The sequence below is a fragment of the Stenotrophomonas sp. YJH_SMC_94-11 genome (assembly GCF_059370435.1).
Genome location: NZ_JCAFTR010000002.1, coordinates 1 through 54,065 on the forward strand (window position 1 = coordinate 1; position 54,065 = coordinate 54,065).

Here is a 54,065-nt window from a genome sequence, read left to right on the forward strand (position 1 = left end):
GCCCGAGCGACTCGGCCAACTCCACGGCTTGGTGCTTGAACTCATCGGTGTAGCTACGACGGGTGATACGGGACATAAGGGACCTCCAAGTGCGATCAAAGTATCGCTTCTTGGCGTCCGCTGACGGGGGGCCAGATCATCTGACCCCGGCAACCATCCGCAATGCCGCTTTTGCTCTTGCTCTTCTTTTTTCTTTCCGTGGCAGGCGCAACCGCCGGAATGCGTCAGAGGCCGGGCGGGAGGGGATGACGGGGGTGTCCGCGGCATGGATGCCGCGGCCAAGCCCCCAAGGACGGGTTTACGGCGTCCCCCGCCATCCCCACCCGCCCGGCCAAGCCCGCCAATCCAACCGGGCTCTCCGCGACCAACCAAACCCCGCCCCCGGCCACGAGGGGCTGCGCCGTTGGCTGAAAATCCATGTAACCGCTTACATGGAAACGGATTTTTGCCGTAGCGGGTATCATGACCGGCTGACTTCACACAGGAGCCACCCGCTCATGCGCCGCAAGATCGTCGCCGGAAACTGGAAGCTGCATGGCAGCCGTCAATTCGCCAATGAACTGCTGGGGCAGGTGGCCGCCGGGCTGCCGCTGGAGGGCGTGGACGTGGTGATCCTGCCGCCGCTGCCCTATCTGGGCGAGCTGGTCGAGGACTTCGGCGAGACCGGCCTGGCCTTTGGTGCACAGGACGTGAGCAGCAACGAGAAGGGCGCCTACACCGGCGAGGTCTGCGCGGCCATGCTGGTCGAGGTTGGGGCCCGCTATGGCCTGGTCGGCCATTCCGAGCGCCGCCAGTACCACCATGAGAGTAGCGAGCTGGTCGCGCGCAAGTTCGCCGCCGCCCAGCACGCCGGCCTGGTGCCGGTGCTGTGCGTGGGCGAGACCCTGGAGCAGCGCGAGGCCGGGCAGACCGAAGCGGTCATCGCCAGCCAGCTGGCACCGGTGCTGGAGCTGGTCGGCGCGGCAGGTTTCGCCAATGCTGTGGTCGCCTACGAGCCGGTCTGGGCCATCGGTACCGGCCGTACCGCCAGCAAGGAACAGGCACAGCAGGTGCACGCGTTCATCCGTGGCGAAGTCGCGCGTATCGATGCTAGAATCGCCGATTCACTGCCCATTGTTTACGGCGGTAGCGTGAAGCCCGACAATGCCGGGGAACTGTTCGCGCAGCCGGATGTCGATGGTGGGCTGGTCGGCGGCGCCTCCCTGGTGGCCGCGGACTTCCTGGCCATCGCACGGGCGGCGGCCGCGAACTAATCCTAGAAGTATTGTCCGAGGGCGGTTTCCAATGCTGATGTTGATCCTCAATGTCGTCTACGTGCTGGTCGCTGTGGCCATGATCGCGCTGATCCTGATGCAGCGTGGCTCGGGTGCGGCGGCAGGTTCGGGCTTTGGTGCTGGTGCCTCGGGTACGGTGTTCGGTGCGCGTGGCGCCTCGAACTTCCTGTCCAAGTCGACCAAGTGGCTGGCTGTCGTGTTCTTTGGCATCAGCCTCTTCATGGCCTGGTATGCCGGTCACGGCACCCGTCCGGCAGCCGACCAGGATCTGGGTCTGATGTCCGCCCCGGCAGCGGCTGCTCCGGCGGCTCCGGCGGGCGAGCTGCCGGCCGTCCCGAAGGCCGATGCGGTCCCGGCAGCCCCGGTTCCGGCCGCGAATGTGCCGGCTCAGGCGGAATCTTCGGTTTCTGGTGAAGAAAAGCCTTCGGAAGGCTCCCAGAAAGACTGAAGCCGGTTACAATACGCGGCGCATCGGAAAGATAGTCTGATGTGATCGTTTGCCCAGGTGGCGGAATTGGTAGACGCACTACCTTGAGGTGGTAGCGACGCAAGTCGTAGGGGTTCGAGTCCCCTCTTGGGCACCATTTGTAAGTAAAGCGGGTTCGTCTGGCGCGCAAGGCGCCAGGCAGGTTCCCGTCCACTCCCCCATGCCAAAGCGCCTGCAGGCGCGGCGGCAGAGGCAAGAGAGAATCGCTGTGCTGGCCGAATATTTGCCGTCTCTGCTGTTTCTGATCGTTGCCACCGGTATCGGCGTTACGCTGATGCTGGTTGGTCGATTCCTCGGTCCCCGCCGCCCCGATCTGGAAAAGCTGTCACCGTATGAGTGCGGCTTCGAAGCCTTCGAAGACGCGCGCATGAAGTTCGACGTGCGCTACTACCTGATCGCGATCCAGTTCATCGTCTTCGACCTGGAAATCATCTTCATCGTGCCGTGGACCCAGGTCTTCATGGAGCTGGGCGCCCGTTCGCTGGTCACCATGGGCCTGTTCGTCGGCATGCTGTTCCTCGGTTTCATTTACGTCTGGAAGAAGGGAGCGCTGGAATGGGAGTGATTCAGACTCTCGATGGCCTCATGAACAACCCGTCGCCGGAAGGCCGGGTTGATGACATCCTGCGGCCGGAAGGCGACAACCCGCTGCTGGAAAAGGGCTTCGTCACCACCAGCGTCGACGCACTGCTGAACTGGGCGCGCACCGGCTCGATGTGGCCGATGACCTTCGGCCTGGCCTGCTGCGCGGTCGAGATGATGCATGCCGGCGCCGCGCGCCTGGACCTGGACCGCTACGGCGTGGTGTTCCGCCCGTCGCCGCGTCAGTCCGACGTGATGATCGTGGCCGGCACCCTGGTCAACAAGATGGCCCCGGCGCTGCGCAAGGTCTACGACCAGATGCCGGACCCGAAGTGGGTCATCTCGATGGGTAGCTGCGCCAACGGTGGCGGCTACTACCACTACTCCTATTCTGTGGTGCGCGGCTGTGATCGCGTGGTGCCGGTGGACGTCTACGTCCCGGGCTGCCCGCCGACCGCCGAGGCGCTGGTGTACGGGATCCTGCAGCTGCAGAAGAAGATCTGGCGTACACAGACCATCGCCCGCTGACCCATTCACCTGACTAGAGCGCGCCAAGCCCCCATGGCAGAGCAAGCATCCTTCATCGACCGACTCTCCGCACGTTTCGCTGGTGCGAAGGTCATCGTGGTCGAACCCCGCGGCGAAGTGACGCTGGAAGTGCCTGCCGCCGAGTGGCACGCCACCGCCCTGGCGCTGCGTGACGAGTTTGGTTTCGAGCAGGCCGTGGATCTGTGCGGCGTCGACTACCTCGGTTATGGCTCCGACGAATGGGACACCGCTGACGTGTCCTCGCAGGGCTTCAGCCGCGGCGTCGAAGGCAAGGCCCAGGGCCGCTTCGCGTGGGGCGAGTTCCCCACCGAGGAAAACGGTGCCGCCGGTGCCCGCCCGCAGCACATGCCGACCCAGCGCTTTGCGGTGGTCGCGCAGCTGCGTTCCTACCAGCACAACCTGATGATGCACCTGCGCTGCTTCGCCCCTGACGAAGCACTACCGGTGGTGTCCTCGCTGACCGGCATCTGGCCGGGCCTGAACTGGTTCGAGCGCGAGGCGTTCGACCTGTACGGCGTGATCTTCGAAGGCCACCCGGACCTGCGCCGGATCCTGACCGACTACGGTTTCGTCGGCCATCCGTTCCGCAAGGACTTCCCGCTGATCGGCAATGTCGAAGTCCGCTACGACGAAGAAAAGAAGCGCGTGATCTACGAACCGGTCACCTCGGTGGAGCCGCGCGTCGGCGTGCCGCGCGTGATCCGCGACGACGCCCGTCTGCAGACCGCAGAAGGTGAGCGCGCGCAGGAGGCAGTGAAGTGAGCCACGTACACCAGGCCGGCGAAGCATTCGCCAGCAACGCCGCCGAGAGCCGGCAGGAAATCCGCAACTACACCATGAACTTCGGCCCGCAGCATCCGGCCGCTCATGGTGTGCTGCGCCTGATCCTGGAAATGGACGGTGAAACCATCATGCGCGCCGACCCGCACGTGGGTCTGCTGCACCGTGGTACCGAGAAGCTGGCCGAGTCCAAGCCGTTCAACCAGTCGATCGGCTACATGGATCGCCTGGATTACGTGTCGATGATGTGCAACGAGCACGCGTACGTGCGCGCGATCGAGACCCTGATGGGTATCGAGGCACCGGAACGTGCCCAGTACATCCGCACCATGTACGATGAAATCACCCGCATCCTCAACCACCTGATGTGGCTGGGCTCCAACGCGCTCGACCTGGGCGCGATGGCGGTGATGCTGTACGCCTTCCGCGAACGCGAAGAGCTGATGGACTGCTACGAAGCGGTTTCCGGCGCGCGCATGCACGCGGCGTACTACCGTCCGGGCGGTGTCTACCGCGACCTGCCGGACCACATGCCGAAGTACAAGGAATCGCGCTGGCACAAGGGCAAGGCGCTGAAGCAGCTCAATGCTTCGCGCGAAGGCTCGCTGCTGGACTTCCTGGAGAACTTCACCGTCGAGTTCCCCAAGCGCATCGACGAATACGAAACCCTGCTGACCGACAACCGTATCTGGAAGCAGCGTACCGTCGGCATCGGCGTGGTCACTCCCGAACTGGCCCACCAGTGGGGCATGACCGGCGTGATGCTGCGCGGCTCGGGCATTGCCTGGGACCTGCGCAAGAAGCGTCCGTACGCCAAGTACGATGCCGTCGATTTCGACATCCCGCTGGGCAAGGAAGGCGACTGCTACGACCGCTATCTGGTCCGCGTTGCCGAAATGCGCGAATCCAACCGCATCATCAAGCAGTGCGTGGCGTGGCTGAAGGCCAACCCGGGCCCGGTGATGGTGAAGAACTTCAAGGTCGCTCCGCCCAGGCGCGAGGACATGAAGGACGACATGGAAGCGTTGATCCACCACTTCAAGCTGTTCAGCGAAGGCTACTGCGTGCCGGCCGGCGAGACCTACTCGGCGGTGGAAGCCCCGAAGGGTGAATTCGGCTGCTACCTGGTCTCCGATGGCGCCAACAAGCCGTTCCGCGTGCACCTGCGTGCGCCGGGCTTCGCCCACCTGTCCTCGATCGATTCGGTCGTGCGCGGCCACATGCTGGCTGACGTGGTGGCGATGATCGGCACCTACGACCTGGTGTTCGGCGAGGTTGACCGGTAATGCCGTCCGCCACGCCAACGCCCGCTGCAGGCAGCCGGCGCAAGCCGGCGCCGCAGTTTCTGGAATTTCACGTTATGCATTTCGCTGAGGTCGGCCGATGAAGGCGACAGGTAATTTCGAGGCGGCGCGCGACGTCGACCCGATGGTGGTGCTGAGCGACAAGACCCGCGCTCACATCGATCACTGGCTGTCCAAGTTCCCGCCGGACCGCAAGCGCTCTGCCGTGCTGCAGGGCCTGCATGCGGCCCAGGAGCAGAACCAGGGCTGGCTGACCGACGAACTGATCGCCGGCGTGGCCAAGTACCTGGACCTGCCGCCGGTGTGGGCCTACGAGGTCGCCAGCTTCTACTCGATGTTCGAGACCGAGAAGGTGGGCCGCAACAACGTGGCCATCTGCACCAACATCAGCTGCTGGCTCAATGGCGCCGAGGACATCGTGCGCCATTGCGAGAAGAAGCTGGGCATCAAGCACGGTGAATCGACCCCTGACGGCCGCGTCTACCTCAAGCGCGAGGAAGAGTGCCTGGCCGGCTGCGGTGGCGCGCCGATGATGGTCATCAACGGTCACTACCATGAGCGTCTGACCCTGGAAAAGGTCGACGAGCTGCTGGACGGGCTGGAGTAAGGGCATGGCACATCACCACGAATCCAAGGGTCCGGTCGGCCCCGCGCCGCTGCCGCACCAGGTGGTCTATACCACCCTGCATTACGACACCCCGTGGTCGTACGAAAGCTACCTGAAGACCGGTGGCTACGCTGCCCTGCGCAAGATCCTCGAAGAGAAGATCCCGCCGGAGCAGGTCATCGAGATGGTCAAGGCCTCGGGCCTGCGCGGCCGCGGTGGCGCCGGCTTCCCGACCGGCCTGAAGTGGTCGTTCATGCCCAAGGGCAACATGCAGAAGTACATCCTCTGCAACTCGGACGAATCCGAGCCGGGCACCTGCAAGGATCGCGACATCCTGCGCTACAACCCGCATTCGGTCGTGGAAGGCATGGCGATCGCCTGCTACGCCACCGGTTCGACCGTGGGCTACAACTACCTGCGCGGTGAATTCCACCACGAGCCGTTCGAGCACTTCGAGCAGGCCCTGGCCGACGCCTATGCGAACGGCTGGCTGGGCAAGAACATCCTCGGCAGCGGCGTGGACATCGACATCTACGGCGCGCTGGGCGCCGGCGCGTACATCTGCGGCGAAGAAACCGCGCTGATGGAATCGCTGGAAGGCAAGAAGGGCCAGCCGCGCTACAAGCCGCCGTTCCCGGCCAACTTCGGCCTGTACGGCAAGCCGTCAACGATCAACAACACCGAAACCTATGGTTCGGTGCCGGCGATCATCCGCAACGGCCCGGAGTGGTTCAAGGGCCTGAGCCTGACCGCCAACGGCGGCCCGAAGTGCTTCTCGGTGTCCGGCTGCGTGCAGAACGGCGGCAACTTCGAAGTGCCGCTGGGCACCACCTTCGATGACCTGCTGGAGATGGCCGGTGGCCTGCGTCCGGGCCGCAAGCTCAAGGGCGCGATCCCAGGCGGCGTGTCGATGCCGGTGCTGACCGCAGCCGAACTGAAGGGCCTGCCGATGGACTACGACACCATCCGCGCACTGGGCTCCGGCCTGGGTTCGGGCGCGATCGTCGTGCTCGACGACAGCGTCTGCTGCGTCAAGTTCGCCTGCCGCATCAGCCAGTTCTTCCACAAGGAATCCTGCGGCCAGTGCACCCCCTGCCGCGAAGGCACCGGCTGGATGCACCGCGTGCTGGAGCGCATCGTCGCCGGCAAGGCCACGATGGAAGACCTGCACCAGCTGAAGGCAGTGGCCGGCCAGATCGAAGGCCACACCATCTGTGCGTTCGGCGAAGCGGCTGCATGGCCCATCCAGGGCTTCCTGCGCCAGTTCTGGGACGAGTTCGAGTACTACATCGTCAACGGTCATTCGATGGTTGACGGCAAGAAGGTGGAGGCAGCCGCTGCATGAGCGCGCAACCCGTAAATCCGAGCGTCCCACCCGATCACGTCACCATCGAGATCGATGGCAAGTCGCTGGTCGTGCCCAAGGGCTCGATGATCATCCAGGCCGCCGACAAGGCCGGCATCTCCATTCCGCGCTTCTGCTATCACGAGAAGCTGCCGATCGCCGCCAACTGCCGCATGTGCCTGGTGGACGTGGAGAAGTCGCCGAAGCCGGCGCCGGCCTGTGCCACCCCGGTGATGGATGGCATGAAGGTCGCCACCCGCAGCGAGAAGGCACTGAAGTTCCAGCGCTCGGTGATGGAGTTCCTGCTCATCAACCACCCGCTGGACTGCCCGATCTGCGATCAGGGCGGCGAGTGCGAGCTGCAGGACGTGTCGCTGGGCTATGGCCGTTCGGTCAGCCGCTTCAACGAGCGCAAGCGCGTGGTGCCTGACGAGGACATGGGTCCGCTGGTCGCCACCGAGATGACCCGCTGCATCCAGTGCACCCGCTGCGTCCGCTTCACCGCCGACGTTGCCGGTACCTACGAACTGGGTGGCATGTACCGCGGTGAGAACCTGCAGATCGGTACCTTCGACGGCAAGCCGCTGACCACCGAGCTGTCCGGCAACGTCGTTGACGTCTGCCCGGTCGGCGCGCTGACCAACAAGGTGTTCCAGTTCCGCGCCCGCCCGTGGGAACTGACCGCCCGCGAGTCGCTGGGCTACCACGATGCGATGGGTTCGAACCTGTTCCTGCACGTGCGTCGCGGTGAAGTGCTGCGCACCGTGCCGCGCGACAACGAAGCCGTGAACGAGTGCTGGCTGTCCGACCGTGACCGCTACTCGCACCAGGGCCTGTACAGCGAAGACCGTGCGGTCAAGCCGCTGCGCAAGGTCAATGGCGAGTGGAAGGAAGTGAGCTGGGCCGAAGGCCTGGCCGCGGCCGCCGAAATCCTCAAGGCCAACCAGGGTGACAACCTGGGCGTGCTGGTGCACCCATCGACCTCGAACGAGGAAGGCGCACTGCTGGCCCGCCTGGCCAAGGGCCTGGGCTCGGGCAACATCGACCACCGCATCAACAACCGCGATTTCTCCGACGCCGCAACCGCCGAAGTGTTCGGCCTGCCGCTGGCCGAGATCGAGGGCGCCGACCGCATCGTGGTCCTGGGCAGCAACATCCGCCACGAACTGCCGCTGCTGCACGCTCGCCTGCGCAAGGCGCAGACCACCAAGGGCGCGAAGATCCACGTCGTCAATCCGGTGGACTTCGACTTCGCCTTCAGTGTCGCCGGCAAGCAGATCGTTGCCCCGTCGAAGTTCGTCGACGCGCTGGCCAACGCCGAGCTGCGTTCGGCAGTGCAGGGCGGCAACAACACCGTGCTGATCGTTGGTGGCATCGCCGAGAACCACCCGCAGGCTGCCGCGATCCGCGCTGCCGCGCGTGACTTCGCTGCCGCTACCGGTGCCAAGCTGTGCCGCATCCCGCAGGGCGCCAACGCCGTTGGCCTGACCCGCGCCGGCGTGCTGCCGGCTGGCAAGGACGTCGCCGCGATGCTGGCGCAGCCGCGCCAGGCCTACGTGGTGTACGGCCTTGAGCCGGGCCTGGACTTCGCCGACGCCCCGGCCGCCCGCAAGGCGCTGGCCGGTGCCCAGGTGGTGGCCTTCAGCCAGTTCGCCTGCGCCTCGACCCGCGACGTTGCCGACGTGATCCTGCCGATCGGTGCGCTGCCGGAAATCGATGCCACCCTGACCAACCTCGATGGTCGCGAGCAGTCGGCCCGTGCCGGCGGCAAGCTGCCGGGCGAGGCCCGCGAAGGCTGGCGCGTGCTGCGAGCACTGGGCGGCGACATGGCCCTGGCCGGTTTCGACTTCACCGACCTGGCCGGCCTGCGTGCCAGCCTGGCCCCGGTGTCGGTCACCGTCGCTGCTTCGGCGCAGCCGGCAGTTGCCGGTGAAGGCCTGGAAGTGGCTTCGACCGCCGCGATCTACCGCACCGATGCGGTGGTCCGTCGCGCGCCGGCACTGCAGTCGCATCCGCTCAACAACGCCCCGCGCATCGTGCTGAACGCAGAAGATGCCGCTCGCCTGCAGCTGCAGGAAGGGCAGATGGCCAAGGTCGGCACCGACGCCGGCAAGGCCACCCTGCCGGTGGTGGTCGACGCCCGCGTCGCTGCGGGTTCGGTCTGGATTGAATCGGGCCACGGCGCGACCGCGCCGCTGGGTGCCGCTCGCGTATCGGTGGTGGCTGCATGAACGAATTGCTGTTGAACGCGGTCGACCCGCTGCACCAGTGGCTGCTGGGCCTCGGTGACATCGGCGCGCTGATCTGGATCATCCTGAAGATCCTGGTGATCGCCGTGCCGGTGATCATCTCGGTGGCCTTCTACGTGGTCTGGGAACGCAAGCTGATCGGCTGGATGCACGTCCGTCATGGCCCGATGTACGTGGGCATGGGCATCTTCCAGGCCTTCGCCGACGTCTTCAAGCTGCTGTTCAAGGAAGTGGTCCAGCCGAGCAGCGCCAACAAGGCGATCTATCTGCTGGCCCCGCTGATCACCCTGGCCCCGGCCTTCGCGGCCTGGTCGGTGGTGCCCTTCGATTCGCAGATCGTGCTGTCCAATGCCAACGCCGGCCTGCTGTACCTGCTGGCGATGACCTCGCTGGGCATCTACGGCATCATCCTGGCCGGCTGGGCATCCAACTCGAAGTATGCGTTCCTGGGTGCGATGCGTGCCTCGGCGCAGATGATCAGCTACGAAATCGCCATGGGCTTCGCCCTGGTCGGCGTGATGATCGCCTCGGGCAGCCTGAACCTGAGCAACATCGTGATGGCGCAGGCCGGCAGTTCCGGCTTCTTCGACTGGTTCCTGCTGCCGCTGCTCCCGCTGTTCGTCATCTACTGGGTGTCGGGCGTGGCTGAAACCAACCGTGCGCCGTTCGACGTGGTGGAAGGCGAGTCGGAAATCGTTGCCGGCCACATGGTCGAGTACTCCGGCGGCGCCTTCGCCCTGTTCTTCCTGGCCGAATACGCGAACATGATCCTGATCAGCTTCCTGATCTCGATCTTCTTCCTCGGCGGCTGGCTGAGCCCGGTCCAGGGCTGGGTCGATTTCGGCAATGTCTCGCCGCTGGTCGACTGGATCTGGAAGGGCGGTGCACCGTGGTTGTTCGTCAAGGTGTTCTTCTTCGCCAGTGCCTACATCTGGTTCCGTGCCAGCTTCCCGCGCTTCCGCTATGACCAGATCATGCGCCTGGGCTGGAAGGTCTTCATCCCGCTGGCCATTCTGTGGATCGCGGTTACCGCCGTCATGGTGTTCTTCGGCGTGATTCAAAAGGGCGTCTAAGTGATGAACAGGATTACCCATTACTTCAAGAGCCTGCTGCTGCTCGAACTGCTGGCCGGCCTCTGGCTGACGCTGAAGTACAGCTTCAAGCCGAAGTACACGATGATGTACCCGATGGAGAAGTTCCCGCAGTCGCCGCGCTTCCGTGGCCTGCACGCCCTGCGCCGTTATCCCAACGGCGAAGAGCGCTGCATTGCCTGCAAGCTGTGTGAAGCGGTGTGCCCGGCCCTGGCCATCACCATCGACTCGGCCAAGCGCGAGGACGGCACCCGCCGCACCACCCGCTACGACATCGACCTGTTCAAGTGCATCTTCTGCGGCTTCTGCGAAGAAAGCTGCCCGGTGGACTCGATCGTCGAAACCCACATCCTCGAGTACCACTTCGAGAACCGTGGCGAAAACATCGTTACCAAGCCGCAGCTGCTGGCCCTTGGCGACCGTCTCGAGTCCGAGATCGCCGAGCGTCGTGCCGCCGATGCCGCTTACCGCTGAGGTCGAGAGATGGATTGGGTAAATATCGCTTTCTGGGTGTTCGCCATAGCGGCAACGGTTTCGGCCGGTGCGGTGATCAGCGTGCGCAACCCGGTTCACGCCGTGCTCTGCCTGGTGCTGACCTTCTTCTCCATTGCCTGCGTGTGGCTGCTGGTAGGGGCCGAGTTCCTCGGCGTGGCCCTGGTGCTGGTCTACGTCGGCGCGGTGATGGTGCTGTTCCTGTTCGTGGTGATGATGCTGGACATCGACCCCACCAAGCTGCGTGAGGGCTGGGTGCGCTACCTGCCGGTCGGCCTCATCGTCGCGGTGGCGATGCTGGCGCAGATGCTGATCCTGATCGGCGTCAAGGCACGCTCGGTTACGCCGTTCCCGGCTGACAACGCCGCTGCGGTCGCCGCCGACAGTTCCAACATCACCTGGCTGGCACGCACGCTGTTCACCGAGTACCTGCTGCCGTTCGAGTTCGCCGCCGTCATCCTGACCGTGGCCGTGGTTGCCGCCGTCATGCTGACCCTGCGCCGTCGTACCGGCGTCAAGAGCCAGAACCCGGGCGAGCAGACCATGGTCAAGGCCGGCCAGCGCCTGCGCATGGTCAAGATGGGTGCCGAAGCACCGGTCGTGCACAGCAACAGCAAGCCGGCCACCGGCGAGGAGACCCAGCCGTGATTACCCTTGGCCACATCCTTGCGCTTGGCGCGGTGCTGTTCGCCATCAGCCTGGCCGGCATCTTCCTCAACCGGAAGAACGTCATCGTCCTGCTGATGTCGATCGAACTGATGCTGCTGTCGGTGAACATCAACTTCGTCGGCTTCTCGCGCCAGCTGGGCGACCCGTCCGGCCAGCTGTTCGTGTTCTTCATCCTGACCGTCGCCGCCGCGGAAGCCGCCATCGGCCTGGCGATCCTGGTGACCCTGTTCCGTACCCGCCGCACGATCAATGTCGGCGAAGTCGATTCGTTGAAGGGCTGATCCACAGATGGAAATCACTCTCTCCAAGAGTCTGTTGATCGCAGTGGTGCTTGCGCCGCTGTTCGGCAGCATCATCGCCGGCCTGTTCGGTCGCCAGGTCAAGCGCTTCGGCGCGCAGACCATCACCATCCTCGGCGTCGCGGTGGCCTGCGGCCTGTCGATGTACACGCTCTACCAGCTGCTGTGGGGCGGCGCACAGCCGTTCAACCAGAACATCTACACGTTCTTCGAAGTCGGCCAGTACTCGGCCCACGTCGGCTTCATGGTCGACAAGCTGACCGCGATGATGATGGTGGTGGTGACCTTCGTGTCGCTGCTGGTCCACATCTACACGATCGGCTACATGCAGGACGATCCGGGCTACCAGCGGTTCTTCAGCTACATCTCGCTGTTCACCTTCTCGATGCTCACCCTGGTGATGAGCAACAACTTCCTGCAGCTGTTCTTCGGCTGGGAAGCGGTGGGCCTGGTGTCGTACCTGCTGATCGGCTTCTGGTTCAAGCGCCCGACCGCGATCTTCGCCAACATGAAGGCGTTCCTGGTCAACCGCGTCGGCGACTTCGGCTTCCTGCTCGGCATCGCCGGCGTGCTGTGGGTGTTCGGCACCCTGGACTACTCGCAGGTGTTCTCCCAGGCCGGCATGCTGGCTGATCCGCGCGCCCAGCTGCAGATCTGGGACGGCACGATCCTGGGCATGCAGCTGCTCAACGAGCCGGTGATCTGGTCGATCGCTACCGTCATCTGCATCTGCCTGTTCATTGGTGCCATGGGCAAGTCGGCCCAGGTCCCGCTGCACGTGTGGCTGCCCGACTCGATGGAAGGCCCGACCCCGATCTCGGCACTGATCCACGCCGCGACGATGGTGACCGCCGGTATCTTCATGGTCACCCGCATGTCGCCGCTGTTCGAGCTGTCGCAGACCGCGCTGAACTTCGTGCTGTTCATCGGTGCCACCACCGCGTTCTTCACCGGCCTGATCGGTATCGTGCAGAACGACATCAAGCGCGTCGTCGCGTACTCCACGCTGTCGCAGCTGGGCTACATGACGGTTGCACTGGGCGTGTCGGCCTACTCGGCAGCCGTGTTCCACCTGATGACCCACGCCTTCTTCAAGGCGCTGCTGTTCCTGGGTGCCGGCTCGGTCATCATTGCCATGCACCACGAGCAGGACATGCGCAAGATGGGTGGCCTGCGCAAGTACATGCCGATCACCTTCATCACCATGTGGATCGGTACGCTGGCACTGGTGGGTACGCCGTTCTTCTCCGGCTTCTACTCGAAGGACACCATCATCGAGGCCGCCGAGCTGCACGCGCACCTGTCCGACAACTGGGTGGCCACCTACGGCTACTGGGCAGTGCTGGGTGGCGTGATCGTCACCAGCTTCTACAGCTTCCGCCTGCTGTTCCTGACCTTCCACGGCAAGGAGCGTTTCCGCGACGTGCATCATGACGATCATGGTCACGGCCATGACGCTCACCACGCCGCCGACGCCCACCACGGCGATGCGCATCACGATGACCACGGCCATGGCCACGGTCCGCATGAGCCGCACGAAACCCCGTGGGTGGTGACCTTGCCGCTGATCCTGCTGGCCATCCCGTCGATCGCCATCGGTTTCTTCAGCATCGGTCCGATGCTGTACGGCACCGACTGGGCCGGCCATCATGCCCACGATGCCATCAAGGGCCAGGCGCATACGTTCTTCACCGGAATCGTCGACTTCTACGATCCGGCCAAGAACACCATCGGCTTCCTGGGTGAGGAGTTCCACGGCCCGGTCGCCTTCGCGCTGCACGGCATGATGGCTCCGGCGTTCATGCTGACCGTTGCGGGCTTCCTGCTGGCCGCACTGTTCTACCTGTGGAAGCCGGACCTGTCGGGCAAGGCGCGCAAGACCTTCGCTCCGCTGGTGTCGGTGCTGGAAAACAAGTACGGCTTCGACAAGCTGTGGATCGATGGCTTTGCCGGTGGCAGCGTCAAGCTGGGCAAGGTCTCGCGCTGGATCGACAGCAACATCGTCGACGGCGTGGTCAATCTCTCGGCACGTGTTGTGGACGTTGCAGCCGGCGTGCTGCGTCGTACCCAATCCGGTTTCCTCTATCACTACGCCTTCGCGATGATCATCGGCCTGATTGCCCTGCTGGGCGTGCTGATGCATTACCTGCGTTGATGACCTGTACGGAATAAGAAGACGTGTCGAACTGGCCTCTACTCAGTGTCCTCATCTGGCTGCCGATCATCGGTGGCGCCCTGATCCTTGCGATCCGTGATGCGCAGACCGCCCGCTGGGCGTCGCTGGGCGTAGCGGTGCTGACGTTCGTGGCGAGCCTCTCGCTGCTGAGCGGCTACAACGCGGGCATCGACGGTCTGCAGTTCGTCGAGACCCATGCCTGGATCCCGGCGTACAAGATCGGCTACAACCTGGGCGTGGACGGCATTGCCGTGGCGCTGATCCTGCTGACTACCCTGGTCAGCGTGCTTGCCCTGATCGGCGCCTGGAGCGCCATCGACAAGCGCGTGAACCAGTACGTGGCGGCTTTCCTGATCCTGGAAGGCGTCACGGTCGGTATCTTCGCGGCGACGGACGCGATGCTGTTCTACGTGTTCTTCGAGGCGATGCTGATCCCGATGTTCCTGATCATCGGTGTCTGGGGCGGCCCACGTCGCATCTACGCTGCGCTGAAGTTCTTCCTGTACACCTTCCTCGGCTCGGTGCTGATGCTGGTGGCACTGATCTACCTGTACATGAAGGGCGGCAGCTTCCAGCTGGCCGACCTGTATGCACTGCCACTGTCGGCCAAGGAACAGACCTGGATCTTCTTCGCGTTCCTGATCGCCTTCGCGGTCAAGGTGCCGATGTTCCCGGTCCATACCTGGCTGCCGGACGCCCACGTGGAAGCGCCGACCGCCGGTTCGGTGATCCTGGCCGCCATCGCCCTGAAGATCGGTGGCTATGGCTTCCTGCGCTTCAACCTGCCGATCGTCCCGGACGCGTCCCAGGAATGGGCCTGGCTGGTGATTGCGCTGTCGTTGATCGCAGTGATCTACGTTGGCCTGGTCGCCCTGGTACAGGACGACATGAAGAAGCTGATCGCCTATTCGTCGATCGCGCACATGGGCTTCGTCACCCTGGGCACCTTCATTGCCCTGTGGCTGGTCCGTGAAGCCGGTAACGCCGATGCCGCCCGCCTGGGCCTGCAGGGCGCCATGGTGCAGATGATCTCGCACGGCTTCGTCTCCGGCGCGATGTTCTCCTGTGTCGGCGTGCTGTACGACCGCATGCACAGCCGCCGCATCGCCGATTACGGCGGCGTGGTCAACGTGATGCCGTGGTTCGCCACCTTCGCCATGCTGTTCTTCATGGCCAACGCGGGCCTGCCCGGTACCAGCGGTTTCGTCGGCGAGTTCATGGTCATCCTGTCGGCCTTCCAGCGCAATCCGTGGATCGCGCTGGGCGCGGCCACCACCCTGATCATCGGCGCCGCCTACACCCTGTGGCTGTACAAGCGCATCTTCTTCGGTGAAGTGGCCAACAGCCATGTTGCCGAACTGAAGGACATCAACGGCCGCGAATGGCTGGTGCTGGGCGTGTTCGCCATCGGCGTGCTGGCCCTGGGCATCTATCCCAAGCCGCTGACCGACCTGATGGAGCCCTCGATCGCGAAGCTGGCGATGCAGATCGCATCCAGCAAGCTGCTGTAATTCCAGGATTTGATGATGACCACCTCGCCGCTGCTGCCATTGACCGCCGCTGACCTGCCACCGCTCGCTCCCGAGCTGGTGCTGATCGGCAGCGCCTTCGCCCTGATGATCCTCGACCTGTTCGTCAGCAACCGGAACAAGATCGTCACCCACCTGTTCTCGCTCGCTGCGCTGGCCGTGGTGCTGTTCATGCTGGCCACCGGCGTGGGCGGGCAGGGCGAGGTCTTCCATGGCATGTTCGTGCGCGATACCGCCGCGGACGTGATGAAGACCGGGATCGTGCTGCTCAGCGGCCTGACCCTGGTCTACGGCTGGCGTTACCTGCGTGAGCGCAACCTGTTCCAGGGCGAGATCCCGGTGCTGATCCTGTTCGGCACCGCCGGCATGATGATCCTGGTGTCGGCCGGCAGCCTGCTGATGGTCTACCTGGGCCTGGAACTGCTGGCGCTGTGCTCCTACGCCCTGGTCGCCAGCAACCGCGAGAACGGCCTGGCCTCGGAAGCGGCGATGAAGTACATCGTGCTCGGCTCGCTGGCCTCTGGCCTGCTGCTGTACGGCATGTCGCTGATCTACGGCGCTACCGGCAGCCTGCACCTGGACGTCATCCGTGACGCCATCCCGCACTCGGAAGAGCGCGTGCTGCTGATCACCGGTGCGGTGTTCATGATCGCCGGCGTCGCCTTCAAGCTGGGTGCGGCACCGTTCCACATGTGGCTGCCGGACGTGTACCAGGGTGCCCCGGCACCGATCGCACTGTTCATCAGCTCGGCGCCGAAGCTGGCCGCCTTCGGCATGGCCTACCGCCTGCTGGAAATGGGCGTGGGTCCGCTGTCGACCGAACTGCAGCTGCTGATCGCCGGCCTGGCCGCAGTCTCGCTGGTCATCGGCAACCTGATGGCCATCGCGCAGAGCAATCTCAAGCGCATGCTGGCGTTCTCCACCGTCTCGCACATCGGCTTCCTGCTGATGGGCATCGCCGGTGGTGGCGCACAGGGCTATGCCGCTGCGCTGTTCTACGCACTGGCCTACGCCATCATGTCGACCGCCGCCTTCGGCGCGATCATCGCGCTGTCGCGTGCCGGTTTTGAAGCCGAGAACATCGAGGACTTCAAGGGCCTCAATGCCCGCAACCCGTGGATGGCCGGCCTGGTGCTATGCATCATGGCGTCGCTGGCCGGCATCCCGCCGTTCCTGGGCTTCTGGACCAAGCTGGCGGTGCTGGGCGCGGCCGTCAACGGCGGCCTGCTGTGGCTGGCCATCCTGGGCGTGCTGTGCGCCGTGGTCGGCTGCTTCTACTACCTGCGCGTCATCAAGGTCATGTACTTCGATGAGCCGGTGGGCGAGGCCATGCCGCGCAACAACGACCGCGTGCTGGGTGTGGTGCTGGGTGTCAATGCCCTGGCGCTGCTGGCCTTGGGCCTGGCCTGGAACCCGATCATGGTCTGGTGCCAGCAGGCATTTGCGCATCTTGCATAAAAGTTGACACAAAGCTGCGCGATTCGTGTAATATGCGCAGCCTGAGTTGTCACTGCAGCGGTTCAGCCAGAACATCGTTGCGGTAGCCCCCTCGAAAGAGCAGGGCAGCAGTTCAAACACTTCCGGTGCGGGGTGGAGCAGTCTGGCAGCTCGTCGGGCTCATAACCCGAAGGTCGCAGGTTCAAATCCTGCCCCCGCTACCAACTTCGGATCGGCGCCAACCGATTTGATGAATGAGGGGAGGCTTGCAGTTTTTGGAGCAACCGCTCATAATTCCGCTTCTGATGCGGGGTGGAGCAGTCTGGCAGCTCGTCGGGCTCATAACCCGAAGGTCGCAGGTTCAAATCCTGCCCCCGCTACCAAGTAGAGAAATCGCCTTCGAAGTCCTGCTTCGAGGGCGTTTTTCTTTGGGGTCTGCGTCGTTTCTGCGTGATCGGGGTCAGATCCCTTTTCCCGTGGAAAAGGGATCTGACCCCGGGTCCGCACCTTGCACCAGCGCGGTGCAGCCGCTATCATCAGCGGCCTAGCAGTACCCCTGAAGGCGGCCTCCCAGCGGGAGTCCGGACCCGGAAGGAGGGCCGCAACCGGCAGGCAATGCAGGTTGCAACCGGAATCCAGTCACCGGAGTCTTTCCGGAAAAGGGGCCCAACGGGCCCTTTGTCGTTTCCGGGGCGTCATGTTTCCACGCCGGCCAAGGCCGGCACCCAACCATAGAGATCAAGGCAGGCTGTGAGCGACAAGGCAACCGACATCGCGAATCTGCTCGCCCCGACCGTTGTGTCGCTGGGCCTGGAGCTGCTGGGCGTTGAGTATCTGCCGGCCCCCGGCGGTGCGACCCTGCGCCTTTACATCGACGTGCCGCTGGCTGAACAGCCCGAGCGCATCATCAATGTCGACGACTGCGAGCGGGTCAGCCGCGAAGTCTCGGCGCAGCTGGACGTCGAAGACCCAATCAGCGGCAATTACACGCTGGAAGTGTCCTCGCCGGGCGTGGACCGCCCGCTGTTCAACCTGGAGCAGTTCGGCCGCCACCAGGGTGAATCGGCCAAGGTCACGCTGAAGCTGCCGCAGGACAACCGTCGTCGCCTGCAGGGCCGCATCGAAGCGATCGACGAGGCTGCGGGCACCATCACCTTCATCGTCGACAAGGCTGAAGTGGTCGTGTCGGCCGACAACATCGACAAGGCACGGATCATGCCCGACTGGGTGGCGCTGGGGCTGGCCCCGAGCAAGCCGACCGGTCCGGCGCCGAAGCGTCCGAAGCCGAACACGAATTCTTCTTCCAACGAGCCGGCGGCAAAGAAGCCGCGCGCGGAGTGAGCCAATGAGCAAGGAACTGTTGCTGGTAGTCGACGCAGTCGCCAACGAGAAGGGCGTGCCGCGTGAAGTGATCTTCGATGCCATCGAGGCCGCCCTGGCCTCGGCAGCGAAGAAGCGCTATCCCGAGGAGGAAGTGCTGACCCGCGTGGTCATCGACCACAAGGATGGCAGCTACGAAACCTTCCGCCGCTGGGAAGTGGTGGCCGATGACGTGGTCATGGAATCGCCGGATCGCCAGATCCGCCTGATGGACGCCGTCGACGAGGCCGAAGGCGTCGAGGTCGGCGACTACATCGAAGAGCAGATCGAGAACCCGGACTTCGGCCGCATCGCTGCCCAGGCCGCCAAGCAGGTCATCGTCCAGCGCGTGCGCGAAGCCGAGCGCCAGCAGGTCGTGGATGCATGGAAGGATCGCGTGGGTGAGCTGATCACCGGTGTGGTCAAGCGCGCCGAGCGCGGCAACATCTACGTCGATCTCGGTGGCAATGCCGAAGGCTTCATTCCGAAGGACAAGGGCATTCCGCGCGACGTGCTGCGTGCCGGCGACCGCGTGCGCGGCTACCTGGCCGAAGTGCGCTCGGAGCCGCGTGGCCCGCAGCTGTTCATCAGCCGCGCCGCGCCGGAGTTCATGATCGAGCTGTTCAAGCTGGAAGTGCCGGAAGTCGGCCAGGGCCTGGTGGAAATCAAGGCCTGCGCCCGCGATCCGGGCGACCGCGCCAAGATCGCCGTGCTGGCCCACGACCAGCGCACCGATCCGATCGGTGCCTGCATCGGCATGCGCGGTTCGCGCGTGCAGGCCGTGTCCAACGAGCTCAATGGCGAGCGCGTGGACATCGTGCTGTGGAACGACAACCCGGCCAACTTCGTCATCAACGCGATGGCTCCGGCCGAAGTGCAGTCGATCATCGTCGATGAGGACAAGCACTCGATGGACCTGGCCGTTGCCGAAGACCGCCTGGCCCAGGCGATCGGCAAGGGCGGCCAGAACGTGCGCCTGGCCAGCCGCCTGACCGGCTGGCAGCTCAACGTGATGACCCAGGACCAGGTCACTGCCAAGTCGGAGGCCGAGCAGGCTGCCGCCCGCCAGCTGTTCATGGACAAACTGGAAGTGGACGAGGAAATCGCCGGCATCCTGGTCAGCGAAGGCTTCGGCACCGTCGAGGAAATCGCATATGTCCCGGTCGGCGAACTGCTGGCCGTGGAAGGTTTCGACGAGGACATCGTCGAAGAGCTGCGCGCTCGTGCCCGCGATGCGCTGCTCAATGAGGCCCTGGCAGTCGAGGAAGGCCTTGAAGACGGCCAGCCGGCGCAGGACCTGCTGTCCCTGAAGGGCATGGACGAAGCCACCGCATATGCGCTGGCCGGCCACGGCGTGCGTACCAGCGAGGACCTGTCCGACCTGGCCGCCGACGAGGTCATGGACTTCGGCATCGAAGGACTGGATCAGGCGCGCGCCGCTGCGCTGATCCTGGCCGCCCGTGCCGAGGAGATCGCCCGACTGGAACGCGGCGAATGAGCCGGCAATGAACAGGGCCCTGAGCCGCTCAGGGCGTAGAATCCGCGCCACCTCCAGATGCGGGGGGGCGCCCACAAGATCATAGGATCCGAATGTCGCAGCAAACCACCATCCGCAAGCTTGCCGAACTGGTCAACACGCCGGTCGAAAAACTGCTGGAACAGCTGGCCGGTGCCGGCATGAAGTTCAGCGGTCCCGACCAGGTCGTGACCAGCTCCGAGAAGGTAAAGCTCCTGGGCTTCCTTCGTCGTTCGCACGGCAAGCCCGAGCAGGCCCCGGAAGAGACCGATCAGTCTGCAAAGAAGATCACGCTCAACCGCCGGAAGCAGCAGGAAGTGACGGTCAATTCCGGTCGCAGCAAGACGACCGTGAATGTCGAGGTGCGCCAGAAGCGTACCTACGTCAAGGATGGTGCTCGCGCCATGACGCCGGACGAAGAGCGCGCCGACATCCTGCGCAAGCTGGAAGAGTCGCGTGCGCGCAACCTCGCCGAACAGCAGGCCCTGGCCGAGAAGGATCGTCTGCGCGACGAGGCCATCGTCCGTGCCCGTGAGGAAGAGGCTGCCGCCAAGGAACGCGCCGAGGCCGAGAAGAAGGCCGCCGAGGAAGCTGCGGCTGCGGCCAAGGCGGCCGAGGCACTGGCCGCCAGCAAGCCCAAGCGTGCTCCGATCGACGAAACCGCGCCGCGCCCGCCGCGCGCCCCGGCCGCCGCCCCGGCTGCGCCGCGTGGTGCTCCGCCGCCGCCGCCGCGCAACGACGAGCGCAACAACCGCAGCGCGCCGCGCAACGAGCGTGGCCCGGGCGACCGCTTCGCCGGCCAGATGCACCTGTCGGCCGCCGACCGTGCGCGTCGTGGCAACAGCAACAACAGCAATTCGCGTGGACGTCCGGGTGGCCGCAACCAGTCCGGTGGCCGTCGCGACATGTCGCGTGGTGGCAACAATGCCGGTCCGCACGCGTTCGAACGCCCGACTGCACCGGTCGTGCGTGAAGTCGCGATCGGCGAGACCATCACCGTGGCCGACCTGGCGCAGAAGCTCGCGCTGAAGGGCGGCGAGGTGGTGAAGGCGCTGTTCAAGATGGGCGTGATGGCGACCATCACCCAGTCCATCGACCACGACACCGCTGCGCTGGTGACCGAAGAACTCGGCCACAAGGCGATCCGTGCCAACGACAACGATGCCGAAGACGCGCTGCTGGCTTCGACCGGTGAAAACCAGGGCGAAGCCGTACAGCGCCCGCCGGTGGTCACCATCATGGGTCACGTGGACCACGGCAAGACCTCGCTGCTGGACTACATCCGCCGCACCAAGGTTGCCCACGGCGAAGCCGGCGGCATTACCCAGCATATCGGCGCCTACCACGTCGAGACGCCCAAGGGCGTCATCAGCTTCCTGGATACCCCGGGCCACGCCGCGTTCACCTCGATGCGTGCCCGCGGTGCCAAGCTGACCGACATCGTGGTGCTGGTGGTTGCTGCCGACGACGGCGTCATGCCGCAGACCAAGGAAGCGATCCAGCACGCCCGTTCGGCGGGTGTGCCGCTGATCGTGGCGATCAACAAGATCGACAAGTCCGGTGCCGACCCGATGCGGGTCAAGAACGAGCTGCTCTCCGAGCAGGTCGTGGCCGAAGAGTTCGGTGGTGACATCCAGATGGTGGAGATCTCGGCCAAGACCGGCCTGGGCATCGACGACCTGCTGGACGCGGTGTCGGTGCAGGCCGAACTGCTGGAACTGAAGGCCGTCGACGAAGGTCGCGCCTCGGGCGTGGTGATCGAATCGTCGCTGGACAAGGGCCGCGGCCCGGTCGCTACGGTGCTGGTGCAGCAGGGCCGCCTGAAGAAGGGCGACTACCTGGTGTGCGGTATCCAGTACGGCCGCGTGCGTGCGCTGTTCGACGAAACCGGCAAGCAGCCGGAGTTCGCCGGCCCGTCGATCCCGGTGCAGGTCCTGGGCCTGTCCGGTGTGCCGGAAGCCGGAGACGACTTCGTGGTGGTCGAGGACGAGCGCCTGGCCAAGGATGTTGCCCAGCAGCGTGAGACCAAGCGCCGTGAATCGCGCCTGGTCGCCACCGCTGGCAGCCGCATGGAAGACATCATGGCGACCCTGGGCAAGGGCGAGGGCCAGCAGGTCCTCAACCTGGTCATCAAGGCCGACGTGCAGGGTTCGGTGCAGGCCCTGAGCCAGGCACTGGTCGCGCTGTCCAACGAAGACATCCGCATCAACGTGATCCACTCCGGCGTCGGCGGCATCACCGAATCGGATGCCAACTCGGCGGCTGCTTCGAAGGCCACCGTCATCGGCTTCAACGTGCGTGCGGATGCTTCGGCCCGTCGCATCATTGAATCCAACGGCGTCGACCTGCGTTACTTCTCGATCATCTATGACGTGATCGATCAGGTGAAGCAGGTGGCATCCGGTCTGCTGGGCGTGGAGATCCGCGAAGAGATCATCGGTATCGCCGAGGTCCGCGACGTCTTCCGCAGCTCCAAGCTGGGCGCCGTTGCCGGCTCGATGGTCATCGAGGGCGTGGTCAAGCGCAACAAGCCGATCCGCGTGCTGCGCGACAGCGTGGTGATCTTCGAGGGCGAGCTGGAATCGCTGCGTCGCTTCAAGGAGAACGTCGAGGAAGTCCGCAACGGTACCGAATGCGGTATCGCGGTGAAGGCCTACAACGACGTCAAGCCGGGCGACCAGATCGAGTGCTTCGAGCGTATCGAAGTGCCGCGCACCCTGTAATGCTGCAAGGTGGCCCGACCAACGGTCGGGCCCTACCATGTACCTGTAGCGCCCGACCGTTGGTCGGGCGACAACTGAACCAAGAGCTGCTCGTGCCCAAGACTTTCCATCGAACCGACCGTGTCTCCGCCCAGCTGCGCCGTGAACTCGGCACCCTGGTGCACAACGCCGTGCGCGAGCACGGGTTGCCCTCGGTGAGCGTGTCCGACGTGGAAATCACCCGCGACATGGCCCATGCCAAGGTGTTCGTCACCGCCCTGATGCCGGAACGCTCGGCTGAAGCCGTGGCCGGCCTGAAGGAGCTGGGCTACCGCCTGCGCATGGACCTGGCCCGCGCGATGAAGCTGCGCCACGTGCCGGAGCTGCATTTCCACTACGACGACTCGGTCGACCGTGGTGAGCACATCGACAACATCCTGCGCGACCTGCCCGATACGCTGGCCGCGGAGAAGCGTCGCGCGAGCGACGACGAATAACCGCGCGACGCCGGGCATGCCCGGCGTCGTTGCATTCCGGCTGTGCGACGTCTGACGCAGACCGCGCTGCGGCAGCCGAGCATGGCTCGGCCCTACACATTCCTGCCATGACCCGAATTCAGTTCCGCCGCCTGGATGGCATCCTGCTGCTCGACAAGTCGACCGGCATGAGCTCCAACGCCGCCCTGCAGGTGGCGCGCCGCCTGTTCCGTGCCGAGAAGGGTGGCCACACCGGCAGCCTCGACCCGTTGGCCACCGGCCTGCTGCCACTATGCTTCGGCGAGGCCACCAAGATCGCCGGCCTGCTGCTGGGTTCGGCCAAGGCGTACGATGCCGAGATCGTCCTCGGCCAGACCACGGATACCGATGATGCCGAGGGCCAGGTGCTGGTGCAGCGCCCGGTGCCGGTGATCAGCGCCGAGGCCCTGCAGGCTGCGCTGGCGCCACTGACGGGGAACATCCGTCAGCGGGCTCCGATCTATTCGGCGCTGAAGCAGGGCGGGGAACCGCTGTATGTGAAGGCCCGCCGCGGCGAGGCCATCGAGGCTCCGGAGCGCGAGGTCCAGGTGCACGCGATCGAGGTGCTCGAACAGCTGCCCGGGCGCCTGCACCTGCGCGTGACCTGTGGCTCCGGCACCTATATCCGCAGCCTGGCCCGCGATCTCGGCGAACGCCTGGGCTGTGGCGCCCACATCAGCGCGCTGCGCCGGCTGTGGGTCGAACCGTTCCGCGCGCCGGCGATGGTCACCCTGGACCAGTTGCGGGCGATGGCCGAGGCCGGCGACGAGGCGGGCATGGACGCGCTGCTGCTGCCGCTGGCAGCCGGCCTGGCTGGATACCCGCGGGTCGACCTCGATGCCGGGCAGACCCACCGCTTCTGCGTCGGCCAGCGCCAGCGTGACGCGTCCTGGCCGCATGGCCTGGTGGCCGTGTTCGGTCCGGACGATGCTGTCCAGGGCCTGGGCCAGGTCGACGACAGTGGCCTGCTGGCCCCGCAGCGCCGTTTCAACCTCTGACCGGGGCAGGGTGGTTCAGCCCCGGTCCTTGTCCCGGAAGCCCCTGGCCGTTACAATTTCGCGGCCGTTTTCCGGCAACCTGCCTCGCGCAGGTTTCATCCTCGTAGTCCACGGCGAGCCTGGCGGTGCGCGAAGCGCGTTCCTGCCGGCCACGCATCACAGAGAAAAAAGAAATGTCGATCGACACCCAGAAGGTCATTGAAGACAACAAGCGCAGCGCCGCTGACACCGGCTCCCCGGAAGTCCAGGTTGCCCTGCTGACCGCCCGCATCGAACTGCTGACCGGCCACTTCAAGACCCACAAGAAGGATCACCACAGCCGCCGCGGCCTGCTGCAGATGGTCAACCGCCGTCGCAGCCTGCTCGACTACCTGAAGAAGAAGGACGTCGAGCGTTACAAGGCCCTGATCGAAAAGCTTGGCCTGCGTCGCTAAGCAACGAATCCCCCGCGGCGCAGCGATGCGCCGCGGTTTTGTTTTGTAGCACCGCAATCCCCGATTCAGGCCGGAACGATCCGGCCACCCGCTGGCGGCAAGGGTCGCCGACGGTCCAAATTCGCAGACAGCATCCCCAAGGACACCCTCCGTGGCAAAAATCACCAAAACCTTCCAGTACGGCAAGCACACCGTCACGCTTGAGACCGGCGAAGTCGCCCGCCAGGCCAGCGGCGCGGTCATCGTCAAGATGGACGACACCGTACTGCTGGTCACCGCCGTCGCCGCCAAGAGCGCGCGCGAAGGCCAGGACTTCTTCCCGCTGACCGTCGATTATCAGGAAAAGTTCTACGCCGGCGGCCGCATCCCGGGTGGTTTCTTCAAGCGTGAAGGCCGTGCGACCGAGAAGGAAACGCTGATCTCGCGTCTGATCGACCGTCCGATCCGTCCGCTGTTCCCGGAAGACTACAAGAACGAAGTGCAGATCATCGCCACGGTCATGTCGCTGAACCCGGACGTGGATGGCGACATCCCGGCCCTGATCGGCGCCTCGGCTGCCCTGGCCCTGGCCGGCACCCCGTTCATGGGCCCGATCGGCGCTGCCAAGGTCGGCTACAAGAACGGCGAGTACATCCTGAACCCGACCGTCAGCGAACTGGCTGACTCGCAGCTGGAACTGGTCGTTGCCGGTACCTCCAATGCCGTGCTGATGGTCGAATCCGAAGCCGCGCTGCTGTCCGAAGACGTGATGCTGGGCGCCGTGACTTTCGGTCACCGCGAAATGCAGAAGGTCATCAACGCGATCAACGAGCTGACCGTCGAAGCCGGCACCAAGCCGTCGACCTGGGAAGCCCCGGCCAAGAACGACGCGCTGATCTCCGCGCTGAAGGAAGCCATCGGCCCGCGCCTGGGCGAAGCCTTCCAGGTGCGCGACAAGCTGCAGCGCCGTGACGCCATCTCGGCGATCAAGAAGGACGTGTTCGAAGCCCTGGCGGGCCGCGTGGCCGCCGAAGGCTGGAACCCGGCCGAGCTGTCGAAGGAATTCGGCGAGCTGGAATACCGCACCATGCGTGACTCGGTGCTGGACACCAAGGTCCGTATCGACGGCCGTGCGCTGGACACCGTCCGCCCGATCGCCGTGAAGACTGGCGTGCTGCCGCGTACCCACGGTTCCTCGCTGTTCACCCGCGGCGAAACCCAGGCCATCGTGACCATCACCCTGGGCACCGCCCGTGATGGCCAGGTCATCGATGCCGTTGCCGGTGAGTACAAGGAAAACTTCCTGTTCCACTACAACTTCCCTCCGTTCTCGGTGGGCGAGTGCGGCCGCATGATGGGCCCGAAGCGCCGCGAAATCGGCCACGGTCGTCTGGCCAAGCGCGGCGTGCTGGCTGTCATGCCGTCGCTGGAAGCCTTCCCGTACACCATCCGTGTCGTTTCGGAAATCACCGAGTCGAACGGTTCCTCGTCGATGGCCTCGGTCTGCGGCTCGTCGCTGGCGCTGATGGACGCCGGCGTGCCGGTGAAGGCCCCGGTGGCAGGCATCGCCATGGGTCTGGTCAAGGAAGGCGACCGTTTCGTGGTCCTGTCCGACATCCTGGGTGACGAAGATCACCTGGGCGACATGGACTTCAAGGTGGCCGGTACCGCTGAGGGCATTTCCGCCCTGCAGATGGACATCAAGATCGAAGGCATCACCGAAGAGATCATGAAGCAGGCCCTGCAGCAGGCCAAGGCTGGCCGTCTGCACATCCTGGGTGAAATGGCCCACGGCCTGACCGCTCCGCGTGAGGAGCTGTCGGACTACGCGCCGCGCCTGCTGACCATCAAGATCCACCCGGACAAGATCCGCGAAGTGATCGGCAAGGGTGGCTCGACCATCCAGGCCATCACCAAGGAAACCGGCACCCAGATCGACATCCAGGACGACGGCACCATCGTCATCGCGTCGGTCAACGCCATCGCTGCCCAGGCCGCCAAGGCCCGCATCGAGCAGATCACCTCGGACGTCGAGCCGGGCCGCATCTACGAAGGCAAGGTCGCCAAGATCATGGACTTCGGTGCGTTCGTTACCATCCTGCCGGGCAAGGACGGCCTGGTCCACGTGTCGCAGATCTCCAGCGAGCGCGTCGAGAAGGTCGGCGACAAGCTGAAGGAAGGCGATGTGGTCAAGGTCAAGGTGCTGGAAGTCGACAAGCAGGGCCGTATCCGCCTGTCGATGAAGGCAGTCGAAGAGGGCGAAGGCGCCAGCGCCGAGTAATCGGTACTGCTGATCGTGCGGTGGGTGAGGACCGTTGGTCCTCACGCTTTCGCAAATGAAAAAGCGGGCTTCGGCCCGCTTTTTCTTTGCCTCGATGTTGTGAAGAGAAGCTCATCCAGGTCGCTGCATGTCCTGCTGCAGTGCATGATCGCCGCCACGCGGCCATCGTTCTGTCACGGTTGCACGGATCGCACCTGTCCATGGGACGACATGCCGCGACATCCGCACCACAGCCCCATCGGTTTGCTAACGTGACGGCGCCTTTGAACCGGGAGATCCCATGTTCCGCCAGACCGTGGCCGTCCTTGCCGTGCTGATTGCCGGTGCCCTGCCCATTGCCGCGCACGCAGCGCCCGCACAGCCGCCGATCTTCGGCGCCTACTACCCTGGCGGATCGGCCGAGCGCTATCCGGTGTCGAGCATTCCGGCCGAGCGCCTGACCCACCTGTTCTACGCGTTCTCCACCATCGAGGACGGCCGCTGCACGGTCGGTGCGGAAGCGCCGAAGAATTTCGCCGCACTGGCCGAACTCAAGAAGGCGCATCCGCACCTGCGCACGCTGATTTCGATCGGTGGCTGGGGCGCGGGTGGGTTCTCCGATGCAGCGCTGACCGAGGCCAGCCGCAGGCGCCTGGTCGATTCGTGCATGGCGCTGTTCTTCGAACGCCACGCCGGCAGCTTCGATGGCGTGGACATCGACTGGGAATTCCCGGTCAGTGGCGGACCGAAGGAGCTGGCGCATCGCCCGCAGGATCGCGCCAACCTGACCCGGCTTGCGCAGTCCTTCCGCCAGGCACTCGATGCACGCGGTCGCAAGGTGGGCCAGCCGATGCTGCTGACCGCCGCGTTGGCCGCCGGCCGCCTGCAGACCGACGGTCCCTATGATCCAGCGGCGAGCTACGACCTGCCGGCGCTGGCCAGGGTGTTCGATTTCATCAACCTGATGAGCTACGACATGGGCACCGGCTTCTCGTCGGTGTCGACCTTCAATGCGCCCTTGCATGAAGTGCCGGCCGATCCGCTGGCGCCGGAGCTGCGCCGCTGGAACAACGTGGCCGGCGCCGTGCAGTACTACCGTGAACATGGCGTGCCGGCCGACAAGCTGGTGCTGGGCGTGCCGTTCTACGGGCGCGGCTTCAAGGTCACCGGCGATGCACCGGACGGCCTGTATCAGCCCTACAGTGCACCGGCCGATGCCGGCGACTGGCGGGTGATCAAGGCGCGCTATCTCGACCAGCCGGGTTGGACCAGACACTGGCAGCCGCAGGCGCAGAGCCCGTGGCTGTACAACGCCGGGCAGAAAATCCTCATCAGCTATGAGGACCCGCGTTCGATCGGCCTGCGTGCGCAGTTCGCCCGCGAGCAGGGCCTGGCCGGAGTGTTCATGTGGGAGCTGACCGGCGACGACGAGCAGGCCAGCCTGCTCAACGCCATGCTCGGCCCGTGGCAGAAGGCGCGCATCGGCGATTGAGTCGCCTGCTGGCACCGGGCCGATGCCCGGCGCCATGCCGCAACGCCAGCGACCCGACACCGCACAGTGCGATGACGCCGGCGGCGCTACGCTTTGCGCATGATCCATCTCGAACGCCTGGACCACCTGGTTCTCACCGTCGCCGACATCGAACGCAGCTGTGACTTCTACCAGCGCGTGCTCGGCATGCAGGTCGTACGCTTCGGCGCGGGACGTAGCGCGCTGCAGTTCGGCCAGCAGAAGATCAACCTGCATCCGGCCAATGCGCCACTGCAGCCGCATGCGCTGCGACCCACGCCGGGGAGTGCCGATCTGTGCCTGGTCACGCGCACAGTGATGGTCGATGTGCTGGCACACCTGCAGGCGCAGGCCATTGTGGTGGAGGAGGGGCCGGTCGCGCGTACCGGTGCGCTGGGACCGATCGAATCAGTGTACTTCCGCGACCCGGATGGCAACCTGATCGAAGTGAGTCGTTACCCGGGCGAAGAGCGCCCGCAGCGGTAGCGCCGGCTCGTGTCCGGCGACGCTTCAGTTCGCCCAGACGCTGTTCGGATCGCCGTTGCGGGCGCGGCGCTGGCTGGCGACGGCCAGGCGGGCGAAGCCGAAGGCCATGGCCAGCGCGATGGCATCGATCCAGAACAGCGGCCACTGGCCACGCGCGGCGGCGCGCCACAGCCAGTCACCATTGAGTGCACCGTGCAGGACCGGCACCAGTGCAGTGCTGATCGCTGCGGCCCACAGCAGTTCGCGCGCGGCCTGCGCGGGGCGGCGCAGTGCAGCCCACAGCGCACAGGCTGCCCAGCTGCCGAAGCAGGCCCAGCGGATGCCGTGGTCGACCGCCGACGGTGCCAGCCGCTCCAGCACCAGTGCGGTGACGAACGCGACCGAGATCGCCACGCACAGGCCGATGCACACGCCGACCGTGGCCCGCGCCATGTTCACACCGGCACGTGGCTGTTGTGGCTGGCGACGCTTGCGCCGCGACTCGATCCACAGCAGGTTGCCGGAGTAGAACAGGAACGCACCGCCGAGGCCGAGCAGGAAGTACAGCCAGACCACCACGCCGTTGCCGAACTCACCGAAGTGCAGCGCGTAGGCGGCGCTGAGCGTGGCGTGGTTGGCGTCGCGCTGGCCCGGCAGCTGCGACGCGAGCAGGTTGCCGGTGGCGACGTCCAATGCCACGGCACCAAGCGGGCCGAGGGTGCCACTGGCCTCGCCGGTGATCTCGATCGTGGCGTTGGCATCGCCGCCATTGGCCAGCTTCAGGTAGGCCGGTTCAAAGTTGGCCACGCCCTGCGCGCGGGCCACTTCAAGTGCGCGCGCATGCAGCACGCGCAGGCTGCCCGGTGGCGCCGGAATCCCGCTGGCATCGCGCACCGGCGCAGTGTCCATCGCGGTCGGTACCGCTTGCAGCGCCTTGCCGTCGTAGATCAGCGGATTGAGCAGGGCCATCTGCACGAACACCAGGCACAGCAGGGCGCCCGTGACTGCGAACATCAGGTGGAAAGGCAGGCTGAGCACGCCGATCACGTTGTGCGCGTCCTGCCACAGCTGCTTCAGGTTGCGGCCCGGGCGCAGCGCGAACAGGTCGCCGAACAGCCTCGGCAGGTGGATCACCAGGCCGCTCAGCAGCGCCATGCCATACAGCAGGCTGACGATGCCCATCACGTAGATGCCGGCCACCGGCAGGCCGAGGCTGTAGTGCAGTTCGTTGACCAGTTCTGCCAGTCCGGTCTGCGGCGGCGAGGGGCTGCCGGCGATCTGGCCCGGCCAGGCGTAGCGCCAGCTGCCGTCATCGGCCTGCCAGTACGCCAGGGGCTGCGGGTGTTCGGTGCCGGGGAAGGTCATGCCAACGTGGCGGCGGGCCTCCGGGTGTGCCGCCAGTACGTCTTCCAGCAGGTACTGCGCATCGTCCAGGCCCGCCGGCAAGGCGGTGGCTGCGCCCGGGGTCTGCCACAGCGGCAAGTCGTGATGGAACAGGGTCAGCGCACCCGCATAGAAGGCCACGAAAAGGCCGAAGCCGGCGACCAGGCCGACCCAGGTGTGCAGGGTGGTGAACGTGCGCAGCGTCTGCGAACTGAACTTCATGGGGGAGCTCTCATTGCACCGCGCCGGTCAGGCGCAGCAGCCCGAGCACGGCGAAGCCGGCCGCGGCGCTGCCACCCAGAACCAGCCAGGCGCGCAGTGCGCTGCGGAAGCTGAACGCCCATAGGGCGGCCAGCATCCATAACGGGATGAAGGCGATCAGGGTCGGCACCAGTGCGCGCTGCCACGGGCCGGGCGGCAGCCAGGCCAGCAGGCCGGTGGCGGCGGCCGCAAGCAGGAACCCAGCGATGATGCCGGCGATGGCGCGCGACCACATCACGGCGACTCCGTGCCCGGGCGATGCCAGGCGGCCAGCGCCGGCAGCAGCATCGCGGCGAGCATCCAGGTGCACAGCATCGCCACCAGACCGGCAGCGAAGCCGAGTTCGGCCATCCACAACCACAGGGCAGCAGCGGCGGCGACCAGGCCGATCTGGCGGCCGAGGCGACCGGCGCGGCGCAGGCGGGGCCAACGGCAGTGCGGCGAGGCGGCGTAGAAGGCCAGTGCCGAAAACATCGCTGCCAGCATGCCCAGGCTGCAGAAGCCCAGGGTGGAAAGGCCGACGGTGATCATTGCGGGCGGGCGCCGCGGCAGTGGGCCGGCGAACGCGGGGCACGGGCGGGGCCGGCGGGAGCCGGTCGGAGCGGGTGGCGCATCACGAGGTCCTGGGGGAAGCGGGCAGGCTGGCACGGGGCGGGCTGCGCGGACATGGTAATCATTGCGTTTTCACGCCGCCAGCGCCGGCCATTCAGCGGACCGCACGGCAGCCCTTGGGCTTTCCGGTGCGCTGGTTTAAGATCGTCGCAGACTCCTGACTGGAACAAGGTGGCCCGCGCCCAGCGCCGGCCGAGCGTGCGACATGAGCACTACCACCGCCCACTGTTGACCTGCCCCCGAAGGCCCTGTGTTCCAGGCGCCCTCGCGGCGCTTTTTTATTGCCCGGGCCGCGGCCCGGGAACGCTTTCCAGCCCGCCCCGCGGGCCCCGCACGAAGCCACTGCGATGATCAACATTACCCTTCCCGACGGCAGCCGCCGCGAGTTCGAAAATCCCGTCAGCGTCATGGACGTCGCCCAGTCGATCGGTGCCGGCCTGGCCAAGGCCACCATCGCCGGTTCCGTCGATGGCGTGCTGGTCGATGCCAGCGACGTCATCGACCACGATGCCAGCCTGCGCATCATCACCGCCAAGGACGAGGAGGGCGTGGAGATCATCCGCCACTCCTGCGCCCACCTGGTCGGCCACGCCGTCAAGCAGCTGTACCCGGACGTGAAGATGGTGATCGGCCCGGTGATCGCCGAGGGCTTCTACTACGACATCTATTCCGAGCGCCCGTTCACGCCGGACGACATGGCCGCGATCGAGAAGCGCATGGGTGAACTGATCGCCCAGGACTACGACGTCATCAAGAAGATTACGCCACGCGCCGAGGTGATCGAGATCTTCAAGGCCCGTGGCGAGGACTACAAGCTGCGCCTGATCGAAGACATGTCCGACGACATCCAGGCGATGGGCATGTACTACCACCAGGAATACGTGGACATGTGCCGGGGCCCGCACGTGCCGAACACGCGCTTCCTGAAGGCCTTCAAGCTGACCCGCATCTCCGGCGCCTACTGGCGCGGCGACGCGCAGAACGAGCAGCTGCAGCGCATCTACGGCACCGCCTGGGCTGACAAGAAGCAGCTGGAGGCGTACATCAAGCGCATCGAGGAAGCCGAGATGCGCGACCACCGCCGCATCGGCAAGCAGCAGGACCTGTTCCACCTGCAGGAAGAAGCCCCGGGCCTGGTGTTCTGGCACCCGAAGGGCTGGGCACTGTGGCAGGTGGTCGAGCAGTACATGCGCAAGGTCTACCGCAGCAGCGGCTACGGCGAAGTGCGCTGCCCGCAGATCCTGGACGTGAGCCTGTGGAAGAAGTCCGGCCACTGGGACAACTACCAGGACAACATGTTCTTCACCGAATCGGAGAAGCGCACGTACGCGGTCAAGCCGATGAACTGCCCGGGCCACATCCAGGTGTTCAACCAGGGCCTGCACAGCTACCGCGACCTGCCGATCCGCTACGGTGAGTTCGGTTCCTGCCACCGCAACGAGCCGTCCGGCGCGCTGCACGGCATCCTGCGCGTGCGTGGTTTCACCCAGGACGACGGCCACGTGTTCTGCACGGAAAACCAGATCGAGTCGGAAGTGACGGCCTTCCACCAGCAGGCGCTGGCGGTTTACCGGCACTTCGGCTTCGACGAGATCCAGATCAAGATCGCGCTGCGTCCGGAGTCGCGCCTGGGTGACGACGCCACCTGGGACAAGGCCGAAGGCGCGCTGCGCTCGGCGCTGACCGCCTGTGGCGTGGAATGGCAGGAGCTGCCGGGCGAGGGTGCCTTCTACGGCCCGAAGATCGAGTACCACCTGAAGGACGCGATCGGCCGTACCTGGCAGCTGGGCACCATGCAGGTCGACTTCATGATGCCGGGCCGCCTGGGCGCCGAGTACGTGGACGAGAACAGCCAGAAGAAGCACCCGGTCATGCTGCACCGCGCCATCGTCGGCTCGATGGAGCGCTTCCTGGGCATCCTGATCGAGCACCATGCCGGCCAATTCCCGGCCTGGCTGGCACCGACCCAGGTGGTGGTGGCCAACATCACCGACGCCCAGGCCGACTACGTCTCGGGCGTGACCAAAACCCTTGCGGAGCAAGGCTTCCGCGTCAGCTCGGATTTGCGTAACGAGAAGATCGGCTATAAAATCCGCGAGCATACGTTGCAGCGCGTGCCCTACCTGCTGGTCATCGGTGACCGCGAGAAGGAGAATGGGGCTGTGGCGGTGCGTACGCGTTCTGGCGAAGACCTGGGCAGCATGAGCCTGCAGGCCTTCATCGAGCGGCTCCAGGCCGAGGGCGCGTAAGCAAAGGTCCGGTCCGGGCGCACAGGCACCCGGACCGGTTCGATACCCTTGGGAGAACGTAATATCAGCACCCCTGACAACAAACAGAACCGCAAGAATCAGGAAATCCGTGTGCCGCGCGTCCGCGTGATCGGCAGTGACGGAGAAATGATCGGCGTGTTGTCGCGCGACGAAGCGCTGTCCATGGCCGAAGATGAAGGCCTGGACCTGGTCGAGATCCAGCCGCAGGCCGATCCGCCGGTCTGCAAGATCATGGACTTCGGCAAGTTCAAGTTCGAAGCGCAGAAGAAGGCCAGCGAGGCCAAGAAGAAGACCAAGCAGGTCGAGATCAAGGAAGTGAAGTTCCGTCCGGTCACGGACGAGGGCGACTACCAGATCAAGCTGCGCAAGATGCGCGGGTTCCTTGAAGATGGCGACAAGATCAAGGTCAACATCCGCTTCCGTGGCCGTGAAATGAGCCACCAGGAACTGGGTCGTGAAATGGCCAACCGGATCGAGGCCGATCTGGGCGAGGACATCGTCATTGAATCCCGTCCGCGCCTGGAAGGGCGTCAGATGGTCATGATGATCGCGCCGAAGAAGAAGACCTGAGGCCGGACGGGCCGCCTTCCGGGGCGCCTGGCTGAATGGTTCAGGATAAAGGGACGCCGCTGGCGTCCCTTTGCTTTTGCAGGATGCCGGTGAAGTGCCGGCGAAAGGGCTGCAGGGGCTGGTGGCAGGGCGGTTTTGCCTGTATCATGCCCGGCTCGACCCACCCAGGACGGGTCGTACGCCGATCATGGCAGGACGGAAAGAGCGGCCCAGGCCGCCGCCAGATCAGTCAGAAACCAGGGTCATATCCCATCAAGGACATTGCAATGCCCAAGATCAAGACCAACCGGGCAGCGGCCAAGCGTTTCCGCAAGACCGCCTCGGGCAAGTACAAGTGCGGCCACGCCAACCGTAGCCACATCCTCACGAAGAAAGCGACCAAGCGTAAGCGTAATCTGCGTCAGACGGGCCATGTCCGTGCAGAAGACGCTGGCCGTCTGGACCGTATGCTCCCTTACCTCTGAGGAACTGAAAAATGGCACGAGTTAAGCGTGGCGTACAGGCGCGTCGCCGCCACAAGAAGATTCTGGATCTCGCCAAGGGCTATTACAACGCCCGTCGCAAGGTCTTCCGCGTCGCCAAGCAGGCGGTCATCAAGGCACAGCAGTACGCCTACATTGGCCGTAAGCAGAAGAAGCGCAACTTCCGTTCGCTGTGGATCACCCGTATCAATGCGGCTGCCCGCATCAACGGCCTGAGCTACAGCCGCTTCATGAACGGCCTGCTGAAGGCTGGCATCACCCTGGATCGCAAGGTCCTGGCTGACATCGCCGTGCACGACGCAGCCGGTTTTGCTGCGCTGGCCGAAAAGGCCAAGGGCGCGCTGGCGGCATAAGTCCTTCCCGATGCCGTAACCGTTCACTCGGAACGGTGTCAGGTCAAGGCAATGCATGGGGAAGGGCGCAAGTCCTTCCCCATTCTTTTTTGGGTTCCGGCGAGGCCATGGCGGCAGCGCGGGGACGGCGGTGGCGACAGGGGTCGGCCCTTCGCGCATCGCGATGGCAGATCGACTGGAGTTCCGGCCCCCCATGAGCGACATCCAATCCCTCACCACCCAGGCGCTGGCCGATGTGGCCGCCGCACAGAGTCCCGACGTGCTGGAACAGCTGCGCGTGGCCCTGCTTGGCAAGAGTGGCAGCATCACCTCGCAGCTCAAGCAGCTCGGCGCCCTGCCGGCGGACGAGCGCAAGGCCGCTGGTGAAGCGATCAACCAGGCCCGCGACGCGCTGACCCGCGCGCTGGGCGAGCGCAAGGCGCTGCTGGAAGACGCAGCGCTGGATGCGCGCCTGGCCGCCGAAGCCATCGACATCACCCTGCCGGGCCGCAACGGCGACCGTGCCGGCCTGCACCCGATCACCCGCACCCTGGAGCGCATCACCGGCATCTTCGGCCGGCTGGGCTACGAGCTGTCGGAAGGGCCGGAGATCGAGGACGACTGGCACAATTTCGAGGCGCTGAACTTCCCGCCGCACCATCCGGCGCGCGCCATGCACGACACCTTCTACTTCGGCGACGGCCGCCTGCTGCGCACGCACACCTCCGGCGTGCAGGTGCGCTACATGGGCGACCACGCGCCGCCACTGCGCATGATCGCCGCCGGCAAGGTGTACCGCAGCGACAGCGACCAGACCCATTCGCCGATGTTCCACCAGGTGGAAGGCCTGCTGGTGGACGAGCATTCGACCTTCGCCGACCTGAAGGGCACGCTTGCCGAGTTCGTGCGCGCCTTCTTCGAGCGCGACTTCGAGATGCGCTTCCGCCCCAGCTATTTCCCGTTCGTGGAGCCGGGCGCGGAAGTGGACATTGCCTGGCAGCAGCCCGACGGCAGCACCCGCTGGCTGGAAGTGCTGGGCTGCGGCATGGTCCATCCGAACGTGCTGCGCAACGTCGGCATCGATCCGGAGCGCTACACCGGCTTCGCGTTCGGCATGGGCGTGGAGCGTTTCGCGATGCTTCGCTACGGCGTCAACGATCTGCGCGCGTTCTTCGAGAACGACGTGCGATTCCTGAAACAGTTCGCGTAAGCCGCAACCATGTAGAGCCGAGCCATGCTCGGCTGCTCCTAAATTCGCAGGCCCAGGCGCATGCGCCGGGCCCACCAGGGTGACACCATGAAATTCTCCGAAAACTGGCTGCGCAGCCATGTCCCGACCGGCGCCTCGCGCGATGAACTGAGTGCAGTGCTGACCGCCATCGGCCTGGAAGTGGAAGAAGTGACCGCGCTGGGCGAAGGCCTCGATCACGTGGTCGTGGCGCGCATCGTCGAGGCCGTGCGCCATCCCGAAGCTGATCGCCTGCAGGTGTGCAGGGTCGATGCCGGGCAGGGCGAACTGCTGCAGATCGTCTGCGGCGCACCGAACGCGCGCCCGGGCCTGGTCGCGCCGCTGGCCATGGTGGGTGCGCAGATCGGCGAGCTGAAGATCAAGCCGGCCAAGCTGCGCGGCGTCGAGTCCAACGGCATGCTGTGCTCGGCCAAGGAGCTGGGCCTGGACAACGATGCCTCCGGCCTGCTGGAGCTGCCCGATGACGCGCCGGTCGGCCAGGCCCTGGTCGACTACCTGGGCCTGCCGGACGCCAGCATCGAGATCAAGCTGACCCCGAACCGCGCCGACTGCTTCAGCCTGCGCGGCATCGCCTATGACGTCGCCGCCGCCACCCGCAGCGAAGTGCTGGACTTCGCTGCCGAGGCCATTCCGGCAGTCGGCAGCCGTGAGCTGAGCATCCAGCTCGACGCCGGCGCCGAAGCGCCGCGTTACCTGGGCCGTGTCATCGAGGGCGTCAACGCCGCCGCCAAGACTCCGTTGTGGATGGCCGAGCGCCTGCGCCGCAGTGGCGTGCGTCCGGTCTCGCTGCTGGTCGACATCACCCAGTATGTGATGCTGGAGCTGGGCCAGCCGATGCACGCCTACGACCTCGGCACCCTGCAGGGCAGCATTGCCGTGCGCCGTTCGCGCGCGGGCGAGACGCTGAAGCTGCTGGACGGCCGCGATGCGGCGCTGGACGACAGCTTCCTGGTGGTCACCGACGCCGATCGTGCGATCGGCCTGGCTGGCCTGATGGGCGGCTTCGACACCCGTGTCACCGACGCAACCACCGCCGTGTTCCTGGAAGCCGCGCACTTCGCGCCGGCTGCGATCATGGGCCGTGGCCGCAAGCTGGGCCTGCACACCGATGCCGGCCACCGCTTCGAGCGCGGCGTCGATCCGGCGCTGCCGCGCATCGCGATCGAGTACGCCACTCGCCTGGTGCTGGACCTGGCGGGCGGCACCCCGGCGCCGGTTACCGAGGCCGTGCGTGAAGCCGATCTGCCGCAGCCGGCAACCATCGTGCTGCGCCGCGCCCGCATCACCCGCGTGCTCGGCATCACCATCGACGATGCGGAAGTCGAGCGCATCCTGCGCGCGCTGGGCATGGACGTGGTTGCTGCTGCCGACGGCTGGCAGGTGGTCGCGCCGAGCCGCCGCTTCGACATCGCCATTGAAGAAGACCTGATCGAAGAGCTGGCCCGCATCCACGGTTACGAGCAGATCCCGACCACGCTGCCGGGCGGTGCCGCCCGCGTGGCGATGCCGAGCGAGACCCAGCTGGACGCGCTGAGCGTGCGCCGCCAGCTGATCGCCCGTGACCAGCAGGAAACCGTCAATTTCGCCTTCGTCGACGATGCGCTGCTGGCCCAGTGGCAGCTGCGCGACGGCCTGGTGCCACTGGCCAATCCACTGTCGGCCGAACTGGCGGTAATGCGTCCGTCGCTGCTGCCGGGCCTGGTCGCCACACTGGGCCGCAACGCCGCCCGCCAGCTCGGCCGCGTGCGCCTGTTCGAGCTCGGCCGCGTGTTCGCCCAGCAGGCCGGAGATGGCCAACCGGCACCGCTGGAAACGCCGCGCGTGGCGGCAGCTGTCTGCGGTGACGCGCAGGCGGTGCAGTGGGGCCTGCCGACTCGCAAGGTCGACTTCCATGACCTGAAGGGCGACCTGGAATCGCTGGCGGCTGCCAGTGGTGCGGTACTGGAGTTCCGCCCGTCGGCCCGTGCCTACGGCCACCCGGCGCGGTCGGCCGAGGTGTTCCGCGATGGCGTGGCGATCGGCTGGATCGGCCAGATCCACCCGCGTCTGGCCAAGGCGATGGATATCGAGGCCGATGTCTACGCCTTCGAGCTGGATCTGGAACCGCTGACCGCCCGTCGCCTGCCACGTGCCGGCGAGCTGTCGCGCTTCCCGGCGGTGCGTCGCGACCTGGCGTTCCTGGTGCCTGAACAGGTGGCCTGGGCCGATCTGGCGGCGACCGTGCGCCAGGCCGCCGGCCCGCTGCTGCGCGACCTGAACCTGTTCGACCGTTACGTCGGCCAGGGCGTCGAGCCGGGATTCAAGAGTCTCGCTATGGGCTTGATTTTGCAGGACAAGTCGCGCACTCTGACGGACCGCGACGTGGATGCGGTGGTGGCCGAGGCGGTCACTGCCATCGAGCGTGAACACCACGCCCGGATCCGCGGCTGAGCGGGCAGCACTCGGGGGTAGCAGGCAATGGCATTGACCAAGGCGGAGATGGCGGAAAAGCTGTTCGACGAAGTCGGTCTGAACAAGCGGGAAGCCAAGGAATTCGTCGACGCGTTTTTCGATGTGCTGCGTGAAGCATTGGAACAGGGACGTCAGGTGAAGCTGTCGGGCTTCGGCAATTTCGATCTGCGGCGCAAGAACCAGCGCCCGGGTCGCAACCCGAAGACCGGCGAGGAAATTCCGATTTCCGCCCGTACGGTGGTCACCTTCCGGCCGGGCCAGAAGCTCAAGGAGAGGGTGGAAGCTTATGCTGGATCCGGGCAGTAACCGCGAACTACCGCCGATCCCGGCCAAGCGCTACTTCACCATCGGTGAGGTCAGCGAGCTGTGCGACGTCAAGCCGCACGTCCTGCGCTACTGGGAAACCGAGTTTCCCAGCCTTGAGCCGGCCAAGCGCCGAGGCAACCGCCGCTACTACCAGCGCCATGACGTGCTGATGGTGCGGCAGATCCGCAGCCTGCTGTACGAACAGGGCTACACCATCGGTGGTGCACGCCTGCGCCTGGATGGTCCCGATGCCCGCGAGGAATCGGCGCTGAGCAACCAGATCATCAAGCAGGTGCGCATGGAGCTGGAAGAAGTGCTGCAGTTGCTGCGCCGCTGATCCAATTTCCATCGTAATCCGCTATACTTCACGGCCCGCCGCACTGGCGGGCACATCGCAGCATCAGTCGGGGCGTAGCGCAGCCTGGTAGCGCATCTGCCTGGGGGGCAGAGGGTCGTCGGTTCGAATCCGGCCGTCCCGACCACTGTGATGAATCAAGAAGCCCGCGCAGCGATGCGTGGGCTTTTTTGTGCGTGCGGTGTATGCTGCGCGCCACTCGTACTACCGCGGCTGCTGAACCCGGTACTCACGAGAACACATCATGGAATCTGCAAGGAACCGTGCCTGGCGTCGCAGCCAGGCCCGCAATCGTGGTGGCGACCGCGCCACGACCGCCTACCGCTACAAGCCCGAGAAGAGCTGGAAGCTGTTGTATACGCGCGATGCCAAGCTCGCGCGTGCACGCCAGCTGGGCTTCACCTATCCGGTCCTCAGCGCCCGGCAACTGCAGGAACAGGAATGATCAACCTGCTGTTCGTCTGCAGCCGCAACCAGCTGCGGAGCCCGACCGCCGAAGCCATGTGGCGACGGCGGCCCGGCTTCAACGCGCTGTCGGCCGGCACCAGCCCGCACGCACGACGCCCCATCGGCCCGGCGGATATCCGCTGGGCCGATGTCATCTTCGTGATGGAGGCCAAGCACCAGCATCGCCTGCGGGCCGCGTACGCGCGCCTGCTGGAACACAAGCGCCTGCATTGCCTGGACATCCCCGACGACTATCGCTGCATGGATCCGGTGTTGATGGACCTGCTGGACGCAAAGGTGACCACGTATCTCGACCAGCTGCCGGAAAAGCGGTAGATCAGCTCCGGATCGCCTTCGTCCAATCCATGCACGATGCCGCTGTCGATGAAACCCGAGGCGGGCATCACCTCGCGGATATGCAGCATCGTCGAGGAAGGATCGGGGGGTGCCATCGCAGGCTCCTGGACTGGATGCGCCCAGTCCATCGATCACGTCGGCCGTGCCTGCGTATCCGCCAAAGCCAGCGTGTGGTCGACAGTCAATACACGCGGAACTCGGCACGGCAGCCGTCGCTGACCCACACCCCGCGGCGGTCCCAGCCCCAGTTGCGGTCCTCGACGCACGGCGTCACCGACTTCTGCTTGACCAGGCGCACCTCGCGACGCACGCGGATGCGGCATTCCTTGTCCTTCTGCTCGTAGGACTCGCAGACCAGGCGCTCGCCGTCGTCATCCCGATCACGATCCCGGCCGCGCCCCGGCCAGCGGCCGCGTCCCTGTTCGTCTGCCACGAACTCAGCGCGGCAGCCTTCGGTGACCCAGAGCATGCGGCGGCTCTGGCCCCAGTTCTGGTCCTCGACGCAGCGGGTGACCGACAGCTGCCTGGCCATGCGCATGCGGCCTTCGATCGGGCATTGCTGGGTCTTGTTGAACTGCGACTCGCAACGCAGCGGCGGAATGTGATCGCTGTCGTAGTCCTGGGCGGCCACCGTGGCGGCCACCGTGGTGGCCACCAGCAGCAGGGCCAGGGCGGAGGTGGCAATGGGCGGCAACAGGCGATGGGTCATGGAGAGCCTCGGCAGGGGGAATGGGCCGCAAGAATGGACCAGCCCGAGGCCGTCGGAACGGATCGTTCCGGCGCTGGCTCAGTGGGGATTTAGTAGTGCGCACCGGCCCATGCAGGGCCTTACATCCCTTATCATCGCGGCACATCCGATCGCATCGGCTTACACCTTCTTACATGTCTCCCACGCATGCCGGCGCAGCCTGTGGCTGCCGTCACTGGCGTGCAGCCGGCTTGCGGAGGAGGATGCGCGGACCACGACGACCACAGGGGGTTGCGTTGATCAGCAGTACCGTCATTCATCGCTCGGCTGGCGCAGAGGCCGGGCAGGTGCGTGTCCTGGACACCACGTTCAAGGGCAAGCATGTGTTCATTGCGTGGGGCCTGCGCGGGCCGGAACTGACCCGCAGCGCAGACCCGCCCGCCACCGTGGCTGCGCGCAAGGCGTTGCACGCCGTGGCCGGCCACAGCGAAGGGCCGCGCAGCCCGGAGGTGTTCATCGCCAACCAGTCGGCGGTGGCGATTACCGTCTATCGGCTGCTGACCGAAGCGCGTTCGGGCGATGCCATCTTCTTCCTGTGTGATTCGCAGGCTGTGGTCGACTGGCTGATCACCGCACTGGAAGTCCAGGGCGAAGGCTGACGCTGCGCGCGGTCAGGCCAGCGCAGCGTCCACCGCCGCAAGCGCGTGCAGGGTGGTCGTGTCGAACAACGGCACCGCACTGTCCTCGGGGCGCACCAGCAGCATGATCTCGGTACAGCCGAGGATGATCGCTTCGGCGCCGCGCGCGACCAGCCGCGCAATCACGCCGGCGTACACCTGCCGCGAGTGCTCGCTGGCCACGCCGGCGATCAGCTCCTGGTAGATGATGTCGTGCACGCAGCGGCGATCATCAGCCTCCGGAACCAGTACCTGCAGCCCGAAGCGGTCCTGCAGCCGGTCGCGGTAGAACGCCTGCTCCATGGTGAAGGCGGTGCCGAGCAGTCCCACCTTGCGGATACCTGCCTGCAGGATCGCCGTGGCGGTCGGGTCGGCGATATGCAGGAGGGGCAGCGGGCATTCGGCTTCGATCCGGCCGGCCAGCATATGCATGGTGTTGGTGCAGATCACCAGCAGCTCGGCGCCACCGGCCTGCAGTCGCCGCGCGGCATCGAGCATGTGGTTGCCCAGCACATCCCACTGACCGTCGTGCTGCAACTGCTTGATGTCGGCGAAATCCACCGACCACAGCAGCAGTTGCGCCGAATGCGCGCCACCGAGGCGGTGCCGCACCGTCTCGTTGATGAGACGGTAGTACTGCGCCGAGCTTTCCCAGCTCATGCCGCCGATCAGGCCAAGGGTCTTCATGCTCAGCTCCATGCCAGGGAGTCGTCATTGCAGCACAGCAGGTGTGGCAGTTGCACCATACATTAGTGACTGCTAATGTGTTGATCATGATCGAGAACGCCCTGTTCAAGGCGCTGGCTGACCCCACCCGCCGCCACATCTTCGAAAAGCTGGCCGATGGCGGGCGGCATGCCAGCGCGCTGCGCGAGGGCATTGCGATCAGCCAGTCTGCGATGTCCCAGCACCTGGCAGTGCTGCGCGATGCAGGGCTGGTGCGTGAGCAGCGCCAGGGGCGCTTCGTCCACTATGAAGTCGATCCGCGCGGGCTGGCCCACATCGGACGCTGGCTGCAGCGTTATCGGGCCTACTGGCCGGCGCGGATGTCCGCACTGCAGAACCTGCTGGAGGAGATGGACTGATGGACGATGTTCTGAAGGAAGCGGCTCCCGAGCTGGTGATGGAGCAGCGGTTGCCTGCGCCACCGGAACGGGTCTGGCGCGCACTGTTCGATCCGGCACTGCGTGAGCGCTGGTTGCCTGCCGCCGATCTTGCCGATCCAAAGCCCTGCCTGTTCGAGGAGGGGCGGGAGCTCGGATTCCGCTTGCGCGATGCACAGCCCCCACATCTGCACAGCCTGGTGTGTTTCCGGCTGCGCGGTGATGAGGATGGGGGAACGGTGCTGACCATCGTGCATCGGCTCACCGACCGGCGCGCGCTGATACCGCCGGCGTCCAACGATGACCATCGCACGGTAATGCGCGCGGCGTGAGCCGGCGCCTGGATCGAACGCTACAGGGAGCAGGCACATGCGGGACAGAATGCAGCTGGTACCGATGGTGGTGGAACGCAGCGAGCGCGGTGAGCGCTCCTATGACATCTACTCGCGGCTCCTGCGCGAGCGCATCATCTTTCTCAACGGCGAAGTCGATGACACCGTATCGGCGCTGGTCTGCGCGCAACTGCTGTTCCTTGAATCTGAAAATCCGGAGAAGCCGATCCATCTGTACATCAACTCGCCGGGCGGGGTGATCTCCAGCGGCTTGGCGATGTACGACACGATGCAATACATCTCGGCCCCGGTGCATACGCTGTGCATGGGCACCGCGCGGTCGATGGGTTCGTTCCTGCTGATGGCCGGCGAGCCGGGTCACCGCGCGGCGCTGGCCAATGCCAGCCTGCATGTGCACCAGCCGCTGGGCGGGGTGCAGGGCCAGGCTTCGGACATCTTCATCCACGCCGAGGAGATGCAGCGCACCAAGCAGCGCATCACCCAGCTGTATGCGCGGCATTGCGGACGCAGTTTCGAGGAGGTCGAACAGACCCTGGACCGTGATCGGTTCATGAGCGCCGAGCAGGCACGCGAATGGGGCCTGATCGACCAGGTACTGGTACGGCGCGACGCGCTCGCGGCCTGAGCCTGCCTCTGTAACCACCGCATCCATGCTGCACTGTGTGTGCCGCGCCAGGCCGGCGCACTCTATGCTGGTTGGATGTTCTGAAGTGGACGCCCGATATGGCCCTGCATACCTGGTGGTGGTTCCTGGCCACGGTCTTCGTGCTGTGCGGGACGCCTGGGCCGAACATGCTGCACATCCTTGGGCGCAGCGTCGGGCTGGGGTTCCGTGGCAGTGTGCCGGCCATGGCCGGCTGCCTGCTGGCGATGCTGCTGGTGCTGGCGGCTTCCGCAGCGGGCCTGAGTGCGCTGCTGCATTCCTCGCCCATGCTGTTCGAGGTGCTGCGCTATCTCGGTGTGGCCTACCTGGCCTGGCTCGGCATCAAGGCGTGGCGTGACAGCTGCCGGCCCGCACCCGCGGTGGCCGATGCTGACGAGGTCACACTGGCGCCGGTACATGGCGCAGGAACGGTGTTCCGCGGCGGCCTGTGGGTCGGCCTGAGCAATCCCAAACTACTGCTGTTCGCCGCAGCGTTCCTGCCACAGTTCGTCGACCCGTCGCGCAGCCAGGCCGTACAGTACAGCGTGCTGGTGGCGACCTTCGCGGCCTGCGAACTGTTCTGGTACGTGATGTATGCGGCCGGTGGCCACGGCCTGCGCCGTTGGCTCGCCAAGCCATTCGCACGGCGCTGGTTCGAGCGGCTGGTGGGAAGCGTGTTCCTGGCTTTCGCAGTGGCGTTGTTGCGCTTCCGGCCGCGTTGATTCACGCCGCACACGCGGCCCGTTCACGAGCGCCGCATCGGTGGCGGCCTAGCCTGATCGCACCGTTTGCATTCCCTGCTGGGAAAGGATCGACATGATCAAGTGGGCCATCATCTTCGCCATCATCGGCATCATCGCGGGCGTGCTGGGCTTCGGCGGCATCGCTGGCGCCGCCGTGGGCATCGCCAAGTTCCTGTTCTGGGCAGGCATCATCATCGCCGTGGTGCTGTTCCTGATCGGCATGAGCGTGGCGAAGAAGGTCAGCTGAAGAAGGTCAGCTAGCGCCGTTCGCGCAGCAGCGTCTTCAGTGCGCGCTGCTGCGCGAGAACAGATTGATCACCAGTACGCCGGCGCAGATCAGGCCGATCCCGATCAATGCCGGTGCATCCAGCCGCTGCTTGAACACCACCAGGCCGATCAGCGAGATCAGCACAATGCCGACGCCGGACCAGATTGCATAGGCGATGCCGGTCGGCACCGACTTCATGGTGACCGACAGCAGGTAGAAGCACAGCCCATAGCCAACCAGCGCGCCTACTGTCGGCCACAGCCGGCTCATGCCGTCCGAGGCCTTCAGCAGCGACGTGGCAATCACTTCCAGCACGATGGCGGCGGCCAGGTAGATATAGGGGTTCATCGTGGGCTCCGGGTCACTGCGGGTCGCACCGGATCAGTCGTCGATGCGAGCGAAGCGCGCCTGCGGGCCGTGTTCGCCCGGAACCTGCTCGATGAACATCGGGTAGGGGCGTACCCACAGGCCGCCTTCGCCATAGAGTGCGCGATAAAGCACCATCGGTTCCAACGTCTCGCTGCTGCGGACGATGTCGATCACCTCGTAGTCGCCACCCTTGAAGTGGCGATACCGGCCACGGGCGAGATCGGGCAGGGGAGTCAGCTCAGCCATGGCAGGGCGTGCTCACTTGCGCGCCGGGCTGGCGGGCTTGGCGCAGTACGCGTCGATGGCCTCGGCCGTGTTGGCCAGGCCCTGCGCCTGCGCCAGCTCCCAGGGGCGCTCGCAGCGCTGGCTGTGTTCGCACCACTGATACCCGGCAGAGCCGATACAGCCGTGCGCATCTCGGTCGCCCCCCACCACCGGCGTCGCTGGCGATGCCTCAGCGGCATCAGCGCGCGCGGTCGCCGTGTCCTGGCTGGCACAGGCGGCCAGAGCCAGCAGGGCCGGGATCAGAAGAAGCACCTTCATGTGCGAGCTCCGCGCCTAAAGCGACATTTTCTGTCGCAAATAGCTTGCCAGCAAGCGCTCAATGCACGGCGGCGCGGATCAACTCTTCGATCAGGATCAGATAGCTGGCCACGAAATAGAACTTCAGCAACGTCCAGCGTTGCTGTGAGAAGAAGGTGCGCATGTGGAAGGGGCCCCTGTTGATGACGGTAGTGTGAAGCCAGCCTGACTCCGTGACAAGGATCACGGAATGAACGGGCTAAACGGACTCAGGGATGTGAGGAAAGCCAAGATCCGACGCGAAGGCGCGGCATTTTCGTACAAATCTGATAGGCCATCCCGGAGGCGGTCGCTAGCCTGATGGTGTAACGGCAAGCGGCCCGCTGCCTGCCACTGCACCCTTTCATCCGCAGGAGCCTCCCGATGGTCATCACCGTCCAATGCAATGCCCAGCGCTGGTCCGTACTGCATCCGCAGGTGAGCGACACCACCGGTTACGCCCGGGGCGCCGACGCCTTTGATGCCGCCGCCGCGCTGGCCCTGGAGCATCACCGCCGCACCGGCCAGCGCAGCACGGTGCGGGTCGAGGCGCTTGGCAACACGGTAGACGCGCTTTACGTTGGAGAGTGACGCCAGCCCCCGTAGTGCAGTCAGCCGCGGTTGAGTTGTTTGAATGGGGGAACAACTGCCATCGCGCCTCCCTCTGTGCGCCGGGCCGTGAATCCCGGATGCTTGCGCCATCGTATTCATCTGGAGATCTCGATGGGCAAGGCACTCACCTGGCGCACCCTGGCCTGCACCCTGTTGCCGATGCTGGCGGCCGCCGGCGGCGCCCAGGCGCAGAGCTATGGCTACGGCTACGACGACGACCGCTATGGCGGCCGCGATGGCAGTGGCATCGTGCGCTGCGAGTCGGTCAAGAACCGCAGCAACGAGTGCCGCCTGGATGGCCGCGCGCGGCTGATCCGCCAGTTGTCCGGTTCGCCCTGTGTGGAAGGTGAGACCTGGGGCCAGTCGCGCAACGGCGTCTGGGTCACACAGGGGTGCCGTGCCGAATTCGTCGGTGAATACCGCCGCGGCGGCGGCTGGGGCGGCAATGGCGGCGGCTGGGGCAACGGCAATGGATGGGGTGGTGGCGATGTGGTTACCTGCCATTCCAATGGCCACCGGCAGGAGTACTGCGATGCCCGCATCCGCCGGGGCGTGCGCCTGATCCGCCAGGACTCGCGCAGTGCCTGCATCGAAGGCCAGAGCTGGGGCTGGGATCGCCGCGGCATCTGGGTGAGCGATGGCTGCAGGGCGCAGTTCCAGGTGAACTGAGCTTTACGGATTCAACCCATGAAAATCAGAATAATCTGATACAGCTCACATTTTGAACGCCGTATCGTCTGTGATCAGGGCGCCTTGCGTGCCCTGATTCCCGATGTCGATTGCCGTAGCCGGCATCAGCATCGCGCCGCCGTCGATACGCTGCCTCAAGGAGTGAGCTGCATGTTGATCCGCCTGCAATGCGAACAGCGCCAGTGGCGCGTGCTGCACCCGGATAGGCCGGAGCCAATCGAGTTCCGTGATGGCGCACGAGCCTATGACTTTGCCGAGACCCTGGCCCGCCTGCACTTCGTCGACACCGGGCAGCGCGCCGCCGTGCGCGTGGAGGCCAGCGGGGCGTTCGTGGAAGCGGTCAGTTACGGTTGAGCGTGGGGCGCCTGCCGGGGCGGGCCTGCGGGGTCCGGCCATCCACGCATGGCGTGGAACCACCTGCTTCCACCGTGGAAGGTGCGAGCCTTCGGCTGCACCTTCCCGTGATGCGTGGATTCCTGATCGGCCTCAGCCCGCCGCGCTCAGCGGTGGGCTGCCTGCGGCCAGCTGTGGCCAACGCTTGAGCACGGCGGCGCGGATGCCGGCCGCATCGATACCGGCTTCGGCCAGCAGGTCCTCGCGGCTGGCGTGGTGCTGGTAGCTGTCGGGCAGGCCCAGGTGCAGGATCGGACGCAGCACGCCTTCGGCATTGAGCAGTTCACCGACACCGGAACCGGCACCGCCGGCCACGACGTTGTCTTCGATCGTGACCAGGCCCTCGTGCTGCGCGGCCATGGTCAGCACCAGCTCGCGATCCAGTGGCTTGATGAAGCGCATGTTGACCACGCTCAGGCCCAGTTCGCGGCCGACCTGCTCGGCGGCGGGCACGGTGCTGCCGAAGGCAAGCAGGGCGATGCGGTTGCCCTGCAGGCGCAGCTCGCCCTTGCCGATCGGCAGGGTCGACAGGTCGGTGCCGGCCGCAACGCCGGTACCCGTACCGCGCGGGTAACGCACGGCCGCCGGACCCGGGTGCTGCAGGCCGGTGCTGAGCATCTGCCGGCACTCGGCTTCATTGGAGGGTGCCATCACCACCATGTTCGGCACGCAGCGCAGGAAGCTGAGGTCGAGGTTGCCGGCGTGGGTCGCGCCGTCCGGACCGACGACGCCAGCGCGGTCGATCGCAAACAGCACGTCCAGATCCTGGATTGCCACGTCGTGCACCAGCTGGTCGTACGCACGCTGCAGGAAGGTGGAGTAGATCGCCACCACCGGCTTGCCACCCTGGGTGGCCATGCCGGCGGCGAGGGTGACCGCGTGCTGCTCGGCGATCGCCACGTCGAAATAGCGCTGCGGGTATTCCTTGCTGAAGCGCACCAGGCCAGAGCCTTCGCGCATCGCCGGAGTGATGCCGTAGAGGCGCGGCTCGGCGGCGGCGGCATCGCACAGCCAGTCGCTGAATACATCGGTATAGGTCGGCTTCTTGGCCCCGGCCTTGGCCACCAGGCCCTTGTCCGGATCGAACGGGCCCACGGCGTGGTAACCGATCTGATCGCCTTCTGCCGGCTCGTAGCCCTTGCCCTTGGTGGTCATCACATGCAGCAGCTTCGGGCCCTTGGAGGCGCGCAGCGTCTTCAGGGTGGACAACAGGGCCGGCATGTCGTGGCCGTCGATCGGGCCGGTGTAGTGGAAGCCCATTTCCTCGAACATCGTGGAGGGCACGAACATGCCCTTCCAGTGTTCTTCCCAGCGCTTCACGAAACGCGCCGGGTTGTTCTTCTTGTCACCGAGGATCTTCTTGCCACCTTCGCGCAGCGCGTTGAGCGTACGGCTGCCGGTCGCTCGGCCCAGCATCTTGGTCAGGCCGCCCACTGCCTCGGAGATCGACATGTTGTTGTCGTTGAGGATCACCAGCAGGTTCGGCTCCGGCTCCATGCCACCAGCGTGCATCAGCGCCTCAAATGCCATGCCGGCAGTCATCGCGCCGTCACCGATCACTGCCACAACCTTGCGGTCGTCGCCTTCGGACTGGCGGGCGATGGCCATGCCGAGCGCGGCCGAGATCGAGGTGGAGGAGTGGCCGACGCCGAAGGTGTCGTACTCGCTTTCCTCGCGCTTCGGGAACGGCGCGACACCGTCCTTCTGCTTGACAGTATGGATCTCGTCGCGGCGGCCGGTCAGGATCTTGTGCGGGTAGGTCTGATGGCCGACGTCCCACACCAGCTGGTCGACCGGGGTCTGGTACAGATAGTGCAGGGCCACGGTGAGCTCGATAACGCCCAGGCCGGCGGCGAAGTGACCTCCGCTCTTGCCCACCGATTCGATGAGGTAGGCGCGCAGTTCGTCGGCGACCGCCCTCAATTCGGATTCGTCGAACGTGCGCAGGTCATCCGGTGTCTGGATGCGCGCGAGGCGGGGATAGCGGGCAGAGTCGATCATCATGTTCGCACTTTTTCTGAACGCCCATTTTCGCCCTCAAACGGGGGTGGGGCAAGCAAACGCCGCCGTCCGTGACAGGACGGTGAGGGTTGCATTTTCGGGCGTTCAGGTGCTGAGTTTCGAGCGCTTGGGCAACTGCGCCTTCAGGAAGGCCATCTGGTCGGCCAGGATGTTGCGGTTGGACAGGATCAGGTGCTCGATCCAGCTGGGCCGGTAGGGCACTGCCAGCAGGGGCATGCCGGCCTGCTGCGGGGTGCGGTCGCTCTTGCGCGAATTGCAGTGGAAGCACGCGGTGACCACGTTTTCCCAGCAGTCCAGGCCACCTTTGGACAGCGGCATGACATGGTCGCGGGTAAGCGTCGGGCGGGTGAACTGCTGGCCGCAGTACATGCACAGATGGGCGTCGCGGGCGAACAGGGCCTGGTTGGTCAGGTTCGGCGTGGGGTCGATCGCGCGGGAGCGGGCGTGGCCGCGGGCGGCGATGATCGGGTGCAGGTCCATGCCGCTCTGCAGGCCGCTGAAGCGGTTGGTGCCACCGTGGATGTGCAGGCAGGGATCGCCGAGCGTCCAGGCCACTGCCTCGCGGGCGTAGAGGCAGGCCGCATCCTGCCAGGTGATCCAGTCCAGTACGCGTCCGTGGGCATCAAGCGAGAGCAGCCGGACCGAACCGGGGCGATGCAGCGTCGTGGCGTTGGGCGATGCTTCGGCGCCCGGAGCAGAAAACGGAGCTCCGGCTTCGATCAGACCCAAGCGTGTAGTGTCTGTCTCCATCGGGAGAACAGCTTATACCTGAATGTTGACGATTTGTGTATCGCCGACAGGCGATACACAAATCGTCAACATTCAGGTCCGCGCATTCCGCATCCCAGCCCGCCGATGGCGGGTTGGGATGCCCACGCATTCCTCCTATCCCCTGCGCCGTCGGCGCGCCCCCCTTAACAAAGGGGGGCTTCTCTCCAGATGGATTCCGGTGGTTTTCATCCACGCATGGCGTGGATCTACGCAGATCGCGGGGAACTGTCAGAGGCGGGGCGGTGTGGGTTGGCAGGACCGTTGGCGCCATGGATGGCGCCATCGAGCCCCCAGGGGTGAGGGCGCTTTGCTTGCGAAGCACTGCTTCGCAAGCGCCCGAACGCCCAGCCGCCAGCGGCTGGGCCGGACCGCGGAGCGGGGTTTACGGCGTGTCCTGCCAACCCACACCGCCCCGCCATCCACCGGGATGCAGCTGTTGCTTTTGCGGTCGCCGGCCAGCGGCCGGCACTACCGCGGGTGCCGGGCGTAGCCCGGCTCAGGCGCCGAAGCGCTCGTCGTCCATCGCCATCAGCGGGGCGGCGCCGGACTGGATCGCGGCGGCGTGGCTGAGCGTGCGCGGCAGCACACGGGCGAAGTAGAACCGCGCAGTCTCGCGCTTGCCCTGGGCGAAAGCGGCGCCGTGTGCGCTGGCGTCGGCGGCGGCTACGCTGCGGGCCCACCAGTAGGCCAGCACCACGTAACCCGAATAGAACAGGTAGTCGTAGCTTGCTGCGCCCAGTTCGTCCGGATTGGCGGCCGCGCGCTGCAGCACGTCCATCGTCAGCTTGCCCCATTCGGCGGCCTTGGCGCGCAGCGGGCCAATGAACTCGGCCAGCGCTTCGTTGCCCTCGTGTTCCTTGGCGAAGGCTTCGATCTCGGCCAGCATCAGCTTCAGGCCGGCGCCCTGGCTGGACGCGGTTTTGCGGCCGATCAGGTCCAGCGCCTGGATGCCGGTAGTGCCTTCATACAGCGTGGTGATGCGGGCGTCGCGGGCCAGCTGCTCCATGCCGTGCTCGCGGATGTAGCCGTGGCCACCGAAGCACTGCAGGGCGTTGTAGGTGTTCTCGATGCCCCATTCGGTCTGGCAGGCCTTCGAGATCGGGGTCAGGAAGCTCACCAGGGTGTCGGCGCGCTCGCGCTCAGCGGCATCCTCGGCATGGTGGGCAACGTCGATGAGGGTGGCGGCGTGCAGCGCCAGCAGGCGGCTGCCTTCGACCAGCGACTTCACCGTCAGCAGCATGCGGCGCACATCCGGGTGGACCAGGATCGGGTCGGCCGGCTTGTCCGGGAACCTGGCACCACTCAGGGCGCGCGACTGCAGGCGCTCACGGCTGTACTTCAGCGCGTTCTGGTAGGCGCGCTCGGACAGGCCGATGCCCTGCAGGCCGACCCCCAGGCGCGCGGTGTTCATCATGGTGAACATCGCCTGCAGGCCCTTGTGCGGCTGGCCGACCAGGTAGCCCTGCGCGCCATCGAAGTTCATCACGCAGGTGACCGACCCCTTGATGCCCATCTTGTGCTCGATCGAGCCGCAGCGCAGTGCGTTGCGCTTGCCGACGTTGCCGTCGCGGTCGACCTTGAACTTCGGGGTGACGAACAACGAGATGCCCTTGGCACCCGGGGGAGCGTCAGGCAGCTTGGCCAGCACCAGGTGCACGATGTTGCCGGTCAGGTCATGCTCGCCGGCGGTGATGAAGATCTTGGTGCCGGTGATCGAATAGCTACCATCGGCGTTCGGCTCGGCCTTGGTCTTGAGCAGGCCGAGGTCGGTACCGCAGTGCGGTTCGGTCAGGCACATGGTGCCGGTCCAGCGGCCTTCGATCAGCGGCTTGAGGAAAGCCTCGTGCTGCCAAGCCTCGCCATGCTGCTTCAGCGCTTCGATGGCGCCGTGGGAGAGCAGCGGGAAGTTGCCCCACGCCAGGTTGGCGGCATTGATCATTTCGTTCAGCGGCACGCCCAGAGTGTGCGGCAGGCCCTGGCCGCCCAGCTCCGGCGAGGCGGTCAGGCCGGTCCAGCCGCCATCGACGAACTGGTCGTAGGCCTGCTTGAAGCCGGGCGGGGTGGTCACTTCACCGGTGGCCTGGTCGAGCACGCAGCCGATCTCGTCGCCGACGCTGTTGAGCGGGGCCAGCACGGTGCCGCTGAAGCGGCCGGCTTCTTCCAGCACGGCATCGACCACGTCGGCGGTGGCGTCGGTGAAGCCCAGGCGGGCGAACAGGGGTTCGACCTTGAGCACGTCGTGCAGGGCGAAACGGAGGTCGGAAAGCGGGGCGGTGTAGCTGCTCATCGGTACGTCTCGATTTGATCAGGGCAGGGGAGAGCGGCGCCGGGCGCCGCCACGAAAGGCGCGTTCAGCGCAGCACGCCGGGCAGGCCGGGGGCCTGGTTGAGGGTGCTGCGGCTGCTGATGTCGAAGCTGCGCTGCTTCTTTTCCTGCGGCGTGGCCGCCACCGTTCCCTTCAGGCCATAGGCCAGGGTGCGGTTGCTGGCCAGCGCATCGGCCACCACCAGGCGCGCGGCCGAGCTGGGCACCAGGTCGACATTGATCACGTCGGCGGAGGTGCCGCCGATGGAGATGCCGGGCTTGGCGTGCAGGGTGCCGGCTTCGTTGTCGCCGACGGTCAGCGCCAGCGAGATGTCATCGAAGGTCATCGGCATCGAGCTGAAGTTCTGCAGGCGCAGGGCCACGGTCCAGTTGCCGTCGGCACGCACGGTCAGCTGCTGCAGGCTGGCCGCCGGTTCCGAAACACGCTTGACGATGCCGTTGTTGCAGGCAACAAGGGCGAGGGTGCACAGGACAATCAAGGCGATACGGAAACGGTGGAGCATGGGCGCAAGTCCTCTGGAGGGGTGCGTTTGGATAAGCATACTACGGCGTATGGTTGTTTGGATCGCCTGTGGCGACCCGTCGCAGAGGGTAACGCGTGAAGATGGCGGCCGGGCGTGCGCGGTGCCGGACGGCGCGCGCGCGGCGCCGCGGTTGCGACGCGGTTCAATCGGCGGGCGTATCGCGAAGCGGGGCCATCAGGCGCAGCGGGCGCAGGTCGTAGCCCATGGCCTCGGCTTTTTCTTTCAGCGCTTCGAAGCGTGCGCGATCCATTTCCGGCAGGCGCGAGAGGATCCACAGGTACTTCCGGTCCGGTTCACCGACCAGTGCCCACTGATAGTCCGGGTCCAGCGCCAGCACCCAGTAGTCGGCCCAGACCAGCGGGACCCAGCTCAGCCAGTCCGGCGCGAAGCGCACCTGCAACTGGCCGGGATGGCCGGCCACCGCGCGTGCCACGCCTTCGGCGACCACGCGCTCACCGTCGCCGTTGCGGCAGGCGTTGGTGACACTGATGCGGCCATCGCTGCGCAGTCCGTAGTTGGCGGTGATCTCGCCCACGCACTGCTTCTGGAACGAGACCGGAAGATGCGCAATCTCGTGCCACTGGCCGGCGTAGCGATCGATGTCCAGGCGCTCGACCGCGCGCACAGGTTCAGTGGCGATCACCGGGAAAGCGGCCAGCAGCAGGCAGGCGAACAGGGCGGGGCGCAGAGGCATCGGTAGGCTCCAGGCAGGAGTCTGGAGCGTAGGTGCCGCCGCGCATGCCGGTGTAAATGTTTCGTCAACCGGGCGTGTGCGCAGGCGCCGCATCCGCCACTCGTGCAGTGCGCGAAGCACGGACAAAAAAAGACCTGCATCTCTGCAGGTCTCGAAAGATGGTGGCCGAAGACGGAATCGAACCGCCGACACGGGGATTTTCAATCCCCTGCTCTACCAACTGAGCTACTCGGCCAAACTGTGTGGCAATCACGATCAACTGCGATTCCCGAAAAAAAGACCCGCATTTCTACAGGCTGTCGAACGTGGTGGCCGAGGACGGAATCGAACCGCCGACACGGGGATTTTCAATCCCCTGCTCTACCAACTGAGCTACTCGGCCACGTAGTTCATTGCAGCGAGGTCGCTGCCAAGGACGCGCATATTACGGAGGTCAGCCGGCTACGGCAAGCATTTTGGCAAAAAACCTTCACATTGCCGTCTGCGCAGACGCAAGTACTTGATCCGCCGTCGCGGGGCAGGGGGGCGCTGGATGCCGATTCATCCGTGCGCGGTGGCGCGGTGATCATCGCGTGCGGCGCAATTCAGCGGGCCACGGTGATCGACAAACGCGGCGTGGCGCGGCCTGCGCGTGGACGGCACCGATACCGGACATGGAACGCTGTTTTCGTGACTCCCATGGGGGAACGCTGCGGCGTAGTGTCGGCGTTCCTTTCCTGATGCTGGCAACAGCAGAGACCGTCGTCATGTCCGACTCATCGACCACCACCCGCATCGTGCTGGCGTCGCGTCCGCAGGGGGCGCCCACTGCAGCCAATTTCCGCCTGGAGCAGGCCGCGCTGCCGCCCTTGGGCGACGGTGAGGTGCTGCTGCGCAATCGCTACCTCTCACTGGACCCGTACATGCGTGGACGCATGGATGAGGGACCGTCGTATGCCGCGCCGGT

General features: G+C 65.6%; 58 protein-coding genes, 6 tRNA genes and 1 pseudogene (1 of these 65 running past the window's edge). 49 read left to right on the plus strand and 16 right to left on the minus strand.

The window, feature by feature from the left end; all coding sequences use genetic code 11:
• Window positions 1-497: 497 nt before the first annotated feature.
• The 28 genes from tpiA to AC5P74_RS04320 all read left to right on the plus strand — a co-directional run bounded on the left by tpiA (window position 498) and on the right by AC5P74_RS04320 (window position 28,629).
• Window positions 498-1,253, plus strand: a complete 756-nt coding sequence (tpiA, locus tag AC5P74_RS04185; RefSeq protein ID WP_021203422.1) for a triose-phosphate isomerase — start codon at window positions 498-500, stop codon at window positions 1,251-1,253.
• 31 nt (window positions 1,254-1,284) lie between these two features.
• Complete coding sequence (secG, locus tag AC5P74_RS04190) at window positions 1,285-1,722, plus strand: preprotein translocase subunit SecG (protein WP_005417938.1); 438 nt, start codon at window positions 1,285-1,287, stop codon at window positions 1,720-1,722.
• Window positions 1,723-1,773: 51 nt separating this feature from the next.
• Window positions 1,774-1,858 (plus strand) — tRNA-Leu (locus AC5P74_RS04195).
• Between the two features lie 111 nt (window positions 1,859-1,969).
• Window positions 1,970-2,326: an NADH-quinone oxidoreductase subunit A gene (locus tag AC5P74_RS04200; RefSeq protein ID WP_005417937.1), complete on the plus strand. Its 357-nt coding sequence runs from the start codon at window positions 1,970-1,972 to the stop codon at window positions 2,324-2,326.
• A complete protein-coding gene (locus AC5P74_RS04205; protein ID WP_005417936.1) occupies window positions 2,317-2,871 on the plus strand; it encodes a NuoB/complex I 20 kDa subunit family protein in 555 nt (184 codons plus the stop codon). Before AC5P74_RS04200 ends, AC5P74_RS04205 begins: the two co-directional genes overlap by 10 nt.
• 33 nt (window positions 2,872-2,904) lie before the next feature.
• Entirely contained in the window at window positions 2,905-3,654 is a 750-nt protein-coding gene (locus AC5P74_RS04210; RefSeq protein ID WP_138952160.1) for an NADH-quinone oxidoreductase subunit C, read from the plus strand.
• Window positions 3,651-4,958, plus strand: coding sequence for an NADH-quinone oxidoreductase subunit D (locus AC5P74_RS04215; RefSeq protein WP_005417935.1), 1,308 nt, complete (start codon window positions 3,651-3,653; stop codon window positions 4,956-4,958). The genes AC5P74_RS04210 and AC5P74_RS04215 overlap by 4 nt, the downstream gene beginning before the upstream one ends.
• Before the next feature lie 97 nt (window positions 4,959-5,055).
• The gene (gene nuoE / locus AC5P74_RS04220) at window positions 5,056-5,583 is read left to right on the plus strand and encodes an NADH-quinone oxidoreductase subunit NuoE (protein ID WP_005410460.1); all 528 of its coding nucleotides are present in this window, start codon (window positions 5,056-5,058) and stop codon (window positions 5,581-5,583) included.
• Window positions 5,584-5,587: 4 nt separating this feature from the next.
• The gene (gene nuoF / locus AC5P74_RS04225) at window positions 5,588-6,928 is read left to right on the plus strand and encodes an NADH-quinone oxidoreductase subunit NuoF (RefSeq protein WP_005417934.1); all 1,341 of its coding nucleotides are present in this window, start codon (window positions 5,588-5,590) and stop codon (window positions 6,926-6,928) included.
• Complete coding sequence (gene nuoG, locus AC5P74_RS04230; RefSeq protein WP_053500857.1) at window positions 6,925-9,159, plus strand: NADH-quinone oxidoreductase subunit NuoG; 2,235 nt, start codon at window positions 6,925-6,927, stop codon at window positions 9,157-9,159. Before nuoF ends, nuoG begins: the two co-directional genes overlap by 4 nt.
• Window positions 9,156-10,250 carry an NADH-quinone oxidoreductase subunit NuoH gene (nuoH, locus tag AC5P74_RS04235; RefSeq protein ID WP_346608045.1) on the plus strand — a complete coding sequence of 365 codons (1,095 nt, stop codon included), beginning with the start codon at window positions 9,156-9,158 and terminating at the stop codon, window positions 10,248-10,250. Before nuoG ends, nuoH begins: the two co-directional genes overlap by 4 nt.
• 3 nt (window positions 10,251-10,253) lie before the next feature.
• Window positions 10,254-10,742: an NADH-quinone oxidoreductase subunit NuoI gene (nuoI, locus tag AC5P74_RS04240; RefSeq protein ID WP_005417924.1), complete on the plus strand. Its 489-nt coding sequence runs from the start codon at window positions 10,254-10,256 to the stop codon at window positions 10,740-10,742.
• Between the two features lie 9 nt (window positions 10,743-10,751).
• On the plus strand, window positions 10,752-11,408 hold the full coding sequence (locus AC5P74_RS04245; protein WP_005417923.1) for an NADH-quinone oxidoreductase subunit J: 657 nt from the start codon (window positions 10,752-10,754) through the stop codon (window positions 11,406-11,408).
• Window positions 11,405-11,710, plus strand: coding sequence for an NADH-quinone oxidoreductase subunit NuoK (nuoK, locus tag AC5P74_RS04250; protein ID WP_005417921.1), 306 nt, complete (start codon window positions 11,405-11,407; stop codon window positions 11,708-11,710). The genes AC5P74_RS04245 and nuoK overlap by 4 nt, the downstream gene beginning before the upstream one ends.
• 7 nt (window positions 11,711-11,717) lie before the next feature.
• The gene (gene nuoL / locus AC5P74_RS04255; protein WP_053500855.1) at window positions 11,718-13,883 is read left to right on the plus strand and encodes an NADH-quinone oxidoreductase subunit L; all 2,166 of its coding nucleotides are present in this window, start codon (window positions 11,718-11,720) and stop codon (window positions 13,881-13,883) included.
• A 23-nt stretch (window positions 13,884-13,906) separates the two neighbouring features.
• A complete protein-coding gene (locus AC5P74_RS04260) occupies window positions 13,907-15,415 on the plus strand; it encodes an NADH-quinone oxidoreductase subunit M (protein ID WP_005410452.1) in 1,509 nt (502 codons plus the stop codon).
• 15 nt (window positions 15,416-15,430) lie between these two features.
• Window positions 15,431-16,891 carry an NADH-quinone oxidoreductase subunit NuoN gene (nuoN, locus tag AC5P74_RS04265; RefSeq protein WP_005417915.1) on the plus strand — a complete coding sequence of 487 codons (1,461 nt, stop codon included), beginning with the start codon at window positions 15,431-15,433 and terminating at the stop codon, window positions 16,889-16,891.
• A gap of 126 nt (window positions 16,892-17,017) precedes the next feature.
• Window positions 17,018-17,094 (plus strand) — tRNA-Met (locus AC5P74_RS04270).
• 82 nt (window positions 17,095-17,176) lie between these two features.
• Window positions 17,177-17,253 (plus strand) — tRNA-Met (locus tag AC5P74_RS04275).
• Between the two features lie 367 nt (window positions 17,254-17,620).
• Entirely contained in the window at window positions 17,621-18,211 is a 591-nt protein-coding gene (gene rimP, locus AC5P74_RS04280; RefSeq protein WP_005417913.1) for a ribosome maturation factor RimP, read from the plus strand.
• 4 nt (window positions 18,212-18,215) lie between these two features.
• Window positions 18,216-19,727: a transcription termination factor NusA gene (gene nusA / locus AC5P74_RS04285; RefSeq protein WP_005417911.1), complete on the plus strand. Its 1,512-nt coding sequence runs from the start codon at window positions 18,216-18,218 to the stop codon at window positions 19,725-19,727.
• A 92-nt stretch (window positions 19,728-19,819) separates the two neighbouring features.
• Window positions 19,820-22,468, plus strand: a complete 2,649-nt coding sequence (gene infB / locus AC5P74_RS04290) for a translation initiation factor IF-2 (RefSeq protein ID WP_053499259.1) — start codon at window positions 19,820-19,822, stop codon at window positions 22,466-22,468.
• 92 nt (window positions 22,469-22,560) lie between these two features.
• Window positions 22,561-22,944: a 30S ribosome-binding factor RbfA gene (gene rbfA, locus AC5P74_RS04295; protein WP_053499257.1), complete on the plus strand. Its 384-nt coding sequence runs from the start codon at window positions 22,561-22,563 to the stop codon at window positions 22,942-22,944.
• A 107-nt stretch (window positions 22,945-23,051) separates the two neighbouring features.
• Window positions 23,052-23,960 (plus strand): tRNA pseudouridine(55) synthase TruB, encoded by a 909-nt coding sequence (gene truB / locus AC5P74_RS04300; protein WP_053499255.1) that lies wholly within the window; start codon window positions 23,052-23,054, stop codon window positions 23,958-23,960.
• 173 nt (window positions 23,961-24,133) lie between these two features.
• Window positions 24,134-24,394: a 30S ribosomal protein S15 gene (gene rpsO / locus AC5P74_RS04305; protein ID WP_005417886.1), complete on the plus strand. Its 261-nt coding sequence runs from the start codon at window positions 24,134-24,136 to the stop codon at window positions 24,392-24,394.
• A gap of 151 nt (window positions 24,395-24,545) precedes the next feature.
• On the plus strand, window positions 24,546-26,654 hold the full coding sequence (gene pnp, locus AC5P74_RS04310; protein WP_053499253.1) for a polyribonucleotide nucleotidyltransferase: 2,109 nt from the start codon (window positions 24,546-24,548) through the stop codon (window positions 26,652-26,654).
• Window positions 26,655-26,934: 280 nt separating this feature from the next.
• Window positions 26,935-28,125 carry a glycoside hydrolase family 18 protein gene (locus AC5P74_RS04315; protein ID WP_053499251.1) on the plus strand — a complete coding sequence of 397 codons (1,191 nt, stop codon included), beginning with the start codon at window positions 26,935-26,937 and terminating at the stop codon, window positions 28,123-28,125.
• A 99-nt stretch (window positions 28,126-28,224) separates the two neighbouring features.
• The gene (locus AC5P74_RS04320) at window positions 28,225-28,629 is read left to right on the plus strand and encodes a VOC family protein (RefSeq protein ID WP_005417880.1); all 405 of its coding nucleotides are present in this window, start codon (window positions 28,225-28,227) and stop codon (window positions 28,627-28,629) included.
• 24 nt (window positions 28,630-28,653) lie between these two features.
• Here AC5P74_RS04320 and AC5P74_RS04325 read toward each other — a convergent pair whose 3' ends face one another.
• The 3 genes from AC5P74_RS04325 to AC5P74_RS04335 are packed head-to-tail and all read right to left on the minus strand — an operon-like array spanning window position 28,654 to window position 30,783.
• Entirely contained in the window at window positions 28,654-30,213 is a 1,560-nt protein-coding gene (locus tag AC5P74_RS04325) for a PepSY-associated TM helix domain-containing protein (protein ID WP_171957240.1), read from the minus strand.
• Window positions 30,214-30,223: 10 nt separating this feature from the next.
• Complete coding sequence (locus AC5P74_RS04330) at window positions 30,224-30,487, minus strand: hypothetical protein (RefSeq protein WP_049452537.1); 264 nt, start codon at window positions 30,485-30,487, stop codon at window positions 30,224-30,226.
• A complete protein-coding gene (locus AC5P74_RS04335) occupies window positions 30,487-30,783 on the minus strand; it encodes a hypothetical protein (RefSeq protein ID WP_005410439.1) in 297 nt (98 codons plus the stop codon). Before AC5P74_RS04335 ends, AC5P74_RS04330 begins: the two co-directional genes overlap by 1 nt.
• Before the next feature lie 428 nt (window positions 30,784-31,211).
• On the opposite strand from AC5P74_RS04335, the gene thrS reads away from it, so the two are divergent.
• The 11 genes from thrS (at window position 31,212) to AC5P74_RS04390 (ending at window position 39,662) form a co-directional block, all read left to right on the plus strand.
• Window positions 31,212-33,113: a threonine--tRNA ligase gene (gene thrS, locus AC5P74_RS04340; RefSeq protein ID WP_495222450.1), complete on the plus strand. Its 1,902-nt coding sequence runs from the start codon at window positions 31,212-31,214 to the stop codon at window positions 33,111-33,113.
• A 48-nt stretch (window positions 33,114-33,161) separates the two neighbouring features.
• Window positions 33,162-33,704 carry a translation initiation factor IF-3 gene (gene infC, locus AC5P74_RS04345; RefSeq protein ID WP_019660568.1) on the plus strand — a complete coding sequence of 181 codons (543 nt, stop codon included), beginning with the start codon at window positions 33,162-33,164 and terminating at the stop codon, window positions 33,702-33,704.
• Between the two features lie 266 nt (window positions 33,705-33,970).
• Window positions 33,971-34,168, plus strand: coding sequence for a 50S ribosomal protein L35 (gene rpmI / locus AC5P74_RS04350; RefSeq protein ID WP_005410436.1), 198 nt, complete (start codon window positions 33,971-33,973; stop codon window positions 34,166-34,168).
• 11 nt (window positions 34,169-34,179) lie between these two features.
• Window positions 34,180-34,539, plus strand: a complete 360-nt coding sequence (gene rplT / locus AC5P74_RS04355) for a 50S ribosomal protein L20 (RefSeq protein ID WP_005410435.1) — start codon at window positions 34,180-34,182, stop codon at window positions 34,537-34,539.
• Window positions 34,540-34,732: 193 nt separating this feature from the next.
• Window positions 34,733-35,728, plus strand: coding sequence for a phenylalanine--tRNA ligase subunit alpha (locus AC5P74_RS04360; protein WP_005417865.1), 996 nt, complete (start codon window positions 34,733-34,735; stop codon window positions 35,726-35,728).
• Between the two features lie 87 nt (window positions 35,729-35,815).
• Complete coding sequence (gene pheT / locus AC5P74_RS04365) at window positions 35,816-38,197, plus strand: phenylalanine--tRNA ligase subunit beta (RefSeq protein ID WP_053499262.1); 2,382 nt, start codon at window positions 35,816-35,818, stop codon at window positions 38,195-38,197.
• A 27-nt stretch (window positions 38,198-38,224) separates the two neighbouring features.
• Window positions 38,225-38,524, plus strand: a complete 300-nt coding sequence (locus tag AC5P74_RS04370; protein WP_005410432.1) for an integration host factor subunit alpha — start codon at window positions 38,225-38,227, stop codon at window positions 38,522-38,524.
• The gene (locus tag AC5P74_RS04375) at window positions 38,505-38,861 is read left to right on the plus strand and encodes a MerR family transcriptional regulator (RefSeq protein ID WP_005410431.1); all 357 of its coding nucleotides are present in this window, start codon (window positions 38,505-38,507) and stop codon (window positions 38,859-38,861) included. The genes AC5P74_RS04370 and AC5P74_RS04375 overlap by 20 nt, the downstream gene beginning before the upstream one ends.
• Before the next feature lie 68 nt (window positions 38,862-38,929).
• Window positions 38,930-39,006, plus strand: a tRNA-Pro gene (locus AC5P74_RS04380).
• A 117-nt stretch (window positions 39,007-39,123) separates the two neighbouring features.
• The gene (locus tag AC5P74_RS04385) at window positions 39,124-39,324 is read left to right on the plus strand and encodes a hypothetical protein (RefSeq protein ID WP_005417854.1); all 201 of its coding nucleotides are present in this window, start codon (window positions 39,124-39,126) and stop codon (window positions 39,322-39,324) included.
• On the plus strand, window positions 39,321-39,662 hold the full coding sequence (locus tag AC5P74_RS04390; protein WP_005417852.1) for a low molecular weight protein tyrosine phosphatase family protein: 342 nt from the start codon (window positions 39,321-39,323) through the stop codon (window positions 39,660-39,662). The genes AC5P74_RS04385 and AC5P74_RS04390 overlap by 4 nt, the downstream gene beginning before the upstream one ends.
• On the opposite strand, the pseudogene AC5P74_RS04395 reads toward AC5P74_RS04390, so the two are convergent.
• Both AC5P74_RS04395 and AC5P74_RS04400 read right to left on the minus strand, forming a co-directional pair.
• Window positions 39,650-39,727 (minus strand): annotated as a pseudogene (locus tag AC5P74_RS04395) (GNAT family N-acetyltransferase); the annotation flags it as partial. The gene AC5P74_RS04390 and the pseudogene AC5P74_RS04395 overlap by 13 nt on opposite strands.
• A gap of 137 nt (window positions 39,728-39,864) precedes the next feature.
• On the minus strand, window positions 39,865-40,392 hold the full coding sequence (locus tag AC5P74_RS04400) for a DUF3011 domain-containing protein (RefSeq protein WP_495204858.1): 528 nt from the start codon (window positions 40,390-40,392) through the stop codon (window positions 39,865-39,867).
• 242 nt (window positions 40,393-40,634) lie between these two features.
• Here AC5P74_RS04400 and AC5P74_RS04405 point away from each other — a divergent pair, with 242 nt between their 5' ends.
• Complete coding sequence (locus AC5P74_RS04405; RefSeq protein ID WP_061478088.1) at window positions 40,635-41,030, plus strand: hypothetical protein; 396 nt, start codon at window positions 40,635-40,637, stop codon at window positions 41,028-41,030.
• 12 nt (window positions 41,031-41,042) lie between these two features.
• Here the strand turns inward: AC5P74_RS04405 and AC5P74_RS04410 are convergent, their stop codons facing one another.
• Window positions 41,043-41,747, minus strand: coding sequence for an aspartate/glutamate racemase family protein (locus AC5P74_RS04410; protein ID WP_321573326.1), 705 nt, complete (start codon window positions 41,745-41,747; stop codon window positions 41,043-41,045).
• Window positions 41,748-41,821: 74 nt separating this feature from the next.
• On the opposite strand from AC5P74_RS04410, the gene AC5P74_RS04415 reads away from it, so the two are divergent.
• The 5 genes from AC5P74_RS04415 to AC5P74_RS04435 all read left to right on the plus strand — a co-directional run bounded on the left by AC5P74_RS04415 (window position 41,822) and on the right by AC5P74_RS04435 (window position 44,137).
• Window positions 41,822-42,133 (plus strand): ArsR/SmtB family transcription factor, encoded by a 312-nt coding sequence (locus AC5P74_RS04415; protein ID WP_005417843.1) that lies wholly within the window; start codon window positions 41,822-41,824, stop codon window positions 42,131-42,133.
• Entirely contained in the window at window positions 42,133-42,483 is a 351-nt protein-coding gene (locus AC5P74_RS04420) for an SRPBCC family protein (RefSeq protein WP_495204857.1), read from the plus strand. The genes AC5P74_RS04415 and AC5P74_RS04420 overlap by 1 nt, the downstream gene beginning before the upstream one ends.
• Before the next feature lie 37 nt (window positions 42,484-42,520).
• Window positions 42,521-43,129: an ATP-dependent Clp protease proteolytic subunit gene (locus AC5P74_RS04425; protein WP_346607991.1), complete on the plus strand. Its 609-nt coding sequence runs from the start codon at window positions 42,521-42,523 to the stop codon at window positions 43,127-43,129.
• A gap of 98 nt (window positions 43,130-43,227) precedes the next feature.
• Window positions 43,228-43,869 carry a LysE family translocator gene (locus AC5P74_RS04430; protein ID WP_005417837.1) on the plus strand — a complete coding sequence of 214 codons (642 nt, stop codon included), beginning with the start codon at window positions 43,228-43,230 and terminating at the stop codon, window positions 43,867-43,869.
• Window positions 43,870-43,963: 94 nt separating this feature from the next.
• Window positions 43,964-44,137 carry a DUF1328 domain-containing protein gene (locus AC5P74_RS04435; RefSeq protein WP_005417836.1) on the plus strand — a complete coding sequence of 58 codons (174 nt, stop codon included), beginning with the start codon at window positions 43,964-43,966 and terminating at the stop codon, window positions 44,135-44,137.
• A gap of 36 nt (window positions 44,138-44,173) precedes the next feature.
• Here AC5P74_RS04435 and AC5P74_RS04440 read toward each other — a convergent pair whose 3' ends face one another.
• Genes AC5P74_RS04440 through AC5P74_RS04450 form a run of 3 tightly spaced genes read right to left on the minus strand, consistent with a single transcriptional unit; the run spans window position 44,174 to window position 45,070 of the window.
• On the minus strand, window positions 44,174-44,506 hold the full coding sequence (locus tag AC5P74_RS04440; protein ID WP_053499229.1) for an SMR family transporter: 333 nt from the start codon (window positions 44,504-44,506) through the stop codon (window positions 44,174-44,176).
• Between the two features lie 33 nt (window positions 44,507-44,539).
• Window positions 44,540-44,773 (minus strand): DUF1653 domain-containing protein, encoded by a 234-nt coding sequence (locus AC5P74_RS04445; RefSeq protein ID WP_005417832.1) that lies wholly within the window; start codon window positions 44,771-44,773, stop codon window positions 44,540-44,542.
• Between the two features lie 12 nt (window positions 44,774-44,785).
• Window positions 44,786-45,070: a hypothetical protein gene (locus tag AC5P74_RS04450; RefSeq protein ID WP_053499224.1), complete on the minus strand. Its 285-nt coding sequence runs from the start codon at window positions 45,068-45,070 to the stop codon at window positions 44,786-44,788.
• Window positions 45,071-45,472: 402 nt separating this feature from the next.
• Between AC5P74_RS04450 and AC5P74_RS04455 the strand changes: the two genes are divergently transcribed.
• The 3 genes from AC5P74_RS04455 to AC5P74_RS04465 all read left to right on the plus strand — a co-directional run bounded on the left by AC5P74_RS04455 (window position 45,473) and on the right by AC5P74_RS04465 (window position 46,744).
• Window positions 45,473-45,679 carry a hypothetical protein gene (locus AC5P74_RS04455; RefSeq protein ID WP_005417826.1) on the plus strand — a complete coding sequence of 69 codons (207 nt, stop codon included), beginning with the start codon at window positions 45,473-45,475 and terminating at the stop codon, window positions 45,677-45,679.
• A gap of 132 nt (window positions 45,680-45,811) precedes the next feature.
• Window positions 45,812-46,369 carry a DUF3011 domain-containing protein gene (locus tag AC5P74_RS04460; protein WP_005417825.1) on the plus strand — a complete coding sequence of 186 codons (558 nt, stop codon included), beginning with the start codon at window positions 45,812-45,814 and terminating at the stop codon, window positions 46,367-46,369.
• A 171-nt stretch (window positions 46,370-46,540) separates the two neighbouring features.
• The gene (locus AC5P74_RS04465; protein WP_005417823.1) at window positions 46,541-46,744 is read left to right on the plus strand and encodes a hypothetical protein; all 204 of its coding nucleotides are present in this window, start codon (window positions 46,541-46,543) and stop codon (window positions 46,742-46,744) included.
• A 132-nt stretch (window positions 46,745-46,876) separates the two neighbouring features.
• On the opposite strand, the gene dxs is transcribed toward AC5P74_RS04465, so the two are convergent.
• The 7 genes from dxs to AC5P74_RS04500 all read right to left on the minus strand — a co-directional run bounded on the left by dxs (window position 46,877) and on the right by AC5P74_RS04500 (window position 53,501).
• On the minus strand, window positions 46,877-48,784 hold the full coding sequence (gene dxs, locus AC5P74_RS04470; protein WP_053499260.1) for a 1-deoxy-D-xylulose-5-phosphate synthase: 1,908 nt from the start codon (window positions 48,782-48,784) through the stop codon (window positions 46,877-46,879).
• Window positions 48,785-48,889: 105 nt separating this feature from the next.
• Entirely contained in the window at window positions 48,890-49,555 is a 666-nt protein-coding gene (locus AC5P74_RS04475; RefSeq protein ID WP_032954353.1) for an HNH endonuclease, read from the minus strand.
• A gap of 517 nt (window positions 49,556-50,072) precedes the next feature.
• Window positions 50,073-51,863: an acyl-CoA dehydrogenase C-terminal domain-containing protein gene (locus AC5P74_RS04480; RefSeq protein ID WP_329842378.1), complete on the minus strand. Its 1,791-nt coding sequence runs from the start codon at window positions 51,861-51,863 to the stop codon at window positions 50,073-50,075.
• 64 nt (window positions 51,864-51,927) lie between these two features.
• Complete coding sequence (locus tag AC5P74_RS04485; RefSeq protein WP_065196612.1) at window positions 51,928-52,404, minus strand: LEA/WHy family protein; 477 nt, start codon at window positions 52,402-52,404, stop codon at window positions 51,928-51,930.
• Between the two features lie 163 nt (window positions 52,405-52,567).
• Window positions 52,568-53,119 (minus strand): lipocalin family protein, encoded by a 552-nt coding sequence (locus AC5P74_RS04490; RefSeq protein WP_005417806.1) that lies wholly within the window; start codon window positions 53,117-53,119, stop codon window positions 52,568-52,570.
• Window positions 53,120-53,278: 159 nt separating this feature from the next.
• Window positions 53,279-53,354: transfer RNA gene (locus AC5P74_RS04495), tRNA-Phe, on the minus strand.
• Between the two features lie 71 nt (window positions 53,355-53,425).
• A tRNA-Phe gene (locus tag AC5P74_RS04500) sits at window positions 53,426-53,501 on the minus strand.
• 364 nt (window positions 53,502-53,865) lie between these two features.
• Between AC5P74_RS04500 and curA the strand changes: the two genes are divergently transcribed.
• Window positions 53,866-54,065 carry the start of an NADPH-dependent curcumin/dihydrocurcumin reductase gene (gene curA / locus AC5P74_RS04505; protein WP_188239300.1) on the plus strand. It continues 826 nt past the right edge of the window, so 200 of the gene's 1,026 nt are visible here — the first part of the coding sequence; the start codon lies at window positions 53,866-53,868; the stop codon falls past the right edge of the window.

Excerpts from the sequence above, each read along its gene's own strand:
- AC5P74_RS04400 (WP_495204858.1), bottom strand. The coding sequence starts at position 40,392 with ATGACCCATCGCCTGTTGCCGCCCATTGCCACCTCCGCCCTGGCCCTG.
- AC5P74_RS04375 (WP_005410431.1), top strand. The coding sequence starts at position 38,505 with ATGCTGGATCCGGGCAGTAACCGCGAACTACCGCCGATCCCGGCCAAG.
- AC5P74_RS04435 (WP_005417836.1), top strand. The coding sequence starts at position 43,964 with ATGATCAAGTGGGCCATCATCTTCGCCATCATCGGCATCATCGCGGGC.
- AC5P74_RS04360 (WP_005417865.1), top strand. The coding sequence starts at position 34,733 with ATGAGCGACATCCAATCCCTCACCACCCAGGCGCTGGCCGATGTGGCC.
- infB (WP_053499259.1), top strand. The coding sequence starts at position 19,820 with ATGTCGCAGCAAACCACCATCCGCAAGCTTGCCGAACTGGTCAACACG.
- secG (WP_005417938.1), top strand. The coding sequence starts at position 1,285 with ATGCTGATGTTGATCCTCAATGTCGTCTACGTGCTGGTCGCTGTGGCC.
- AC5P74_RS04335 (WP_005410439.1), bottom strand. The coding sequence starts at position 30,783 with ATGATCACCGTCGGCCTTTCCACCCTGGGCTTCTGCAGCCTGGGCATG.
- AC5P74_RS04370 (WP_005410432.1), top strand. The coding sequence starts at position 38,225 with ATGGCATTGACCAAGGCGGAGATGGCGGAAAAGCTGTTCGACGAAGTC.
- AC5P74_RS04415 (WP_005417843.1), top strand. The coding sequence starts at position 41,822 with ATGATCGAGAACGCCCTGTTCAAGGCGCTGGCTGACCCCACCCGCCGC.
- AC5P74_RS04440 (WP_053499229.1), bottom strand. The coding sequence starts at position 44,506 with ATGAACCCCTATATCTACCTGGCCGCCGCCATCGTGCTGGAAGTGATT.
- AC5P74_RS04430 (WP_005417837.1), top strand. The coding sequence starts at position 43,228 with ATGGCCCTGCATACCTGGTGGTGGTTCCTGGCCACGGTCTTCGTGCTG.
- AC5P74_RS04245 (WP_005417923.1), top strand. The coding sequence starts at position 10,752 with ATGGATTGGGTAAATATCGCTTTCTGGGTGTTCGCCATAGCGGCAACG.
- thrS (WP_495222450.1), top strand. The coding sequence starts at position 31,212 with ATGATCAACATTACCCTTCCCGACGGCAGCCGCCGCGAGTTCGAAAAT.
- AC5P74_RS04490 (WP_005417806.1), bottom strand. The coding sequence starts at position 53,119 with ATGCCTCTGCGCCCCGCCCTGTTCGCCTGCCTGCTGCTGGCCGCTTTC.
- nuoI (WP_005417924.1), top strand. The coding sequence starts at position 10,254 with ATGAACAGGATTACCCATTACTTCAAGAGCCTGCTGCTGCTCGAACTG.
- nuoN (WP_005417915.1), top strand. The coding sequence starts at position 15,431 with ATGACCACCTCGCCGCTGCTGCCATTGACCGCCGCTGACCTGCCACCG.
- nuoF (WP_005417934.1), top strand. The coding sequence starts at position 5,588 with ATGGCACATCACCACGAATCCAAGGGTCCGGTCGGCCCCGCGCCGCTG.
- AC5P74_RS04455 (WP_005417826.1), top strand. The coding sequence starts at position 45,473 with ATGGTCATCACCGTCCAATGCAATGCCCAGCGCTGGTCCGTACTGCAT.
- truB (WP_053499255.1), top strand. The coding sequence starts at position 23,052 with ATGACCCGAATTCAGTTCCGCCGCCTGGATGGCATCCTGCTGCTCGAC.
- rplT (WP_005410435.1), top strand. The coding sequence starts at position 34,180 with ATGGCACGAGTTAAGCGTGGCGTACAGGCGCGTCGCCGCCACAAGAAG.
- AC5P74_RS04330 (WP_049452537.1), bottom strand. The coding sequence starts at position 30,487 with ATGTGGTCGCGCGCCATCGCCGGCATCATCGCTGGGTTCCTGCTTGCG.
- AC5P74_RS04405 (WP_061478088.1), top strand. The coding sequence starts at position 40,635 with ATGCGCGGACCACGACGACCACAGGGGGTTGCGTTGATCAGCAGTACC.
- nuoH (WP_346608045.1), top strand. The coding sequence starts at position 9,156 with ATGAACGAATTGCTGTTGAACGCGGTCGACCCGCTGCACCAGTGGCTG.
- AC5P74_RS04485 (WP_065196612.1), bottom strand. The coding sequence starts at position 52,404 with ATGCTCCACCGTTTCCGTATCGCCTTGATTGTCCTGTGCACCCTCGCC.
- rpmI (WP_005410436.1), top strand. The coding sequence starts at position 33,971 with ATGCCCAAGATCAAGACCAACCGGGCAGCGGCCAAGCGTTTCCGCAAG.
- AC5P74_RS04410 (WP_321573326.1), bottom strand. The coding sequence starts at position 41,747 with ATGGAGCTGAGCATGAAGACCCTTGGCCTGATCGGCGGCATGAGCTGG.
- rpsO (WP_005417886.1), top strand. The coding sequence starts at position 24,134 with ATGTCGATCGACACCCAGAAGGTCATTGAAGACAACAAGCGCAGCGCC.
- AC5P74_RS04205 (WP_005417936.1), top strand. The coding sequence starts at position 2,317 with ATGGGAGTGATTCAGACTCTCGATGGCCTCATGAACAACCCGTCGCCG.
- AC5P74_RS04420 (WP_495204857.1), top strand. The coding sequence starts at position 42,133 with ATGGACGATGTTCTGAAGGAAGCGGCTCCCGAGCTGGTGATGGAGCAG.
- tpiA (WP_021203422.1), top strand. The coding sequence starts at position 498 with ATGCGCCGCAAGATCGTCGCCGGAAACTGGAAGCTGCATGGCAGCCGT.
- nuoE (WP_005410460.1), top strand. The coding sequence starts at position 5,056 with ATGAAGGCGACAGGTAATTTCGAGGCGGCGCGCGACGTCGACCCGATG.
- AC5P74_RS04325 (WP_171957240.1), bottom strand. The coding sequence starts at position 30,213 with ATGAAGTTCAGTTCGCAGACGCTGCGCACGTTCACCACCCTGCACACC.
- AC5P74_RS04425 (WP_346607991.1), top strand. The coding sequence starts at position 42,521 with ATGCGGGACAGAATGCAGCTGGTACCGATGGTGGTGGAACGCAGCGAG.
- AC5P74_RS04465 (WP_005417823.1), top strand. The coding sequence starts at position 46,541 with ATGTTGATCCGCCTGCAATGCGAACAGCGCCAGTGGCGCGTGCTGCAC.
- nuoG (WP_053500857.1), top strand. The coding sequence starts at position 6,925 with ATGAGCGCGCAACCCGTAAATCCGAGCGTCCCACCCGATCACGTCACC.
- AC5P74_RS04480 (WP_329842378.1), bottom strand. The coding sequence starts at position 51,863 with ATGAGCAGCTACACCGCCCCGCTTTCCGACCTCCGTTTCGCCCTGCAC.
- AC5P74_RS04390 (WP_005417852.1), top strand. The coding sequence starts at position 39,321 with ATGATCAACCTGCTGTTCGTCTGCAGCCGCAACCAGCTGCGGAGCCCG.
- AC5P74_RS04385 (WP_005417854.1), top strand. The coding sequence starts at position 39,124 with ATGGAATCTGCAAGGAACCGTGCCTGGCGTCGCAGCCAGGCCCGCAAT.
- AC5P74_RS04445 (WP_005417832.1), bottom strand. The coding sequence starts at position 44,773 with ATGGCTGAGCTGACTCCCCTGCCCGATCTCGCCCGTGGCCGGTATCGC.
- nusA (WP_005417911.1), top strand. The coding sequence starts at position 18,216 with ATGAGCAAGGAACTGTTGCTGGTAGTCGACGCAGTCGCCAACGAGAAG.
- AC5P74_RS04450 (WP_053499224.1), bottom strand. The coding sequence starts at position 45,070 with ATGAAGGTGCTTCTTCTGATCCCGGCCCTGCTGGCTCTGGCCGCCTGT.
- AC5P74_RS04315 (WP_053499251.1), top strand. The coding sequence starts at position 26,935 with ATGTTCCGCCAGACCGTGGCCGTCCTTGCCGTGCTGATTGCCGGTGCC.
- AC5P74_RS04475 (WP_032954353.1), bottom strand. The coding sequence starts at position 49,555 with ATGGAGACAGACACTACACGCTTGGGTCTGATCGAAGCCGGAGCTCCG.
- dxs (WP_053499260.1), bottom strand. The coding sequence starts at position 48,784 with ATGATCGACTCTGCCCGCTATCCCCGCCTCGCGCGCATCCAGACACCG.
- AC5P74_RS04460 (WP_005417825.1), top strand. The coding sequence starts at position 45,812 with ATGGGCAAGGCACTCACCTGGCGCACCCTGGCCTGCACCCTGTTGCCG.
- AC5P74_RS04210 (WP_138952160.1), top strand. The coding sequence starts at position 2,905 with ATGGCAGAGCAAGCATCCTTCATCGACCGACTCTCCGCACGTTTCGCT.
- AC5P74_RS04320 (WP_005417880.1), top strand. The coding sequence starts at position 28,225 with ATGATCCATCTCGAACGCCTGGACCACCTGGTTCTCACCGTCGCCGAC.
- pheT (WP_053499262.1), top strand. The coding sequence starts at position 35,816 with ATGAAATTCTCCGAAAACTGGCTGCGCAGCCATGTCCCGACCGGCGCC.
- nuoL (WP_053500855.1), top strand. The coding sequence starts at position 11,718 with ATGGAAATCACTCTCTCCAAGAGTCTGTTGATCGCAGTGGTGCTTGCG.